The 55609-nt window shown below is 71.2% G+C and carries 55 protein-coding genes (2 of these 55 cut by a window edge); 22 read left to right on the top strand and 33 right to left on the bottom strand.

The window, feature by feature from the left end:
• Positions 1-1428: the 3' portion of an ornithine decarboxylase gene (locus ABZ385_RS16590; protein WP_358911914.1), read on the top strand. 39 nt of this gene lie to the left of the window's left edge; only the last 1428 of its 1467 coding nucleotides appear in the window; its start codon lies off the left edge, out of view; its stop codon occupies positions 1426-1428.
• A gap of 66 nt (positions 1429-1494) precedes the next feature.
• Here the strand turns inward: ABZ385_RS16590 and ABZ385_RS16585 are convergent, their stop codons facing one another.
• On the bottom strand, positions 1495-2688 hold the full coding sequence (locus tag ABZ385_RS16585) for an amidohydrolase (RefSeq protein WP_358911912.1): 1194 nt from the start codon (positions 2686-2688) through the stop codon (positions 1495-1497).
• A gap of 223 nt (positions 2689-2911) precedes the next feature.
• Here ABZ385_RS16585 and ABZ385_RS16580 point away from each other — a divergent pair, with 223 nt between their 5' ends.
• Positions 2912-4150 (top strand): aromatic acid exporter family protein, encoded by a 1239-nt coding sequence (locus tag ABZ385_RS16580; protein ID WP_358578450.1) that lies wholly within the window; start codon positions 2912-2914, stop codon positions 4148-4150.
• A gap of 175 nt (positions 4151-4325) precedes the next feature.
• Here ABZ385_RS16580 and ABZ385_RS16575 read toward each other — a convergent pair whose 3' ends face one another.
• The gene (locus ABZ385_RS16575) at positions 4326-5117 is read right to left on the bottom strand and encodes an inositol monophosphatase family protein (protein WP_358911910.1); all 792 of its coding nucleotides are present in this window, start codon (positions 5115-5117) and stop codon (positions 4326-4328) included.
• A 150-nt stretch (positions 5118-5267) separates the two neighbouring features.
• Positions 5268-6173 (bottom strand): NADP-dependent oxidoreductase, encoded by a 906-nt coding sequence (locus ABZ385_RS16570; protein ID WP_358911908.1) that lies wholly within the window; start codon positions 6171-6173, stop codon positions 5268-5270.
• A gap of 227 nt (positions 6174-6400) precedes the next feature.
• On the opposite strand from ABZ385_RS16570, the gene ABZ385_RS16565 reads away from it, so the two are divergent.
• The 3 genes from ABZ385_RS16565 (at position 6401) to ABZ385_RS16555 (ending at position 9076) form a co-directional block, all read left to right on the top strand.
• The gene (locus tag ABZ385_RS16565; RefSeq protein ID WP_358911906.1) at positions 6401-6757 is read left to right on the top strand and encodes a MerR family transcriptional regulator; all 357 of its coding nucleotides are present in this window, start codon (positions 6401-6403) and stop codon (positions 6755-6757) included.
• A gap of 116 nt (positions 6758-6873) precedes the next feature.
• Positions 6874-7197, top strand: coding sequence for a hypothetical protein (locus ABZ385_RS16560; RefSeq protein WP_358696087.1), 324 nt, complete (start codon positions 6874-6876; stop codon positions 7195-7197).
• Positions 7198-7525: 328 nt separating this feature from the next.
• On the top strand, positions 7526-9076 hold the full coding sequence (locus tag ABZ385_RS16555; protein ID WP_358911904.1) for a peptide ligase PGM1-related protein: 1551 nt from the start codon (positions 7526-7528) through the stop codon (positions 9074-9076).
• 94 nt (positions 9077-9170) lie between these two features.
• On the opposite strand, the gene ABZ385_RS16550 is transcribed toward ABZ385_RS16555, so the two are convergent.
• The 8 genes from ABZ385_RS16550 to ABZ385_RS16515 form a co-directional block, all read right to left on the bottom strand.
• Positions 9171-9914: an alanyl-tRNA editing protein gene (locus ABZ385_RS16550; protein WP_358578380.1), complete on the bottom strand. Its 744-nt coding sequence runs from the start codon at positions 9912-9914 to the stop codon at positions 9171-9173.
• A gap of 132 nt (positions 9915-10046) precedes the next feature.
• Positions 10047-10346 carry an AzlD domain-containing protein gene (locus ABZ385_RS16545; RefSeq protein ID WP_358578378.1) on the bottom strand — a complete coding sequence of 100 codons (300 nt, stop codon included), beginning with the start codon at positions 10344-10346 and terminating at the stop codon, positions 10047-10049.
• Positions 10346-11110, bottom strand: a complete 765-nt coding sequence (locus ABZ385_RS16540; protein WP_358911902.1) for an AzlC family ABC transporter permease — start codon at positions 11108-11110, stop codon at positions 10346-10348. Before ABZ385_RS16540 ends, ABZ385_RS16545 begins: the two co-directional genes overlap by 1 nt.
• Entirely contained in the window at positions 11110-13410 is a 2301-nt protein-coding gene (locus ABZ385_RS16535; RefSeq protein ID WP_358911900.1) for a pyridoxal-phosphate dependent enzyme, read from the bottom strand. The genes ABZ385_RS16540 and ABZ385_RS16535 overlap by 1 nt, the downstream gene beginning before the upstream one ends.
• Positions 13400-14329 carry a kinase gene (locus ABZ385_RS16530; protein WP_358911898.1) on the bottom strand — a complete coding sequence of 310 codons (930 nt, stop codon included), beginning with the start codon at positions 14327-14329 and terminating at the stop codon, positions 13400-13402. Before ABZ385_RS16530 ends, ABZ385_RS16535 begins: the two co-directional genes overlap by 11 nt.
• A gap of 28 nt (positions 14330-14357) precedes the next feature.
• Positions 14358-15842, bottom strand: coding sequence for a lyase family protein (locus ABZ385_RS16525; protein ID WP_358911897.1), 1485 nt, complete (start codon positions 15840-15842; stop codon positions 14358-14360).
• A 4-nt stretch (positions 15843-15846) separates the two neighbouring features.
• Positions 15847-16560, bottom strand: coding sequence for a class I SAM-dependent methyltransferase (locus ABZ385_RS16520; RefSeq protein WP_358578366.1), 714 nt, complete (start codon positions 16558-16560; stop codon positions 15847-15849).
• Positions 16551-18440 carry an FAD/NAD(P)-binding protein gene (locus ABZ385_RS16515; RefSeq protein ID WP_358911895.1) on the bottom strand — a complete coding sequence of 630 codons (1890 nt, stop codon included), beginning with the start codon at positions 18438-18440 and terminating at the stop codon, positions 16551-16553. Before ABZ385_RS16515 ends, ABZ385_RS16520 begins: the two co-directional genes overlap by 10 nt.
• A 480-nt stretch (positions 18441-18920) precedes the next feature.
• Between ABZ385_RS16515 and ABZ385_RS16510 the strand changes: the two genes are divergently transcribed.
• Complete coding sequence (locus tag ABZ385_RS16510) at positions 18921-22070, top strand: LpqB family beta-propeller domain-containing protein (RefSeq protein WP_358911893.1); 3150 nt, start codon at positions 18921-18923, stop codon at positions 22068-22070.
• A gap of 46 nt (positions 22071-22116) precedes the next feature.
• Here the strand turns inward: ABZ385_RS16510 and ABZ385_RS16505 are convergent, their stop codons facing one another.
• Positions 22117-22269: a hypothetical protein gene (locus tag ABZ385_RS16505; protein ID WP_358578359.1), complete on the bottom strand. Its 153-nt coding sequence runs from the start codon at positions 22267-22269 to the stop codon at positions 22117-22119.
• A 102-nt stretch (positions 22270-22371) separates the two neighbouring features.
• Positions 22372-22770 (bottom strand): DUF6415 family natural product biosynthesis protein, encoded by a 399-nt coding sequence (locus ABZ385_RS16500; protein WP_358578356.1) that lies wholly within the window; start codon positions 22768-22770, stop codon positions 22372-22374.
• A 194-nt stretch (positions 22771-22964) separates the two neighbouring features.
• Between ABZ385_RS16500 and ABZ385_RS16495 the strand changes: the two genes are divergently transcribed.
• Both ABZ385_RS16495 and ABZ385_RS16490 read left to right on the top strand, forming a co-directional pair.
• Entirely contained in the window at positions 22965-23207 is a 243-nt protein-coding gene (locus ABZ385_RS16495; RefSeq protein ID WP_358578354.1) for a DUF397 domain-containing protein, read from the top strand.
• Between the two features lie 90 nt (positions 23208-23297).
• On the top strand, positions 23298-24212 hold the full coding sequence (locus ABZ385_RS16490; RefSeq protein WP_358911891.1) for a helix-turn-helix transcriptional regulator: 915 nt from the start codon (positions 23298-23300) through the stop codon (positions 24210-24212).
• Between the two features lie 66 nt (positions 24213-24278).
• Here ABZ385_RS16490 and ABZ385_RS16485 read toward each other — a convergent pair whose 3' ends face one another.
• The 5 genes from ABZ385_RS16485 to ABZ385_RS16465 form a co-directional block, all read right to left on the bottom strand.
• Entirely contained in the window at positions 24279-25112 is an 834-nt protein-coding gene (locus tag ABZ385_RS16485; RefSeq protein ID WP_358911889.1) for an SAM-dependent methyltransferase, read from the bottom strand.
• 272 nt (positions 25113-25384) lie between these two features.
• The gene (locus ABZ385_RS16480) at positions 25385-26155 is read right to left on the bottom strand and encodes an SDR family oxidoreductase (RefSeq protein WP_358578346.1); all 771 of its coding nucleotides are present in this window, start codon (positions 26153-26155) and stop codon (positions 25385-25387) included.
• A 188-nt stretch (positions 26156-26343) separates the two neighbouring features.
• Complete coding sequence (locus ABZ385_RS16475) at positions 26344-26991, bottom strand: hypothetical protein (protein WP_358578343.1); 648 nt, start codon at positions 26989-26991, stop codon at positions 26344-26346.
• Between the two features lie 101 nt (positions 26992-27092).
• Positions 27093-28040: a hypothetical protein gene (locus ABZ385_RS16470; RefSeq protein ID WP_358578340.1), complete on the bottom strand. Its 948-nt coding sequence runs from the start codon at positions 28038-28040 to the stop codon at positions 27093-27095.
• A 53-nt stretch (positions 28041-28093) separates the two neighbouring features.
• Positions 28094-28984, bottom strand: a complete 891-nt coding sequence (locus tag ABZ385_RS16465) for a 3-hydroxyacyl-CoA dehydrogenase NAD-binding domain-containing protein (protein ID WP_358911887.1) — start codon at positions 28982-28984, stop codon at positions 28094-28096.
• A gap of 125 nt (positions 28985-29109) precedes the next feature.
• On the opposite strand from ABZ385_RS16465, the gene ABZ385_RS16460 reads away from it, so the two are divergent.
• Complete coding sequence (locus ABZ385_RS16460; RefSeq protein ID WP_358911885.1) at positions 29110-30033, top strand: LysR family transcriptional regulator; 924 nt, start codon at positions 29110-29112, stop codon at positions 30031-30033.
• 45 nt (positions 30034-30078) lie between these two features.
• Here ABZ385_RS16460 and ABZ385_RS16455 read toward each other — a convergent pair whose 3' ends face one another.
• Positions 30079-30753 carry a TetR/AcrR family transcriptional regulator gene (locus ABZ385_RS16455; RefSeq protein WP_358911883.1) on the bottom strand — a complete coding sequence of 225 codons (675 nt, stop codon included), beginning with the start codon at positions 30751-30753 and terminating at the stop codon, positions 30079-30081.
• 81 nt (positions 30754-30834) lie between these two features.
• Between ABZ385_RS16455 and ABZ385_RS16450 the strand changes: the two genes are divergently transcribed.
• From ABZ385_RS16450 to ABZ385_RS16440, 3 genes are all read left to right on the top strand, one after another.
• Positions 30835-31290, top strand: a complete 456-nt coding sequence (locus ABZ385_RS16450) for a nuclear transport factor 2 family protein (protein WP_358911881.1) — start codon at positions 30835-30837, stop codon at positions 31288-31290.
• Between the two features lie 32 nt (positions 31291-31322).
• On the top strand, positions 31323-31799 hold the full coding sequence (locus ABZ385_RS16445; RefSeq protein ID WP_358696108.1) for a DUF3237 domain-containing protein: 477 nt from the start codon (positions 31323-31325) through the stop codon (positions 31797-31799).
• A gap of 179 nt (positions 31800-31978) precedes the next feature.
• Positions 31979-32107 (top strand): hypothetical protein, encoded by a 129-nt coding sequence (locus ABZ385_RS16440; protein WP_358911879.1) that lies wholly within the window; start codon positions 31979-31981, stop codon positions 32105-32107.
• A gap of 57 nt (positions 32108-32164) precedes the next feature.
• Here the strand turns inward: ABZ385_RS16440 and ABZ385_RS16435 are convergent, their stop codons facing one another.
• A complete protein-coding gene (locus ABZ385_RS16435; protein ID WP_358911877.1) occupies positions 32165-32773 on the bottom strand; it encodes a TetR/AcrR family transcriptional regulator in 609 nt (202 codons plus the stop codon).
• 142 nt (positions 32774-32915) lie between these two features.
• On the opposite strand from ABZ385_RS16435, the gene ABZ385_RS16430 reads away from it, so the two are divergent.
• The 10 genes from ABZ385_RS16430 (at position 32916) to ABZ385_RS16385 (ending at position 43810) form a co-directional block, all read left to right on the top strand.
• On the top strand, positions 32916-33515 hold the full coding sequence (locus ABZ385_RS16430) for a hypothetical protein (protein ID WP_358578321.1): 600 nt from the start codon (positions 32916-32918) through the stop codon (positions 33513-33515).
• A gap of 145 nt (positions 33516-33660) precedes the next feature.
• Positions 33661-35262, top strand: coding sequence for an MFS transporter (locus ABZ385_RS16425; RefSeq protein WP_358911875.1), 1602 nt, complete (start codon positions 33661-33663; stop codon positions 35260-35262).
• A gap of 47 nt (positions 35263-35309) precedes the next feature.
• Entirely contained in the window at positions 35310-36422 is a 1113-nt protein-coding gene (locus ABZ385_RS16420; RefSeq protein ID WP_358911873.1) for an NAD(P)/FAD-dependent oxidoreductase, read from the top strand.
• A gap of 63 nt (positions 36423-36485) precedes the next feature.
• Complete coding sequence (locus ABZ385_RS16415; protein WP_358578313.1) at positions 36486-37058, top strand: ester cyclase; 573 nt, start codon at positions 36486-36488, stop codon at positions 37056-37058.
• Positions 37059-37191: 133 nt separating this feature from the next.
• Complete coding sequence (locus ABZ385_RS16410; RefSeq protein WP_358578311.1) at positions 37192-37758, top strand: ester cyclase; 567 nt, start codon at positions 37192-37194, stop codon at positions 37756-37758.
• A gap of 106 nt (positions 37759-37864) precedes the next feature.
• A complete protein-coding gene (locus tag ABZ385_RS16405) occupies positions 37865-39379 on the top strand; it encodes an NAD(P)/FAD-dependent oxidoreductase (RefSeq protein WP_358911871.1) in 1515 nt (504 codons plus the stop codon).
• Between the two features lie 59 nt (positions 39380-39438).
• Positions 39439-39987 carry an ester cyclase gene (locus ABZ385_RS16400; RefSeq protein ID WP_358697272.1) on the top strand — a complete coding sequence of 183 codons (549 nt, stop codon included), beginning with the start codon at positions 39439-39441 and terminating at the stop codon, positions 39985-39987.
• Positions 39988-40015: 28 nt separating this feature from the next.
• Complete coding sequence (locus ABZ385_RS16395) at positions 40016-41410, top strand: cytochrome P450 (protein ID WP_358911869.1); 1395 nt, start codon at positions 40016-40018, stop codon at positions 41408-41410.
• On the top strand, positions 41410-42894 hold the full coding sequence (locus ABZ385_RS16390) for a cytochrome P450 (RefSeq protein ID WP_358911868.1): 1485 nt from the start codon (positions 41410-41412) through the stop codon (positions 42892-42894). Before ABZ385_RS16395 ends, ABZ385_RS16390 begins: the two co-directional genes overlap by 1 nt.
• Positions 42895-43135: 241 nt before the next feature.
• Positions 43136-43810, top strand: coding sequence for a sigma-70 family RNA polymerase sigma factor (locus tag ABZ385_RS16385; protein ID WP_358697270.1), 675 nt, complete (start codon positions 43136-43138; stop codon positions 43808-43810).
• Here ABZ385_RS16385 and ABZ385_RS16380 read toward each other — a convergent pair.
• From ABZ385_RS16380 to ABZ385_RS16320, 13 genes are all read right to left on the bottom strand, one after another.
• Entirely contained in the window at positions 43775-44065 is a 291-nt protein-coding gene (locus ABZ385_RS16380) for a hypothetical protein (protein WP_358697269.1), read from the bottom strand. The genes ABZ385_RS16385 and ABZ385_RS16380 overlap by 36 nt on opposite strands.
• A gap of 124 nt (positions 44066-44189) precedes the next feature.
• Complete coding sequence (fabD, locus tag ABZ385_RS16375) at positions 44190-45152, bottom strand: ACP S-malonyltransferase (protein WP_358578296.1); 963 nt, start codon at positions 45150-45152, stop codon at positions 44190-44192.
• Between the two features lie 90 nt (positions 45153-45242).
• Positions 45243-45776 carry a flavin reductase family protein gene (locus ABZ385_RS16370; RefSeq protein ID WP_358578294.1) on the bottom strand — a complete coding sequence of 178 codons (534 nt, stop codon included), beginning with the start codon at positions 45774-45776 and terminating at the stop codon, positions 45243-45245.
• A gap of 11 nt (positions 45777-45787) precedes the next feature.
• Entirely contained in the window at positions 45788-46879 is a 1092-nt protein-coding gene (locus ABZ385_RS16365; protein WP_358697266.1) for a 3-oxoacyl-ACP synthase III family protein, read from the bottom strand.
• Between the two features lie 14 nt (positions 46880-46893).
• On the bottom strand, positions 46894-47295 hold the full coding sequence (locus tag ABZ385_RS16360; protein WP_358578289.1) for a phosphopantetheine-binding protein: 402 nt from the start codon (positions 47293-47295) through the stop codon (positions 46894-46896).
• 105 nt (positions 47296-47400) lie between these two features.
• Positions 47401-47595 carry an acyl-CoA carboxylase epsilon subunit gene (locus ABZ385_RS16355; RefSeq protein WP_358911866.1) on the bottom strand — a complete coding sequence of 65 codons (195 nt, stop codon included), beginning with the start codon at positions 47593-47595 and terminating at the stop codon, positions 47401-47403.
• A complete protein-coding gene (locus tag ABZ385_RS16350) occupies positions 47592-49133 on the bottom strand; it encodes an acyl-CoA carboxylase subunit beta (protein WP_358911947.1) in 1542 nt (513 codons plus the stop codon). Before ABZ385_RS16350 ends, ABZ385_RS16355 begins: the two co-directional genes overlap by 4 nt.
• A gap of 59 nt (positions 49134-49192) precedes the next feature.
• Entirely contained in the window at positions 49193-49960 is a 768-nt protein-coding gene (locus ABZ385_RS16345; protein ID WP_358700310.1) for a 3-oxoacyl-ACP reductase family protein, read from the bottom strand.
• Positions 49957-52356, bottom strand: coding sequence for a beta-ketoacyl-[acyl-carrier-protein] synthase family protein (locus ABZ385_RS16340; RefSeq protein WP_358911864.1), 2400 nt, complete (start codon positions 52354-52356; stop codon positions 49957-49959). Before ABZ385_RS16340 ends, ABZ385_RS16345 begins: the two co-directional genes overlap by 4 nt.
• A gap of 2 nt (positions 52357-52358) precedes the next feature.
• On the bottom strand, positions 52359-53654 hold the full coding sequence (locus ABZ385_RS16335; RefSeq protein WP_358911862.1) for a beta-ketoacyl-[acyl-carrier-protein] synthase family protein: 1296 nt from the start codon (positions 53652-53654) through the stop codon (positions 52359-52361).
• Positions 53651-54052: a hydroxymyristoyl-ACP dehydratase gene (locus tag ABZ385_RS16330; RefSeq protein ID WP_358578278.1), complete on the bottom strand. Its 402-nt coding sequence runs from the start codon at positions 54050-54052 to the stop codon at positions 53651-53653. The genes ABZ385_RS16335 and ABZ385_RS16330 overlap by 4 nt, the downstream gene beginning before the upstream one ends.
• Positions 54049-55452, bottom strand: a complete 1404-nt coding sequence (locus ABZ385_RS16325) for a beta-ketoacyl-[acyl-carrier-protein] synthase family protein (protein ID WP_358911860.1) — start codon at positions 55450-55452, stop codon at positions 54049-54051. Before ABZ385_RS16325 ends, ABZ385_RS16330 begins: the two co-directional genes overlap by 4 nt.
• Positions 55439-55609, bottom strand: the final stretch of a protein-coding gene (locus tag ABZ385_RS16320) for a hotdog domain-containing protein (protein ID WP_358911858.1). It continues 291 nt past the right edge of the window; 171 of the gene's 462 nt are visible here — the last part of the coding sequence; the start codon falls outside the window, past its right edge; the stop codon is at positions 55439-55441. The genes ABZ385_RS16325 and ABZ385_RS16320 overlap by 14 nt, the downstream gene beginning before the upstream one ends.

Here is a 55609-nt window from a genome sequence, read left to right as displayed (position 1 = left end):
GCCTACCACGCCGAGGGGCAGACCCCCTTCACCCCGCCGGGCCACAAGCAGGGGCGCGGCGCCGATCCACGGGTCCGTGAGGTCCTCGGGGACGCGGTGTTCCGCTCGGACGTCCTGGCGACCAGCGGCCTGGACGACCGGACGTCCTCCCGAGGCGTCCTCGAAAAGGCGCAGGCCCTCATGGCGGACGCCGTCGGCGCGGAGCACACCTTCTTCTCGCCCTGCGGCAGCTCGCTGTCGGTCAAGTCGGCCATGCTGTCCGTGGCGGGACCGCACGAGAAGCTGCTCGTCGGGCGCGACGCCCACAAGGCCGTGGTCTCCGGGCTGATCCTCTCCGGCATCCGGCCCATCTGGGTCGCCCCGCAGTGGGACCCCGAGCGGCATCTGGCACACCCCCCGTCCGCGGAGGCGTTCGAGGCGGCCTTCGCCGAGCACCCGGACGCCAGGGGCGCCCTCGTGACGACGCCCACGCCGTACGGCACCTGCTCGGATCTGGCCGCCATCGCGCAGGTCTGCCACCAGCGGGGCAAGCCGCTCATCGTGGACGAGGCCTGGGGCGCCCACCTGCCCTTCCACCCCGACCTGCCGACCTGGGCCATGGACGCCGGAGCCGACGTCTGCGTCACCTCCGTGCACAAGATGGGCTCCGGCCTGGAACAGGGTTCGGTCTTCCACCTCCAGGGCGACCTGATCGACCCCGAGGTGCTCAAGAGCCGCGAGGACCTCCTCGGCACCACCAGCCCCTCCGTCCTGCTGTACGCCGCCCTCGACGGCTGGCGGCGCCAGATGGTGGAGCACGGCCGCGCCCTCTACGACGACGCGCTCGCCCTCGCCGCCTCCCTGCGGACCCGGATCGCCCGCATCGACGGGATGCGCGTACACGGCCGGAACGACTTCTGCGGGCCCGGCCGCGCGGCCGACATGGACCCGCTCCAGATCATCGTCGACATCACCGCGCTGGGTACGACGGGCTATCGCGCGGCCGACTGGCTGCGCGAGCACCACCAGATCAACCTCCACCTGTGCGACCACCGCCGCATCAGCGCCCAGCTGACCCACGCCGACGACGAGGACTCCGCCCAGACCCTCCTCGCGGGGCTGCGGGACGTCGCCGCGCACGCGGACGAGCTGAGGCCCGCGGAGCAGGTCGAGGTCCCGGACCCCGAACGGCTGCGGCTCGAACAGGTCCAGCTCCCGCGCGACGCGTACTTCGGGCCGACGGAGCAGGTGTCGTGGCAGAAGGCCATCGGCCGGATCACCGCGGAGATGCTCACCCCGTACCCGCCCGGCATCCCCGCGGCGCTGCCCGGGGAACGTCTCAACGCCGAGGTCGTCCGCTATCTGCGCACCGGTGTCGACGCCGGCATGGTCGTGCCGGACGCCGCCGACACCGAGGTCAAGAGCGTGCGGGTGGCCGTCGAGGACTGAACCGCGGCGGCGGCCCGGCGCCGTGCCGCGACGACCGGCGGCACCTGCGGGGACGCCGGTCCTCCCTCACCGTCCTGCCGCCGCCTTCCGGCGGTGGCCGGACCAGGCCCGCTCGGACACATCCGTACGGAGCAGGACGTCGGCCGCCGTGCTCGCCAGCGCGTACGCCGCCGCCAGCATGACCTCGCGACCGCGCGGCCCGGCGGCCGCCGCGGCGAACTCAGGCGTGTGGTCCGAGCCGTCCGGCCCCATGATGGCCACGAACGGATGGATCGCGGGCACCCGGGTGCTGACGTTGCCGATGTCGGAGGACCCCAGATAGACCCCCGCCTCGGGTTCCGTCAGCCGGATGCCGGCCCTCTCCAGGTGGCCCGCGAACAGCCCGGAGAGCACGTCGTTGTCGCGGAAGTGCTCGTAGCGGGCGGCCACTTCGGCGACCTCCGCCTTCGTCCCGGTGGCCAGCGCGACGCCCTGGGCGCATGAGCGCAGCTCCTCCATCAGGTCGGCCAGCGCGGAGGCGGTCGCGCCGCGCAGGCCGAACAGTCCTTCCGCGTACTCGGGAACGATGTTCGTCGCCCGGCCCCCCTCCGTGACGATGCCCTGGACGTGCGAGCCCGCGGGCAGCCGCCGGTCAAGGACGCCGAGCGTGTTGAACAGCTGGATCAGAGCCCCCAACGCGTCGATGCCTTCCGTGGGGTTGCCCGTCGGGTGGGCGGCCCTGCCGTGGAAGCCGATCCGTACCTGCGCGCTCGCCGTCAGGGGCGCCCACGACCAGTCGTACACGCCCGGGTGGAACATCAGCGCCGCGTCCACCCGGTCGAACAGGCCCGCCGCCACCTCCGCGACCTTGCCGCCGCCACGCTCCTCCGCCGGCGTCCCGACCGCCAGCAGGGTCCCCCCGGCGTCACCGAGCGCGGCCCGCGCGGCGAGGGCCGCCCCGAGGCCCGCCGCCGCGATCAGATTGTGCCCGCAGGCGTGCCCCAGCTCCGGCAGCGCGTCGTACTCCATCAGCAGGGCGACGCGCGGGCGCCCTTCGGCGGTGGCCGCCGTGCCCGTACGGGCGACGAAGGCGGTCGGCAGCCCCGCGGCGCCCCGCTCCACCCGGAACCCCTCCCGTTCCAGCTCGTCCGCCAGGAGCCGGGCGGCGCGATGCTCCTCGTAGGCGGTCTCCGGTTCGCCGTGCAGCGCGAGGCTCACCTCCCAGAGCCGGTCGGCGCGGGCGGCGACCTCCCGCTCGATGCGGGCGTAGACGGAATCCATGTCCATATCCATGTGCGGGGGGTGTGACACACGACCTCCTCGAACCGAACCTGCGCGGTTCCCGGGCAACGACACGGGACGTGTTCCACGGATGCCCATGGCCCACACGGGAGCGGGAGTCAGGCTCCCGGCCGCACTGCGCGGCGGGCGGTGCGGGCAGGCGTCCGGGGGCTTCCAGGTGCCGAAGCGCGGTGAAGCGATCATGATCGGGCACGTGAAGGAGATGCCGGATGTATCAGCACCCGTGATCAAACTGGTGCGGCGGACCACCGAACCCGTCGCGGCGCAGACGCTGCGGTCCACGGCCGCCGCCGTCATCTCCTTCGGTGTCGCGCTGAAGTTCCTGCCCGCGCAACCCGCTCCGCTGACCGCCCCCCTGACCGCTCTCCTCGTCGTCCAGGTCACCCTCTACGCGACGCTCACCACCGGAGTCCGGCGGGTGAACTCCGTCGTCGTCGGGGTCCTCATCGCCATCGGGTTCACCGCCCTGGTCGGGCTGACCTGGTGGAGCCTCGGCCTGACGATCTTCACCTCGCTGATCATCGGCCGCTTCGTGCGGGTGAACGAGTTCGTGCCCGAGGTGGCGATCAGCGCGATGCTGGTCCTCGGCGTCTCCCAGGCCGCGTCGGCGGCCTGGCACCGGGTCCTGGAGACGCTGATCGGCGCCGGGGTGGGCCTGCTGTTCAATCTGCTGTTCGCGCCCCCGGTGTGGACGCAGTCGGCGGGGACGTCCATCGACGGGCTGGCGCGCGGGATGGGCCAGATGCTCCGCACCATGGGCACGGAGATCGCCGGCGGCCACCTGCCCTTCCCGCACGCGGCCGCCCGGCTGCACGAGGCGCGGCAGCTGGACCACGACATCGTGGAGGTCGACGCCTCCCTGCGGCAGGCGGAGGAGAGCCTGCGGATGAACCCGCGCGTACGGGAGGGGCTGCTGTCCCGGGTGGTGCTGCGGACGGGGTTGGACACCCTGGAGATCTGCGCGGTGGTGCTGCGGGTGCTGACGCGAAGCCTGACCGACCTGGCGAAGTTCCGTACGGAGGAGTCACTGTTCCCACCGGACGTGTCGGCCGACCTCCAGAAGCTGTTCGAGCAGATGGCCGAGGCCCTCGAGAGCTTCGCCCGGCTGATCACCACCCAGGTGGCGGCCAACGCGGAGGAGGCCGAGGAACGGCTGACCGCCGCCCTGGCCGCGAGCCGGGCCACCCGGGACCGGGTCGCCGACCTGTTGCTGGAGGACGTGCGGGAGCACCCCCGGCAGTGGCAGCTGCACGGCGCGCTGCTCGCCGAGATCGACCGGATCCTCGACGAGCTGGACCTCGACAAGCGCACCGAGCGCCTCATGCAGGAGCTGGACCGCCGCTCGGCGGAGCTCAGCGAGCGCCATCCGCGGCTCGCGGCACTGCGCCGGCGACTGCGCGGCGAGAGCGGCACGGAGCGACGACCGGCCGTGGAACCCTGAGCCGGCTGACGGGCAGGCGCTTCATCTGTGAGGCGGCGGGGCTGCCCGCGCCGGACGCCCGCCGAGCCGTTCTCCCGGCTGGCCGTCCGCAAGCACGGTTCACCACTCCACGAGATGATCCTCCGCCAGTAACCCACCGTGGTCGCGCCGCAGTTGCTGTGTCTGTGGCGCGGCTTCAACTACGGATCATCGACATCAGCAGCTGGTGGCTTTCGCCGTCGGCGGCCACCACAAGTCCGCGGTCTGTCCGTCCGATCGGGGCACCGTCGATCCCGGTGACCACGCAGCCGGCCGCCTGGCACAGAGCGATGCCGGCAGCGAAATGCACGCTCCCGGACAGATCGGCGCCATCCGTTACGTATGCGGCGCGCTTGCCGGCGGCGACCCAGGCCAACGCCAGAGTCGTCGACACGACCCGGGGCCGGAACCGTGCCACGAACTGGTGCTGGGCCAGCAGGTCCACAGCCCGGAAGCCCGGCGCGCTGGGGAACGGCGGATCCAGGTTCACGTCCACGAGTCGGGTGGCGGACGAGGGCACCAGCCGGGCATCGGCACCATGGTGTCGCACCCAGGCGGTCACCCCGTCGGTGAAGAAGACCTCGCCACTGAACGGATCGGCCACTGCGGCCGCACCGCCGCGCAGCGCCACGTTGACGGCCACGAGCATGTTGCCGACGGCGTAGTTGAGCGTGCCGCACAGGGGATCCACCAACCACTGGCGCGCGGTCCCGGCGGCACCCCGCTGTCCGCCTTCTTCACCGAGGACACCGTCGTCGGGCCGGGCAGCGTGGATGATGCCGAGGATCCTCTCCTCCGCACGGACATCGGCTGCGGTGGCGAAGTCCCCGGCACCCTTCTCCGTGCGGGCGAGCCGCTGGCCGTACAGGTCGCGCACCACGTCCGCGCCGGCACGTGCCGCAGCTATCGCTACTCCGACGTCGTCGAGGCCCGCATACGAGTTGATCACGCCACGCAGGATATCGGCAGCCGAGGCTCAGATTTCCGTCTGCCGGTCCAAGGCCTGTGCCAGGACCGGCGGTTGACGGCACTTGCAGGTCGGTTCTGACTCCAGCCGGTGCCGGGGAGACCCGACGAGGCGCCATGGAGATCGGCCCGCTCAGACGCAGATCACGATCTTTCCTCGGGTGCGTCCGCGCTCGGCGTGCGCGTGGGCGTCGGCGATCCGCTCCAGGGGGTAGGCCTGTGCGATACGGGGTGTGTAGCGGCCTTGTTCACCCAGTTCCGCCGCGGCGGCCAGGAGAGTGGAATCGTTCTCCGCGTTGACCACATGCGTGCCCAGGCGCTGCCCGCCCGCGTGGTCGGCGACCGTCGCGACGCGCTTCGGGGCGCCCGCGATCGCGACGAGGTCGTCCAGGGAGCCGGAGGCCGCGGTGTCGAGCACGATGTCGACGCCGTGCGGAGCGAGGGTGGTGAGGCGCTGTGCGAGGCCGGGACCGTAGGTGGTGGGAACGGCGCCGAGAGAGGTCAGGAACTCGTGATTGCGTTCACTGGCTGTCCCGATCACCGTGGCACCTCGCGCCACCGCGATCTCGACCGCCGCGCTGCCCACGCCTCCGGCGGCGCCCTCGACGAGAAGGGTGCGCTCCGCGAGGGAGCCGAGCGCGTTCAGTCCCCCCATCGCGGTCACGGAGGCGAGACCGGCACCAGCGGCCTGCTCGTCGTTCCACGTGGCGGGGGTGTGCGCCCAGGCCGAGAGGACGAGCAGCTCCGCGGTCGCGCCGGTGACACCGCCCAGCCCGAAGACCCGGTCGCCGATGCTCACCCCGCGCACCCCGTCGCCGATCTCGTCGACCACACCGGCGCCGTCGCGCCCGGGAACGGCGGGCAGCTGAAGGGGAATCAACTGGCGCAGGGCACCGGCGCGCAGCTTCCAGTCGATGGGATTGACGCCGGCCGCCACGACCCGGACACGGATCTCACCGGGCCCGGGGTGGGGGTCGGGGGCCTGCTCGATGATCAGAGTCTCCGCTCCGCCGTATTCGTGGAACCGGGCTGCGCGCATAAGGATCTGCCTCACTTCGACGGGCCGGAATGACGTCTTCGTCCGACGCTCGTCACTCTAAAACCTGACGTTGACGTGAGGTGCAAGCCCCAACTGCCGCCCGGCTGGAGGAGGGGGGCACGGGCGGGTGAGGTCGCCGAGCGGGCGGGGGCGAGCGTGGAGCCGGTATTGCTAGCCTGAACGTGACGTCGACGTGAGGTACGAGCGAGAAGGGAGCGACCTGCGCCATGCGCATCGGGCAGCTCGCCAGGCGGTCAGGGGTCAGCGTGCGGGCCCTGCGCTACTACGAGGAACAGCGGCTCCTGGAATCGGCGCGGACGCCCGGTGGGCAGCGGGACTATCCCGACGAAGCCCTGGAGCGGGTCCAGCTCATCCAGGACCTCTTCGCGGCCGGCCTCTCCAGCCGTACGGTCGTCGAACTCCTGCCGTGCGTGAGCACCGGCGTCGCGACCCCCGCCATGCTCGACCAGCTCATCACCGAACGCGACCGCATCGCCGCACGCATCCAGGACCTGACCCGGGCCAAGACCAAACTGGGCCGCGTGATCGAGAACGTGACCGCGGCGAAGGTGGCGCAGGACTGACCAACTCGCCGTGAGGGATGGGGCCCCGTACATCGCTTCAACCCGTTTGAAGGAAGAGGCGTGCGTACCGCAGCGGCTTCAGGCCGCGGAGGCCGCGAGTGGGCAGAATCGTTCACGTGGAAGCACATCAGTCACCGGAGAAAACCCCCGACGGCCACTTCGTCGTCATCAAGGGTAGGAAATGGCGGGCGACCGACCCGCTGATCCCCGAGGAGATCGCCGCTCGCCTTCGCCACCACCTCATGGCGGCTCGCCGCGCGGTGCGCTCCGCGACGACGGCGGGCGACACCCAGGCGGAGCGGGCCGCGCGCGCACGCGTGAACCAGGCCAAAGTCGCCCTGGGCGAACGGGCCACCCCCTGGTGGGAGCAGTCACAAGACGAACGCCGACAACGCTGGGAACAGGGGCTGGCACGCCTCGACGCTGAGGAGCAGCGCTGACTCCTACAGGCTTCGCGTTGATCCCACTTCGGGACCGGCTGCTGCTGGTGGCCGCTTGCTGCCGCACGTCCTGAGGCCGCCAGGGGAGACCGGCCGTTCGGGCCGTCCGTTCCTCTCACCCGTCACGCGAATCGCCCCTGGTAACGTACGCTCTGCGTTTGCGTCGTAACAGAAAGTTGCCAACTGCTACTGCCTTTCCGTCCCTTCGGCATCGCGGCGCGCGTTCTCTCCTGTGACGGAGTGGCCTTGTGGAGGAGAAGATCGTGGAAGCCCAGCACGCTCTGCCGGTCAACGACCCGGTCAACGACCCGGCCGTCGGCGCGGCCGCATGACGGCGGCCTCGCGCCCTCGCCCGGCCCATGTCCACATCCAGAGCCGGGAGTGCGACCCGGAGATCCTGAAACGGCTGGCCGGTGCCGCGTACTTCCCGGAGCGGCTGCTCGGTTCGGCGATCATCGACACGGTGTGCCGGTCCGACGGGGACCTCCTGTACGTCGCCGCCCCGCGAGTGCTGGACGCCGACGAACAGGTGGGCTACTACCTGGGACTGCTGGGCGCCGACTGCGGTGAGGCGAGGGGCCGGGTGCGCATCGTGAGCCTGGACGACGCGGGTTCCCGATGGCTGAGCGAGAAGGTCCTCGACGCGGAGAACCCCCAGGCCGCACAGGTCCGTGCGGCCATCCGCGCTTTCCTGAACGGCCGTCAGCGCACCGGTGCCGACGTCCGGCTGTGCTACTTCGAACCCTCGGCACCGCTGGAGCGCTACGCCCGCGAGCTGGGAGTCCCGGGCGACCAGCCGCATTCGTCCCACATCCCGCTGGGCTCCAAACACACCGGCCGCAGGATCTTCGCCGAGGTCGGCGTGCCCGTCCCCGACGGTTCCCCCGCCCCCTGCGACACCCTGCACGGCCTCGCCGAGGAAGTGGCGCGGATGGTACGGGCGGGGCACCGTACGGTAGTCGTCAAACTCGACGACCCCGCCTCCGGAGCCGGCCTCGGCAACACGCTCCTCGACCTCGACGACGTGGAACCCTCACTCGGCGCCGATGCGGACGACGCCACGCTGGTGCGACGCCTGCTCGACGTACTGCCCCGGGCCACCCTGGTGGACACCAACATCACCTGGGACGACTACGTACGCACCCTGGAGCGGACCGGCGCCGTCGTGGAGGAGTGGATCCAGGACGACACCCTGCGCAGCCCCAGCTTCCAGGGCAGGATCACCGACGCGGCCGAGGCCGAGGCGGTCTCCACGCACGACCAGGTGCTCGCCAACCACGGCCAGAGTTACGTCGGTTGCCGGTTCCCGGCGAGCGCCGAGTACCGGCACACGCTCATCGACTACGGGTTGCGCATCGGCCGGGCGTTGCGGGACCGGGGAGTGGAAAGGGGCGACTACGGGGTCGACTTCCTGGCCAGGCGGACCGGCGACTCCTGGCAGCTCCTCGGATGCGAGATCAACCTGAGGTCCACCGGCACCAAACACGCCTTCGGCATGGTCACGGGACTCCTCGGGACACGCGCCACGCCGGACGGCCGACTGGTCGTCAGCGGCCCCGCGCCCCACGGCGGGCCCGGGGAACAGGAGCGGGTGTACGAGGCATCGGACAGCATCATGGACCCCCGTTACAAAGGGCTGCGGCCGGCCCAGCTCATCCGAGCCGTCACGCGCTCGCCCCTGGGCTGGGACCCCGAACGCGCGACGGGCGTGGTGCTGCACATGATGAGCCCCACCGCCGAGGTGGGGAAGTTCGGCGCCGTGTGCATCGGGGCCGACCAGACCGAGGCCGCGTCCCTCATGCGGAAGCTGCGCGAACTGGCGGACTCCCTCGCCGCAGAACCGCGCCAGGGGCTGCCGGTCGGACGTTCCCGCCGGTAGCGGCTGCCGAACGGGGGCGGGAAACGTCCCCTGGACGGGGCCCCGGGATACAGCCCGCCTGCCCGCACGGGCCGCTCCCGAGCCCCCCGCCCCCTCAAGCGTCGAGCCGAATCCGCACCCTACGGTTCTGGCGGCCCTTGCTCTCCACCTTGGTGACGGTCACGTGCCCCACCTGACGGGTGGACGCCACATGGGTGCCGCCGTCGGCCTGGACGTCCAGGCCGACCACGTCGACCACGCGGACCTCCGGCAGGTCCGGCGGCGCCACGAACTGGGTACGGACCAGATCCGGGATCACCTGCGCCTCATCCCTGGACAGGACCCGGACCACGATCTGCCGGTCCGCCTCGATCTCCGCGTTCACCGCGTCCTCCAGGCTCTGCTTGAAGCCGGGCGGCACCTCGGGCAGGTTGAAGTCCATCCGGGCCTCGCCCGGCTGCATGTTGCCGCCGGTCACCAGCGCTCCGAAGTCCCGGAACACGGTGCCGCAGAGCACATGGAGGCCCGAGTGCGTCCGCATGAGAGAGCTCCTGCGCCCGTCGTCGAGCGCGCCGGTGACCTGGGTGCCCACCGGGGGCACGGGATCTCCGGGGGCGGGCAGCAGGTAGAGGTCGTCGCCCTTGCGGGTGCCGACGACACGGGTCTGGACGCCCTGCCAGATCAGCACGCCGTGGTCCGGCGGCTGACCCCCGCCGCCCGGGTAGAACGCGGAGCGGTCCAGGACGACCCCCGCTTCCGGGTCGGCCGGGTCGGACCACAGGACGGTGCACTCCCATTCCCTGAGTGTGGCGTCCTCCCAGTCCAGACGATGTGTGCGGCCGTGATGACTGATCCCCATCGATGCTCGGAGGCGCGGCGCCCGTCGAGCGGGCCCGCCCCCCTCTCCTTTCCGTGTCCCTGTGCTGATCCGCCTGCGCGAGATGCGCATGCTGCATACCGAGAAGGCCCCGCCCTGGTTACGCCTCGCAGGTCACCACCAGAGCCTGACGAGCGCGGCGCTCCCCGCACCCAGCGCCACCACCAGCAGGAAAGGCGCCCGCAACAAGGCCGCGACGAAAGCCACACCGAAGCCGAGTGCACGGGCGTCCAGCACGAGACGCTGGTCGGTGGTGAAGGTCTGCACCGCGACGAGAGCGGCGAGCAGCCCCACGGGAAGCAGCGCGGAGATCGTCTGCACCTGCCGCCGCTCCAGGACCGAAGCCGGTACGTACAGCCCGGCGAGCTTGAGGAGGTACACCCCCGCCACCCCGAGGACGATCGCGGTCCACATCAGTTCTCACGCCCCTGTTCGCCGCCCCCGCTCTCCGCCGCGTCCGCGCGGCGCCGCCTCATCAGCAGCCCGGTGACGCACGCGACAAGACCCGCCACCAGCACCGGCACCCCGGCGGGCAGGACGAGCGTGGTGGCGACGGCCGTCACCGCCGCGCCTCCGGCCACCGCCCACAGGCGCGGCCCCCGCAGCCGGGGCATCAGGAGCGCGATGAACGCGGCCGGCGACGCCACGTCGAGGCCGAGGACCGCCGGGTCGGGCAGCGCCTCGGCACCGATCGCCCCGGCGAGCGTGGCCAGGTTCCAGAAGACGAAGACCGCCACGCCCGTGCCGTAGAAGGCCAGCCGCGACGCGCGCTCCGTCGGCCGGCCCATCGCCATGCCGGCGCTCTCGTCGAGGACCAGGTGCGCGGCGAGCACCCGTCGCGCGCCGCGCACCCGCAGCAGCCGGGACAGCGACAGGCCGTACAGACTGTTGCGCACCCCGAGCAGCGTCGCCGTGGCGGCGCCGGTGAGCGCGCTGCCTCCCGCCCCCAGGACCCCGATCACCGCGAACTGCGACGCTCCGGAGAACATCAGCAGCGACAGTACGCAGGACTGCGCGACGGTGAAGCCGGCCGTCACCGCCAGCGCGCCGAACGAGAGCCCGAGGGCGCCGACCGCCAGCCCGACGCCGACCGAGTCACGCAGCAGCGCGCTCCGCTGCCGGGGCCAGTCCGCCTCGGTCTCCCCGGGGGTCTCGACCTCGGTGTTGCTCACCAGCATCACGTATCCCTGTCCTGCACCGCTCTCGGAGCCTCCACCACCACTTCGAGTTCGGTCCGCGCCTTCGCACAGGCCGCCACGGCTTCCTCGGCGGTCTGTGCCCGGGCGATCACGAACCCAAGCCGATGGTAGGCGTTGCGCGCGGGCCCCACCCGCTGTTCCGGCGAGGCGGTCACCGTCACCTGCTGGACGCCCTCGACCGCGCGAGCCGCCTCGACTCCGTCCACCCGGGCCAGGATGCCGGACCTGTCCGTGAGAAGGAACTGGATCGCCGCGACGCCGTCCGGTTCGGGCACGGGGTGCGGCTCACGCCCGAGGGCGATCCGCAGTTGCTGCTCCTGCATCCGCAGCCCGGTCGTCAGCCGGACCAGTTCGGGGATCATGCCGCCGGCGGGACGCGCGTTGATCTCGATCACGACGGGCCCCTCGGCGGTGAGCCGTATCTCGGTGTGCGCGGCGCCGTCGGTGAGACCGACCGCCTCCAGGGCACGCAGGGCGGCACCGGTCAGGTGCTCCGCCGTGGCCCGGGGGAGCGGGGCGGGGAAGACATGGCCGCGTTCGACGAAGTACGGGGGCCCGGCGAGGTGCTTCTCCACGATGCCCAGGCAGTGGGTCTCACCGTGCCGACTGACGGTCTCGACACTGAACTCGGGCCCGTCGAGGTACTCCTCCACCAGGACGGCACCCGCGGTGCGCTGACCGCGTACGTTCCTCTCCTCGGCCAGAACGACCCGGGCCTGGGCAAGGGCCTGCGACACCTGCGTACAGAGCAGCACATGGTTCGAACCGCTGTCGTCGACGGGCTTCACGACGCAGGGCAGGCCGGTGCGGGCCACGGCCTCGGTGACCGCCTGCTCCAGCTGATCGCCGGCGGTCACCACGGCGAAGCGGGGCTGCCGGATGCCCGCGTCGGCCAGCCGCCGCCTGCTGCGGGACTTGTCCCGGCAGACGGCCACCGCGTCGGCCGGACTGCCCGGCAGGCCCAGCCAGTCGGCGATCTCGGCGGTGGGGGAGAGGTAGAAGTCGCTCGTGGTGGTGATCCCGGCGATCTGCTCCCGGCGGAACTCCCGCAGGATCGTGCGCCGCAGCTCGGGCAGGGAGTTGGTGTCGCAGGTGATCACCTCGGCGCCGGTGTCCGGCAGGCCCCGGTAACGCGCGGGGTCGTTGGTGAGCAGGGTGGGGCGCAGGGCGAACTCCTGGGTGAGTTCGAGGGCGAGCATCCCGGTGCCGGTGGTGTTGGACTCGATGAACAGCAGCCGCTGCCTGTCGTCCGAGCGGTCGATGTCCGCGGCGCGGGACCAGGTCTCGCTGACGTCCCCGGCCCGCGCCGAGATCGGTGCGGGGGACGACGACCTGGGCAGCGCGTTGAGCTCCTGGGCGGCCCAGTACGCGTCGTCGTAGATGGTGTCGACGTACCGGTCGCCGCGGTCGGGGAGGATGCCCACGATCCGGGTGCCGGGCTCGGCGTGCGCGGCGACGTGCCGCACGATGTGGTAGACGGAGCCCGAGGTGTTGCCCGCGAAGATCTGCTGCTCCCGGGCGAGTTCACGGGTGGCGGTGAGCGCCTCCCGGTCGTTGAGCCAGTGCACCTCGTGGATGAGCCGCCGGTCGAGATTGCCCGGCAGCAGGCTGTTGCCGAGCCCGCTCTGCCGCCGTCCCGGCCGGTCGGGCTGGCCGAACAGGACGCTCCCGACGCTGTCCACGCCGACCACCTTGAGGTCCGGCATCGTCCTGGACAGTGCGCGTGCCGTGCCGCAGAGCGACCCGCCGCTGCCCACGGACCCGACGAGGACGTCGAAGTCGCCCAGGTCCTGGCGCAGTTCGGCGGCCAGCGCGCGGTACGCGGCGGGGTTGTCGGGGTTCTCGTACTGTTCGGGCCAGAACGCGCCGGGAAGGTCGGCGCGCAGCTGGTGCAGGAGTTCGAGTCGGGCGCTCTGCCAGCCGCCGCCCGTCATCGCCTCCACGATGTGCACCTCGCAGCCGAGGGCGCGGAGCTTGGCCAGGGTGATCCGGTCGATCCGGGGGTCGGTGACGATGTGGACGTGGTGCCCCAGCGACGCGCCGACCAGGGCTACGCCGAGGGCCATGGTGCCGGAGGAGCTCTCGATGATGGGCGCGCCCTCGGCGAGGACGCCGCGCTCGCGGGCCCGCAGGATGATGTTGCGGGCGACGCGGTCCTTCATCCCGTACAGGTTCTGGAACTCCAGCTTGAAGTACACCTCCACGCCGTCCGCCGCGTCGACGGCGGCCCGAACCAGCGGGGTGTGACCTATGGCGTCCGTGACGCTCTCAAAGAGCATGTTCGTCTCCAGCGTGGCCGGCGGGGTGCGTGGCGGGTGAGGGTGCGGACGCGTCCGCACCCAGCGAGCGGAAGACGCTGACGGTGCCCGGCAGTTCGGCGCACCAGGCGCGGGCCCGCTCGATGCGCGCCGGGTCCTCGTCGCGGGCCTCGCCGAGCAGGATGCCGAGGTAGGTGCCGCTGTGCGCGATCACCAGGCCGAGGCCGCCGACCTCGCGGCAGATCTTCCTCATGCGGTCGAAGCGGAAGTCGGGCTGGGGTCCCAGGTGGAGTTTGGCGCCGAGGGTCGTGATACGTCCTACGGTGGACAGGTCGCCGGAGCGGATCGCCGCGGACAGGCCGTCGAGCAGGGACGCGTACCTGTGCCGTGTACGCCGGTCGGGGGTCGGCGCCGCGCGGTTGAAGCGGACCGTGTCGACCATGCCGCCCGCGTCGTGGGCGATCACGGTCAGCGGCGGGAGGAAGCCGAGGCGCTCCCGCAGGCGCACCTCACGGTGGTGGTAGCTGACGATCCCGGAGTACATGACACCGTCGGAGGGTTCGATGCCGCGCAGGAACTCCTCCGTCGTCTCCTCGTCCAGGTCCACGCCGAGGGCGTCGGCGACGGCCCGCGCGGTGGCGACCAGGTCCGCCGAGGAACTGGCGAGGCCCTTGCCCTCCACGAGGCCGCCGCTCAGTTCCAGGGTGCCGCCGACCTCATGCCCGTAGGCGCGCAGCATGCGGGTGGCCAGCAGCCGCGACTTGGCCTTGCCCGGCGGGTGCACCGAGACGCCGCCGCCTCCCGCGGCCGGCCTGAAGACGGCGGTCGACCAGGTGTCGAGGGGAAAGGTCACCAGGAAGCGCTGCGCGTCCGGCAGCATCCCCTGGAGCAGCTCGCCGAAGGTTCCGTTGGCGGCGCCGAAGCCCGCGTCTTTCAACACTGCTGTGCCCTCCCCCCGTCCGCCGTGCTCAGGCGATGCCCAGCCGGCGGTCCGTCTCGGTCATGGAGTCCTGTACGCGCCCTTGCCTCGTGTCCCATGCCGTCGCCGTGTCCCGCCAGAAGTCCGCCTGCGCCGCGAGCAGTTCGCGGACCTCGGCGGGCCGGGTCGAACCGGAGGAGCGCTTCTGCCGGATGCTCGCGGCGACGTCGAATGCCTGCGCGAGCGCCTGTTCGGGTGCGCCCAGTTCGTGGCCGTGCTCCTTGGCGACCCGCTGGAGCAGGTCGGGTCGGAGGTCCTGGGGCGCCGCCCCCTGTTCGAGCGCGGCGAGGATGTACGCGCCCGCCACCACCTGCGCCGTGCGCCAGGGCACCCCCTCGTCGAGCGTCAGCCGGTTGGCCAGGGTGAAGCCGCCGTAGTAGTCGCGGGCGCAGGCCGTTGACATCCGGTCGGTGCGGAAGCGCAGTTGCTCCATGACGGCGGTGGCCAGGGCCAGGGTGGAGCGTGCGGTCAGGAAGGCGGGCAGGATGTGTGCGCCCGCCTCCTTGGACACCTCGACCGAGTTCGAGTACGCCGTGTTCCGCTGCCCGGTGAGGGCGTCGACGTGGAACGCCGCCAGGTGCCCGGTCCTGCCCCGGATGCGTTCGAGGAGGGGGAAGTTCTTCTTCTGCGGCATGGCCGAGGAGATGCCCGCGTAGGCGTCGGGCAGGTCGATGAAGCCGTACTCGCTGCCGCCCCAGGCGATGAGGTCGGTGGTGAAGCGGCTCAACACCGTGCCGAACTGGGCGAGTTCACCGGTGATCCGCAAGGCCCAGCCCCGTGAGGCCACCGAGACCAGGGCGTGCGGCTGCGGCCCCTCGAATCCGAGCAGGTCGGCGGCGCCCTCCCGGTCCCAGTCCAGCTCCTGGCCCGCCATCGCGCCGGCGCCCAGCGGGCAGCGGTTGATCTCGTCGTAGGTCGCCAGCAGCCGCCGGGAGGCTGCCACCACCTCTTCGGACAGGGCTGCCAGGTAGTAGCCGGCGGTGATGATCTGGGCCGCCTGGCCGTGGGTGTACCCGGGCATCACCGTCTCGGTGTGCTTCGCGGCCACTCGGTGCACGGCCTGGCCGAAGGCAAGCAGCGACCGTGCGGTCAGGGCCAGTTGGTGGCGGGCGAACATGACCTGCGCGCAGGCCTGGAGATCGTTGCGGCTGCGGTCCACGTGCCAGGCGGGGACCGGGGAGGCCAGGTGGGAGTCCACCTGGCGCTCGATGGCGAAGGCGATGTCGGACATGTTGCGCTCGGGGTCGGCGGTGAGCGTGTCGGCGGTGACCCCTTGGAGGGCCACGCCGATGCGGCGGGCCTGGTCCGGCGTGAGGATGCCCATGCGCCGGTACTCGACGGCGAGGACCTTCTCGATGGCCACGTACCACGGCAGGAGGTGTTCGACCTCGAAGGCGAACTGCGGGGCGAGCACCTCGTCGTGGAGCAGCCGGTGGGGCCCGGAAGCGATCCGTCCGGTCAGTGGTGTGTCCAAGGGGCTACCGGCTCCTCTTGCGGAGGGTGAAGGCGAGGCTCTCGTGCTCGTGGAAGTAGGGGCGGTACCCGGCGTGCGGGGGCTCCATCCAGCGCAGTTGCTCCACGGCGCTCACCTCGTCGCTCAGCCCGCACGCGGCGAGGTAGGCGTCCAGGTCGGGGCGGTCGTAGAACTTGCAGTAGAAGTCGGCGTGGTCGCGGTACTCCTTGGGGCCGATGGCGACCATGCCGGGGTCGGCGACCTGGCAGTCCCCCATGGTCCACATGTTGGCCACGATGTGGCCGCCGGGCCGGCAGACGCGGTGCAGTTCCTGAAGCGCCTTCTCCGGTTCGGTGAGGTGTCCCAGCAGGTCCCAGCAGAAGATGCCGTCGACGGAGTCGTCGGGCAGCCCGGTGGCGAAGACGTCGGTCTCGTGGAAGACGACGTTGTCGGCGGCGGCCTTGGCGACGACCGTACGGGCGATGCCCATGGCGTTGAGGGAGGTGTCACCGGCGAGCACCACCGTGGCGGCCTGCGCCAGCGGCGGCAGGTTGCGCCCGTCGCCGCAGGGCAGGTCGAGGACGACGAAGGCCGAGTGGTCGGCGAAGAGCTTGGCGGCGTTCACCACGTAGGGCACCGGCGGGTCGCCCCAGAGGTTGGCGTGCCCGTCGAGGCGGTAGGCGTCGTTCCACTGCCCCTTGGCGAGCTCGTCGGCGGCGGACACGGAATTCACAGGCACGATGTCTCCTTGGGCGCGGGGCGTACGGGGTCATCCGCACGCTGTTCTCGGGTGAACTGGCCGAACATGTCCGTGACGCAGCGATGGGCGTCGACGAAGGCCCGGGAGTAACCCGGGGTGGGGATGAGGTGGTTGTAGAACGTGGCCCCCTCGGTCAGCGGGCCGATCAGCCAGAGCCGCCGGTGGCTTGTGCCGTCCGGACCGACGGGGTGCAGTGCCTCGTCGACGTCGGCGGTGGCGACCCGGTCGCTGCCGGGCAGGAGCGGGCTGAGCACCCGGCGCCGGTGCAGCGAGCGCACCAGCGGGCTCGCCGATGCCGCCAGGGCGGGCCAGGGCGCGTTGCCCGCGCACAGCCAGTCCACGCTCTCGTGGTGCGGCTCTTCCAGGCGGGTCGAGGCGAGCGTCCAGCGGCCGGCGTCCTCGCCTTGTCCCGGGGCCACGAGAGGGGCGGGCCCCAGGGGGAAGCGGACGATTCCGGCGTCGGCGAGCGCGAGGAGCTCGGCGTAACGTTCCTTCTGGGGGCCGACCACGGCGCGGTTCATCAACGGCACCGTGCGGCACAGGAACTCTTCGAGTGAAGAGCCGGTCAGGCCACGGAAGTTGACCGCGTCGCGCAGGATGTCGCGCACCTCGCGGACGGCTTCCAGGGCCGCCTTGACCGGACTGAGGGTCAGCCCCTTGTCGGCCTCGGCGAGATCGTCGCGCACGGTGTCGGTGAGCCAGCGCTGGTACGAGGCGCTGTCCCGCCGGTCCATGGTCGCGGAGGGGTCCCACAGGGCGGCCGGATCGAAGTCGCCGTGCACCTGGTCGAGCAGGTCGAGCGCCGCGGTCAGTTTGCCCGAGGCAGCCGCCTGGACGAGGTCGGCGGCCACCGCCTCCTCGGCGGCCGGCCCCTCTTCGACCAGGGTCCGGCAGCGGTGGTAGGCGATCCGCATCTCGCTCATCAGCAGCGGCAGGAGCCGCTCGTCGAAGTCCAGCGGGCCGGCCGAGCGCAGCGAGGCCACGACCTCACGGGTGAGGGCGACGGGCTGGAAGCGGCTGGTCATCTCCGGGCGCCTGGGCCGCACCCGGAAAGGCATACCGGACCGGGAGTACAGCACAATGCGCGGCTCGGCCCCACCGGCCAGATAGCGGACCCGGCCGGATTCCCGCGAGAATGTTCCGCCTCGCCCGACCGTCAACGCGGCGACCGTGTCCATGGCCGAAAGGCCGAATCCGGCGACGGCCACCGAACTGCCCGGTTCCACGGCCGTCACGCTCTCCGGCAGCGGATAAGGATCGGTCACGCGGCGCAGTACCGTCCCCGGATTTCCCCGCAGTTTTCCCGGCCGTTCATTGCCGACGTGCCCGAGGGTGAGAAAGGCGAAGTCCGTCTCGATGAGCGTTCCGTCCGCGAGAGTGATTCTCGTGGTGTCGGTCTCCTCGTCCGGTGCCAGGTCGACCGCCGCGGAACGGTGCAGTCGTATGCGTACGTGGTCAGGGGCCAGGCGGCAGGTCCGCTCGAAGAACCACCGCAGGTACTCGCCGAGCACCCGGCGGGGCAGGAAGTCGTCCGGCGCGATGGCGCGGCCCGTCGTGCTCACCGTACGGCCGTCCGGGCCCAGTCTCAGGCCGCGCTCCGTGACCCACTCGTACAGCCCCGGGCCTTCCTGGGCGCTCTCCGCGCCCACGGACTCCTTCCCCGGGAACATGGATATCTCGCCGCAGAGAGTATTGAGGAGGAGATAGTCTGGCTGATCGGTCGCGTGCAGTCCTTGCCCCGAGGAGAGGGGATCGACGACGTCCACCCGCACGGCGGAGAGGGCGGCGGAATAGCGCGCCAGAGCGACGATCCGTTCCAAGACACTGCACCCTCGGGACCCCAATCCGACAATGCACACCCTTAACTCGGCCGCCACTCAAACCCCCGTAATCTGGAATACCGAGAAGTAACCGAATATCGAGAACCTGGTCGCCCCACCGTACACACCGGACTCGTCGGCGTTCAATGACGCGATCGAACTTAGGCGCATTCGACGCCCTCGACCGGGAGATGATCTATGTCGTCACCGTAAAGCCGACACAGTCAGCGGATACTTCCGGTCCTGCGCGCCGAAAGCAAGTACTCGGATTCGGCCAGAGTGGCTTCCCGCCCCTCTTCGGCAGGGCCCGGCGGTCTCTTTCGCGAGGTCATCGCGGAATGCGCGGGTCTTCCCCGAGTCGCCCGCCCGCAGGCGAATCCGGCCATACCCGGGCCGAGGGGGGCCGAGGGCGGCGCGCGGGTTCCGCCGTTCGTGGCGCGCCCCCTACCCTCCCGACTTGTCCCCGCGCCAGTGGGCAGTAACGCACCACACGAGACCCCGGGAGCAACGTTGCCATCGATGCCACGCAGACATTTCCTCCAGAGCGCCGCGGGCACGGCGATCGCGGGAGTGGCGGTGCCCGCCGTCCCGGCGGCCGTCGCGGCCGCCGCCCCCCAGGACGCCGCGGAGCGGACCGTCCGACTGCGCTTCACCGCCACCACCAACGGCGCCGCCACCCCGGCCCGCCAGCGGTTCCTCGCCGAGGTGCAGAACGTCCTGTGGTCGTTCGCCGACGACGGCCGGCCCGCCATCGCCCTCACCCCGCCCGACCTGGAACCCACCCGCCCCGCCGTCTCGCCCGACGGCCGCCAGGTGGCCATGGCCTGCTTCAAGGGCGGCCAGTTCCACATCTGGGTCATGGCCGTGGACGGGACGGGACTGCGGCGGCTGACCGAAGGGCCCTGGGACGACCGGGGCCCCGCCTGGTCCCCGGACGGCTCGAAGATCGTGTTCTCCTCCGAGCGCGGCGGAGACCCCGTCAAGGGCAGCCCGTACCGCGTCTGGACCGTCGATCCGCACGGCGGAAAACTGACCCAACTCACCGGCCTGAAAGGGCAGTCGGGGCCCGGGCAGGATGTTCCGTACGAGGACTTCGACCCCACCTGGTCCGCCGACGGCAGCCGGATCGTCTTCGTACGGGGGAGCCTCGACCAGACGGTGCTCAGGTCCAGGACGCTGGCGGCCGTGCCCGCGGTCGGCGGGCCCGTCACCGTCTGGCACGCCGAGAGTGAGCCGGGCAACCTCCAGGTCCCGGTCTTCTCGCCCGCCGGGCGCAGCGCCTGGCTGCGCACGGTGCAGCTGGTCGGGAAGTTCGAGCAGGTCATCCTGGTAATGGACGGGAAGCCGGTCCCCGTCGACGGGGAGATCGCCGTCGCCCCGCCCCGCTGGCTCGACGAGGAGCGGCTCCTGCTCACCGTCGACGGACAGTTCCAGATCGTGCGCGCCCGAACGGGCGGCAGCGGACACGTGCTGCCGTTCGACGCGACGCTTCCCGTCGAGCGGCCCCTCTACCGCGTCAAGAAGTACGATTTCGAGCCGCGCGGCACGCGAAAGGTGCGCGGCATCCAGCAGCCGGCTCTCGCCCCCGACGGACGCTCCTTCGCCTTCGTGTCGCTGAACACCCTCTGGATCCAGCCTATGTCGAGCAGCGGAAAGCCCCGGAAGGTCGTCAGGGCGCCGGCCGGTTCCTATGTGCAGGGGCCCACCTGGAGCCGGGACGGGCGTTCGCTGCTGTACGTGGACGACCGCGACGGGCTCAATGCCGTGCGCCGCCATGACCTCGCCACCGGCAAGGACACCGTCCTCGCGCCCGGCGGCCGCGTCCACGGCGCGCTCTCCCCGGACGGGACCCGGCTCGCCTGCCTCGACATGGCCGGCAATCTGCTCGTACGCGACCTCGGCAGCGGCACGGAGAAGGTGCTCGCCGCACCGATGGGCGGCGGCGGGCTGCCGGGGCCGCCCAGCTGGTCCCCCGACGGGCGGTACGTGGCGTACTGCGACCGCAACCGCCTCAACCTCCGCTTCCGCGAGGGCTACAACCTCATCAGGGTCGTCGACGTCACGACCGGAGCCGACCGGCTCCACCCGCTGGCCCCCTTCGCCTCGCTCTCCGACCGGTACGCGTCGGGGCCCGCCTGGTCACCGGACGGCAAGTGGTTCGCCTGCGTCAGCGAGTCCGCGCTCTGGGTGCTGCCCGTGCGCCCCGACGGCACCCCGCACGGCGAACCCCGCCGCCTCGGCGACGAGGGCGCCGACCACCCCTCATGGTCCGCCGACTCCACATCCGTGCTCCATCTCGCGGACGGCAAAGTGAAGTTGACCCCGATCGACGGGGGCGGCGGACGCACCGTGCCCGTGCGAGTCAGCTATCGGCGCTCCACGCCCGTCGACACCCTCGTCCACGCCGGACAGCTCTGGGACGGCACCGGGTCCAGGCCCCGCGACGACATCGACATCCTCATCCGTGACGGCCGCGTCGCCGCCGTCGAACCGCACCGCGCCGGGCGCCGCGCCACTCGCTTCATCGACGCGTCGGACCGTACGGTGCTGCCCGGGCTCTGGGACGCGCACACCCACCCTTGGCAGTACACCTACGGGGCCCGCCAGTCCGCGCTGGAACTCGCGTACGGCGTCACCACCACCGTCTCGCTCGCCGGATTCTCCTACGAACAGGCCCGGTTGAGGGAGGACGTCATCGCCGGCAGGCTCGCCGGGCCGCGCCTGCTCACCACCGGCGAACTGCTCGACGGGCCGCGCGTCGCGTACTCCATGGGCCGCGCGCACCGCACCCCGGAAGGTCTGCGCCGCTCCTTCGCCCGCGGGGCCGCGCTGGACTGGGACTTCGTGAAGACGTACGTCCGGGCGCCGTTCGCGTACATGGCGGCCGCGGCCCGCTTCGGCCATGACCGGCTCGGGGTGCGCTCCGGCTCCCACCTGTGCTCCCAAGGGGTGCAGAGCGGCCAGGATCTGACGACCCATCTGTCCGCCACGGAACGGACCGAGTACGGGCACGGCGCCACCTCGGGGAACCGCACCCACCAGGACACCAGGGAGAACTACACCCACGGCCGCTTCAACCTGGTGGCGACGCCGTTCAGCGCCCTGCCGGCGATCCACGACCACCCGGACCTCGTCGACGACCCCCGCGTGACCGAGATGATGCCGCCCTGGGATCTGGCCACCGTCCGCGCGCAGGCGGCCAAGGTCCCCACGGACACGGAACGGCGCATCCTGCGACGGGAGTTGGCCTCCTACCGGATGGTGGTGAAGGAGGGCGGCCTGATGGCGATCGGCACGGACACCCCGCTGACCCCGGTCGGCCTCCATCTGCATCTGTCCCTCCGCGAACTGGTGGCCCACGGTTTCAGCCCGACCGAAGCCCTGCTGAGCGTGACCGCGGCGCCCGCGCGGGTCTTCGGCGCCGAGCGGGACCTGGGCTCGGTGACGGCGGGGAAGCTGGGAGACCTCACGATCGTCGACGGTGACCCCTTCACCGACTTCGCCGCACTCGTACGGGTCACCCAGGTCCTGGTCGGCGGCCGGCTCCATGAGCGCGCCGAGTTGGCGGCGCCGTACAAGAAGACGAAGGCGCCCAGGGATCGGGCGCCGGGCGCCCCGGACTGGAGGGCGGTGGGGGAGCAGATGCGCAGAGACGGGTGCTGCGAGTGACGGGGACGCCCCCGAGCCGAGCCCTGAGGGGAGGTGGCCGGAGCTTCTACCGGATCAGGTCCAGTTTGGTTTCGCGCAAGTAGGCGCGCACCAGAGCAGTGCCGGCAGCGCAGCGTACGTTGCGGTGGCAGTGCGGACAGTGCCGCACGTGCTGGGTGTAGGCCTCGTAACTGCGCTTGACTGCCGGCGTGCTGAACATCTGTCTCCTGTACCGTCCCTCGTCGGCGCTGTCGCCGTGGCTGGTGTGGGTCCATCCGTCGGACCGAGCTGCGTATCGGGGGCCCGCCGGCGGACGGGCGGGCTACCCGGCGGCTTCGGCGGCGCGGCCGAGGTGCGCCGGAAGGTGGTCCAGGCGCTCGTAGAGGGCGCGTACGAGGCGGGCGAGGTTCTGCGCCCCGGCCACCGTGGTCCGGTGCCGTGGGGACAGGCGCCGCTCGGCCTCGCCGAGCAGGGTCTCGGTCAGGGTCCGCGGGGCGCCGCTCTTCGGCAGGCGCGTGCAGCGCTGTCGCAAGTCCTGGGCAAGGGCGCGGGCATGGTCCGCCAGCAGCAGCGTGATCTGTTCGCAGTCACGGGGCGCGGGCGCCGCCTGGGGTGCGGACCAGGCGAGTACGGCCTGGACGAGTGACAAGTACGGCTCCCGGTCGAGTGGCGATGCTTCATGGAAGACGTCGGGCACGGTCGGTGCCGAGTGTGGGGTCATCGCAATCTTCCCGCAGGCATTTCGGGGTCTGGGCCGCGCAGTTCGGAAGAGCTAATATGCCGTCGGCCCCCTTCTGCTGCAAGTACATCTGCAATTGCATCGGCAATAACGGTCGCTTGGCGGCCGATTCGCGCCACGGCGAGGCAGGGGGATGTTCCGGGCCGAGGCCGATCACCCAGCAAGGAGAAGATCAGGTGAACGCACCGTCGAACGGCATACGCGCCAGCGCCATCGAAGGCGCGGTATGGCGTAAGAGCCGCCGCAGCAACCCCAACGGAAACTGCGTTGAGCTGGCCGTTCTCGCCGACGGCGAGGTGGCGGTCCGCAACTCCCGGCACACGGACGGGCCGGCGTTGCTCTACACCCGCGCGGAGATCGCGGCCTTCGTCCAAGGCGCGAAGGACGGCGACTTCGACGACCTGGCCGGGCTCGCTTGACGCATATGTCGGCCGGATAGTCACCATCACTGTACGGACGGTGGCGGCGGTGCGAAACTGAGTGCTCATCCGACCAACACGGGAGCCAGCATGGCAGCCGCGCAGCCGGGGCGTGTCCCGCCCCCGCGCCGTCACATCGAGCATCCCCGGGGCGGCCCGACAGTTCTGCGGATCGTTCTCGGCACCCAGCTCCGCCGGCTGAGGGAGGCCGCCGGCATCAGCCGGGAAGCCGCGGCGGACGCCATCCGGGGCTCACACGCCAAGATCTGCCGTCTGGAACTCGGCCGCGTCGGCTGCAAGGAACGCGACGTGGCCGACCTCCTGACGCTCTACCGCGTCACGGACGAGAAGCAGCGCGCCGAGTTCCTGGCGTTGGCCCGCGGGACCAGCACGCCCGGCTGGTGGCATCGCTACAACGACGTACTGCCCGGCTGGTTCGAGACACTCATCGGGCTGGAGGAAGCGGCCTCCGTCATCCGCACCTACGAGGTGCAGTTCATCCCGGGCCTGTTGCAGACCGCGGAGTACGCACGTGCCGTGTGCCGGCTCGGCAACCCGCAGGCGTCAGAGGCGGAGATCGAACTGCGGGTGGAGTTGCGGATGCGGCGACAGGCACTGCTCACCGCACCCCATCCGCCCCGGCTGTGGGCGGTGCTGGACGAGGCGTGTCTGCGGCGTCCGCTCGGCGGGTCCGACGCCATGGCGGCCCAGCTGCGGCATCTGCTGGAGATGGCGCGGCTGCCCAACGTCACCGTGCAGATAGCCCCGTTCAGCCTCGGCGGACACGCGGCGGCGGGCGGGCCGATCACGATCCTGCGCTTCCTGGAGCCGGACCTGCCCGACATCGTCTATCTGGAGCAGCTCACCAGCGCGCTCTACTTGGACAAGCGCGACGACGTCGACCACTATCTCGCCGTCACCGACCAGCTCAGCGCGCAGGCCGCGTCCCCGCGCGCCTCCCAGGTCATGCTGGAAGACCTGATCAAGGCGGCGGAGAACGCGTGAAGGACGCGGCAACAGACGTGTGAGGGACGCGGCGGGGGCGGGGGAGCGTCCCGCCCGGCAGATCCGCTACTGCTTGCGGGCGATCCCGCCGTACTCGATCCACTCCATGGTGAGCTGCTTGGGCCCGACATCTCCGTCGGGCTTCCACGTCGAGACCTCCACCAGGCCGGGCTCCAGAACCTCCAAGCCCTCCAGGATCGCGCCGAGTTCGGCCGCCGTGCGCACCCGCCCCCACTGGCCCTGGGTGCTGACCCGCATGAAGTCGGTGACGAAGTCGCGGGTCTTCTGGTCCTCGCTCACCAGCTGGCACACGACCAGGAAGCTGCCGGGGGCCAGACGGTCCGCGACCCGCCGGATCAGCCCGGCGGGGTCGTCCTCGTCCGGAATGCAGTGGAGCACGGACACGAAGAGCGCGGCCACCGGCTGAGTGAAGTCGATCAGCCGCTCGACCTCGGGGTGGCTCATGATTCCGTCGGTGTCGCGCATGTCGGCCTGGATGACCGCGGTGTTCTCGTTCTCCTCCAGCAGCGCGCGGCCGTGGGCCAGCACGATGGGGTCGTTGTCGACGTACACCACGCGGGAGTCCGGGTCGACCCGCTGGGCGACCTGGTGGACGTTGTCCTGCGTCGGCAGCCCCGAGCCGTGATCGAGGAACTGCCGTATGCCCTGCTCCTGCGCCAGCCAGCGCACCGCCCGCTGCAGGAAGCGGCGATTGTTGATCGCCAGGACCCGCGTGCTCGGCACGACCTTGTTCAGTTCCTCGCACGCCGCACGGTCCACGGCGTAGTTGTCCTTGCCGCCGAGGTAGTAGTCGTACATACGCGCCACGCTCGGGATGCTGACGTCGACGGTGCCGGCCTCTGGTCGTATGTCCTGGCCCAATTTCCGCTCTCCCGTCATTCGTTCACTCCATACCCGGCCCCAAGGGGGGTGCCGCGACCGGCCGTTCACGCCATCTGGCCGGACCGGGTGGGCAGGCAGGGCCTCAACATACCTACTCACCGGACCAGTTGCAGCCCGCACCCCATAAGTCGGTACGTGCGGTCGGGTGCGGGCGCCGTGACCGGCTCGCCTTGCGGTACTTGCGGTACGTGAGGTACTGGGGATGCGCGTCGCCGGGGATACGTCCTCGCTCAGTGCGGCGTGGCCCTGTCCGGCGTGCGCGAGGCTGCTCAGCCCATCCGCTCGGCCAGAAACGCTTCCCAGGTGCGGGTGCCCGACATGCCGTCGTCAGCCGCCAGGTTCTCCCCGGCGCGGTACGCCCGGCCGACCTTCCCGGGCAGGGGGACCGGCAGCAGCGGGCGCCGCTTGCCTGCCGCCTTCAGGTAGTCACGGACCAGGTCGCCCAGCCCGTACACCTGGGGACCCGAGAGGTCGGCCACCCTGCCCGCCGGCCGGTCCAGCGCCAACTCGACGAGGCGGGCCGCGACATCGCGGGCGTCCACCGGCTGCCAGCGCATCCCGCTCGGCGCCGGGACGACGGGCAGCTTCCCCATCTTCTCCGCCACCGTCAGCGCCAGGTCGTGGAACTGCGCCGCCCGCAGCGTCGTCCAGGGGATGCCCGACTCGGTGACGGCCCGCTCCGCGCCCAGCTTCGCGCGGAAGTAGGCCAGCGGGATCCGGTCCGCGCCGACCACCGAGATGTACACCAGATGCCGCACCCCGGCCGTGCGCGCGGCGCGCACCAGATTTCCGGTGGCCTCGTCGTCGCCCTTGGGGCCGCCCGCGAGGTGCAGCACCGTCTCGACGCCTTTCAGCGCGTCGTCCAGTCCGGTCCCCCGCAGCAGGTCGCAGCTGCGGTACTCGATGCCGGGCGTTGACGCGCGGCTGCTGCGGGCGAGGACGCGGACGGGGTGGCCCGCCGCGCGCAGCAACGGTACGACGTGGCTGCCGAGTGTGCCCGTACCTCCGGTGACGAGGATGGGGGAAGGCGTGGCGTTCATCGTTGTCTCCCAGGTGAGCGACCTTGTGTCGTACTGCCATGACGGACGGGGCGGCCAGAATGTGACGGGCCGGATGAAGTCCGTGGGAGACATACCTGGGAGAGACCCCGCGAACCACCGGGCTACGCGCGCCACGGGGCCGCGGCCCGCACGGGTCGCGGTCACGCTCGCCGCTGTTCGGCGGCGGCCTACGCGGACCCCTCACCCACTTCGTGTGCCTCGTCGTCCGGGAGTTCCACCGTCGTGACCACGCGGGTCAGGGACGGCCGCCGAGGGGCCGAGCCGAAACCGAACCGGACCGGGGGGTGCACGGCTCTCAGCCCGCCGAGGTCTTCACCGTTCCACTCCGCTCGCGCCGACACGATGGTGCGCAGGTCCCGCGCGGCGTACCACTCGCGGCGCCCCGCCCCCGCGCTGCCGCGTGTCCGGACCCCCGGCATCAGCAGGCGCGCCGGGAGGTCGCAGAGCGCGGCCCAGCCGGGGCGGGTCGCCAGACGGCCCGGGACCAGTCTCAGCACGCGGCCCAGCGCGGTGGAGCGCCCGGGCGTGAACGTGGCCCGCAGCGGTCCGGCTGTCACGGTCCACTGATCATGCCCTGGTTCCACCGCGACCGGGCACACGATGACCTCGTCGAACCGGTAGGTGGCGGCGACGAACCGCGCCACGCGCTCGGACGGCGCCAGCAGCAGGCGCCGGCCGTCGGCCCTCTCCACCATGACGTCGGCAAACGGGCCCATGGGGGACAGCGGCCAGTAGCCGACGACCAGGCGTAGGCCCGAGGCCGTGCCGAGACCGGCGATCCACCCGTCGAACCGCATGCGCCGTGCCGTGCTCATCGGCCCCGCCCTCACTCTCCCGGTGTCACGCCGGATGCCCGCGGGCCACGCTTCCACGCTTCCAGATCGCATCGTGCCACTGGAGGACGGTGGCCGCGCCGTCACACGGCGGCAGCGGGAGTATCCGGGCCCCCCTGATCGCCGCTGTAGAGGCACAGTCCGGTCAGTGGGTGGGGCAGAGCCACGATGTCGCGAGGCTCCTGCCCGGCGGCAGGTCCGTCGGGCAGGGGGACGGCCCGGATGTGGCCGTGGAGGTCGGAGACGTAGGCGATGCCCGCCTCGGCGTCGACGGCGAGGCCGATCGCCTCCTCGAACCCGTCGGCGAGGATCTCCGGAGCTTCCCCCGGGCTCCGGGGTGCCGGCACGCGGGCGCGGTTGAGGGTGTTGCCGGCGGGGGCGGCCCCGCGGTCGGTCCAGTAGAGCCGGTCGCCGGCCAGATGCAGGTCGATCGGCTCGGGCAGGTCGTCCCACAGCACCTCGATGTCGGTCCGGCTCCCCGCGCTCTGCCCGGTGGGGATCTCCAGTCCGGCGCGGAGGATGCGTCCCTTGCCGCCCTTGGCCGGGCCCTTCTGCGTCCAGTACAGGTGCCCTCGCGCGGGGTCCACCGCCACGCCGACGCATTCCCCCATGATCCCGTCCTCGGCGGGGTTGACCACGAGGTCGGTCAGGCCGGTGCCGTCGACCCGGACGCGGCTGACCCGGTGCCCTTCACGGTCGCTCCAGTACAGCGTGCCGGCACCGTCGGACGTCAGCTGCTTGCCGGTGGTCAGCGCCCCGGGCGCGACGACGTCACGTCGCAACCCGCCGGTGAGGTCCATCGCGTGGACACCGCCGTTGGGGCGGGAGAAGTCCTGACCGGCTTCGCCGGGGACGTCGGGATCGCTCAGGGGTGCGCCCATGGTGGTCCAGTAGACGGTGGCCGTGTCCACGACGATGCCGTCCGGAGCCGGACCGGCGTCCTCGCAGAGGGTGTGCACCCGGCCGTCCGGAACAGTCACCCGGAGCACCTTCCCGGGGACGATCTGCAGTGCGAGCAGTGCTTTGGTCATGATGGTCGTCCTTGTTCCGTCGTTCGTGTCCGGCCCTCGCTCCAGGGGCGACTTCATTGCCCGTGCGTGTCGCGGGAGGGGAGGCGCGGCCAGCCCAGCGGCTTTAGGACGGCACGGGTGCGGTCGTCCCGCCGGGCCGCGAGGTGTGCGTAGGCGGTCTCGCCGGTGCCGTAGGCCTGTTCGACGGCGTCGAGGACCTCGCCGGTCCGGGCCGGGTCCGGGCGGCCGGCGTCGAAGGTCAGCTGTGAACCGACGTGCTCCACCAGATGGCGCATGCCCGCCGGCCCGCCGCCCAGGACACCGCTCTCGAACGGGCCCGTCACGGCCCAGCGCAGACCGAGTGAGGCGCGGACCAGGTGGTCGAGGTCCGGCACGTCGATCACGCCCTGCTGCACCAGGTAGGCCGCCTGCTCGTTGAAGACCTTCTGCAGTCGATTCCCGACGAAGCCGGGGATCTCCTTCTTCAGGCGGATCGGTGACTTGCCGAGGCCGCGGTAGACCTCCAGTGCCCGGTCGACGGTCGTCGCGGCCGTCCGCGGTCCGGGCACCACCTCCACCAGCGGCATCAGCTCCGGCGGGTTGAACGGGTGCCCGACGACGATCCGGTCGGCCGCCGGATTGCCCCGGGCGATGGCCGAGGGCAGCAGGGACGAGGACGAGGAGGCCAGCACCACGTCGTCACGCGTGTGCGCGGCGAGCGTCGCGAAGATCTCCCTCTTGACCTCCTCCCGCTCCGGGCCGGCCTCCTGCACGAAGTCCGCGCCGCTCGCCGCGGCCACCAGGTCGGCGGTCGCCGTCACCGGCCTGCCGGCCAGCTCACGCTCCACCAGCTCGCCCAGGTCGGGCCGGGGATCGCTGACACGTACCTCCCAGCCGGCCGCGTCGAACAGACGGGCCCAGGAGATACCGATGACACCAGCGCCGACGATCGTCACGACCGACATGCACATCACCCCAGAGGGACGGCGGAGAAGAGAGGGCTCGGATCCCGACCCACGCATTCCGGTGGGCGGTTCCGCTGTCCAGTGGACACCTCACCGCGAAGGTCTGTCCAATATATGATCTGGTGGTGAGTGATATCCCCGGCAATATCAACCTGTCCCGCCGACTGCTCGAACAGTTCTTGGTGGTCGTACAGGAGAAGCACTTCGGCAGGGCCGCCGAACGGCTCGGCATGAGCCAGCCGCCTCTCAGTCAGTCCATCCAGCGCCTGGAACGGACCGTGGGAGCGCGCCTGCTCGACCGCGGTCCCGGCGGGGTGCGGCTGACGTCGGCCGGCGAGGGCTTCGCCGTCGACGCGCAGCGGCTGCTCGACCTGCAGACCGCCGCGGTGGCCAGGGCCCGGCGGGTGGCGTCAGGCCTCGGGGGAGAGGTGCGGGTCGGGTACGTGAGCCTCCTGAGCTACCTCTACCTCCCCGCGATGTTGCGAGCCGCGGCGGCGCAACTGCCCGACCTGCGAATCCATCTGCAGCACGATTCCTCGGCGGGCGTCGTCGACCAAGTACGGGGCGGGACACTCGACCTCGGATTCGTCCGCGACCCGGCCCGGCTTGCCGACGACCTGGTCAGCACCGTCATCGCCACCGAGCGGATCGCCGCCGCCGTGCCCCGCGGTCACCGCCTCGCCGGGGCGGACGGGATCGACCTCGCCGAACTCGCGGACGACGACTTCGTCCTGCCCGACCCGACCGCTCTTCCCGCACTGGCCGAGCAGGTCCATGTCGCCTGCCGCGAGGCGGGGTTCACCCCACGCGGCGTGGCGGTCGCCGACGACCTCAGCGGCCTGTTCAGCTACGTCGGCGCAGGCCTGTGCGTCAGCCTCGCCCCCGAGGGCCTGCGTCACCTCACGTTCGCCGGGGTGCATCTCGTGCCCCTCCGCGGACGGTCCGGACACCTCGACACCGTCGTCCACGCCGTCCACCGGGCCGACGTCGACCCGGCGGTGATCCGCCTCTTGAATGTGGCCCAATGGGCCCATCCCGAAGGGCAGTGATCCTGCCTTCCTTTTGTCGGTGCGAGGGGCCGTGCTGATGTCGGTTTACGGCTGACGAGGGGTCAGAAGCAACTCGGTCACTCCGTGCACCATGGCCACCGCCTCGTCGCCCCTTCCTTCGGCGTCCAGCCGCAATTCGGTATTCGCCGCCAGGAGAACCGCGTTGATCTGGAACGCGGCGAGTTCCGCGTCGGGTGCTGTGATCTCCCCTGAGTCAGAGGCGTGGCGCAGTTCGTCGGCGAGCAGGGACCGCCAGTCGCGTTGGCTGCGGAACAACGCGTCACGTACCGGTCCTGGCCGGCTGTCGAAGTCCGCCAGGTTCGCGGCCCAGAAGCAGCCTCCTGGGAACAGGGGGGCCGTGGCGTACTCGATCCATGACTCGATCAACGCCTGGAACCGCGCCGCGCCGCGGGGCACGCTCCTCGTCGGGCGCACCACCGCGTCGTCGAACACCAGCCGTGCGCACTCGACCGCGGCGACCTGCAAGTTCTCCTTCGTGCCGAAGAGGGTCTGTACACCGCTCTTGCTGGCGCCGAGGTCACCGGCCAGCCGACCGAAGCTGAGCCCCGCCAGCCCCTCCAGCGAGGCGAGATCCACGGCATGCAGCAACACCGCCTGCCGGGATCTCGCGCCTTTGAGCAGGCGCCGGTCCGACGTCACGGCGTCGGCCGCCCGAGGCGCGGTAGCGGGAGGGGTAAGTCGCTGTTCACCTTCGTCCATCGCGCCATCTTGGCAGACGCCTTGCGCTTTACGTACGTACGACCGTACGTTGAGATTTCACACACTGAGGGAGGGGTCCTCTTGGACGGCCATCGCATGTTCGAACTGGCGAAGGCACTCGCAGACACGAAGAGCCGACAGGACATACCGGCATCCATGAAGCTCTTGCACCGTGAAATGACGTTGTCCGCACCGGCGTTGGGGACCACTGCCCATGGTCCGGCCGCGAACGAGAGGGCGCTTGGGCGGTTCTTTGCCGCCTTCCCCGATTACGCGGTGGTCCTCGACGGACACGCCGACGACGGCTCGTCCCTGGTGTGCTGGGGCAGGGCGAAGATGACCATGACGGGAAACCGGTTCGGTGTGACCCCCAACGGCAGACGCGCCGAGCTGCCGGTGTTCATCCGGTTCTCCTTCAGGGACGACCTGATCGCGAGCGAGCACTTCTTCTTCGATCTGTCGGAACTCTGTGCTCAGTCCGGCGTTTCCACGGACACCGTCCGGCGGACCCTGTTCCAGCCAACCCGCCTCACATGAAAGGGCATTGCGACATGGCCACAGACCCAAGAGTGAAGGACGTCGGAGAGATCAAAACGACTCACCTCTTCGACATGGTCGTCGATCTCCACCCGAGGCAGGACATGGGTGAGGGCCCGCGCGGGCGGAGGGTCCACTTCGGTTCGGCCGGCGGCACCTTCGAAGGGCCGAGGCTGAGGGGTGACGTACTGCCCGGGGGCGGTGACTGGGCGGTCTTCCGTCCGGACGGAGTGATGGTGCTCGACGTCCGGCTGACACTGCGCACACACGACGGCCAACTGCTGTACATGACCTACGGCGGCAGGTGGGTCACCCCGCCCCACCTGCGCGCCGATCTGGCCGAGCCCGCCAAACGGCATCAGGTCGACCCGGAGAGCTACTACTTCCACACCAATCCGCTCTTCGAGACAGGAGCGCATCAGTACATGTGGCTCAATGACATCGTCTGCGTGGGGACGGGTTACGTGGTCGAGGGTGGTGTCGCCTACAAGGTCTCGGCGATCGTCTGAGGCCCGGCCGCGAACCCGGCCGCCTCGCTCAGGGCCGTCCGCTGGGCCGAGGGCGCGTCCACTGACCTGACGGCACATCCGGTCGGTAGGGCGGACCGCTCGACGGTATGTGTATCCCACCCGGCGTGGCGCGGATCTGGGAGGGCGTACATCATCAACGCCCTTGTGAGGAGAGCTCCGTGACGACTGCTGAATTCCCGGACCAGGACGACGAGCAGGCGGCCCCCCGAGGCCGCAGGCGCAAGCTGATGCTGCTGGGCGCCGTGCTGTCCCTCGTGGCCCTGACGGCGGCCCGGCGCAGGCGCTGAAACCCGGGGGCCAGGATGGCTCCGGCTCCGGATCATGGCTCTGGCTCCGGACCGCCCTCAGTCGGCCGGAGCTTCGTCGGCATGGGCGATGAGCCCCGCCGCCACCACTGATGCGACGACGTCCAACTGGGCGCCGTTCATCGGGCTGGGCAGGACCAGCAGGGCGAGGAAGAGCGGGCCGCCCAGCAGCATGTGTGCCAGCGCGGGATCCGGTGCCCGGTGCAGTTCGCCGCGCTGCAGGGCGCGCTCGATGATCGCGGCGAGGTCCCTGCGCTCCCGGGCGACGAAGGTGTTCCGCAACCGGGCGGCGAGTTCGGCGTCGCGGGACATCTCGGCCAGGAGCGCGGGGATCACCTCGCGGGCGGCGGGGCTGGAGAGACGTTCGTGGATGACGCGGGCCATCGCGCGGAGATCGTCGCGCAGCGAGCCGGAATCCGGCGGGGGCTCGATGTCCATGCCGTGCACGGCGGCCGCGAAGAGCAGTTCGGCCTTGGAGCCGAACCTGCGGTAGATGGCGGCCTTGCCCACCCCCGCGCGGGCGGCGGTCGCGTCCATGGTGACGCGGGTGTAGCCGGTCTCGGTGAGGAGTTCGCGCGCGGCCAGGAGGACGGCCTGGTCGATCTGGCTGTCCCTGGGGCGTCCCATGCGTGGTGCTTGGCTCGGCATGACCTCAGTATACGATACCGGAGTTCCGAAACTGCGGTACTGTAAGTCGTGAGGGCCTGGATCGCCCGTCCCGGCCACGCAGTCGAGGAGGAACCATGCTGAAGCGTGCGCAGGCCACGGATGGCGCGGGAGCTGAGGGGCCATGACCGGGCGTCTGGACGCGTGGCTCCCCGTGAGCCACTGGAGCACTCGCCACGACCGTTTCGTCGCCGCGCCGCCCGCCACGGTCTCCCGGGCCGTCCGCGAGGTGCGGGGGCATGAGATGCGGCTCGTGCGCCCGCTGGTCGCGGCGCGCAGTCTGCCCTCCCGACTGCTGCGCCGGGGTGCCGCGCAGCGGGCGGCGGCGGACGCCGACACGCTGAGCGCCATGCGGCAGTTGGGCTTCATCGTCCTGGACGACGTGCCGGACGCGGACCTCGTCCTGGGCTTCGCCGGCCAGCCGTGGAATCCCATCGTGTCCAAGGCGGTGGTCCCCGGGCTCACCCCGGCCGACTACGAGACGTTCGCACGGCCCCACTTCGTCAAGGGCGCCTACGCGCTGTGGACCGAGCCCGAAGGCACCGGAACGCGGCTGATCACCGAGACCCGGGTCTACGCCATCGACGAGGGCGCGGCGCGCCGCTTCCGCCCGTACTGGCTGGTCATCGAACCGTTCAGCGCCCTGATCCGCCGTGACTGGCTCGCCGCCATCGGCCGCCGGGCCGAGCGCGCGGCCCGCACGGACGGGTCCCGCACCACCTGACCACGGCGCCGGCGCGGTCCGGTGCACGCCGGACTCCGCGGCCCCGCGCTGTATCCAGCTCCCCGCCCCGCGGATCTCCATGACCGACAGGCAACTGTCGCTCCCTGTCCGGGCGCGGTACCCGCACCACGAAAGAGAGATGACCGTGGACCGTTCAACCGTTCACCGGCACCGCTGGAAGATCCTGGCCGTGCTGTGCATGAGCCTGGTGCTGATCGGCCTGGACAACCTGATCCTCAATCTGGCGCTGCCCAAGATCCAGACGGATCTCGGGTCGAGCAGCACCGAGATGCAGTGGATCGTCGACTCGTACACGCTGGCCTTCGGCGGTCTGCTGCTGCTCTGCGGCAGCCTGGCCGACCGGTTCGGGCGCCGCCGTCTGCTGATGGCGGGCATGGTGCTGTTCCTGACGTTCTCGCTGGCGGCCGCCTTCTCCACCGACTCCACCACGCTGATCGCGGTGCGCGCGGCCATGGGCGCGGGCGCGGCGATGATCATGCCCGCCACCCTCGCCATCATCAAGGACGTCTTCCCGGCCGAGGAGCAGGCCAAGGCCATCGGCATCTGGGCCGGCACGGCAGCGCTCGGCGTGCCGCTCGGCCCGGTGGTGGGCGGCCTGCTGCTCGACCACTTCTGGTGGGGCTCGGTGTTCCTCATCAACGCGCCGGTCGTGGTCGTGGCCCTGGTCGGCGGCGCCCTCCTGATCCCCGAGTCGCGCAACCGCGACCGCTCCGGCTCGCTGGACCTGCTCGGCGCGCTGCTGTCGGCCGCCGGACTCGCGGCCCTCGTCTACGGCCTGGTGGAAGCCTCCAGGAACGGCTGGACCGACGGGATCACCCTGGTCTCGCTCGCCGTCAGCGTGACGCTGCTATTCGGCTTCGCGTTCTGGGAGCGGCACACCCCCTTCCCGATGCTTTCCCCGGAACTCCTGCGCGACAAGCGGTTCAGCGGCTCGGCACTGGCCATCACCGCGATCTCCTTCGGCATGTTCGGCGCGCTGTTCGTGCTCACCCAGTACCTGCAGTTCGTGCTGGCCCATGAACCGCTGGAGGCGGGGCTGCGCCTGCTGCCCATCGCCACGATGATCGTCGGCGCCCCCCTCAGCCCGCGGCTCGTGGAGCGGATCGGCCTGAAGGCCGTGGTGGCCCTGGGACTCTCGCTGATCACCGCTGCTCTCCTGCTGACGGCGGGGGCCGGGACCGACTCCGAGCCCCGCATCCTGTGGAGCCTGGCCTTCTTCGGCCTCGGGATGGGGCTGGCCATGCCGGCCGCGGCCGACGCCATGCTGGCCGCCGCCCCGTCCGGACAGTCCGGCGCCGGCTCCGCGGTGACCGACGCCTCCATGCAGGTCGGCGGCGCCCTGGGCATCGCCGTCATCGGCAGCGTGCTCTCCACCTCCTACCGCGACGCGCTGCCCGCGCTCGACAAGATGCCCGCCGAGGCCGCCGACGCCGCGTCGGACTCGGTGGGCGCCGCCGGGGGAGTGGCCGCCGAGATCGGCGGCGAACGGGGCAGTCAGTTGCTGACCGCCGCCCATGAGGCCTTCGTCGAAGGCCTGGGCGACGCCATGCTGATCGGCGCCGGGGCCACCGCACTCGGCGTGGTCGCCGCCCTGCTCGTCCTTCCACGCAAGGCAGCCAGGAAACCGCCCGCCGTCGGCACAGACACCACACCGGACGGGGCGGACACGGGCACCGGCCTGACGGCGAGCGGAGCGGCGCGCCGGGAGGCGGCCCGCCCCACCTGATTCGGCGGAGCGCCTTGGCCGACCTATCTGAATCGGAGTAGAACCTGATGTCTGTCCGGAAAGCGATCATCACGGGCGGTGGCATAGGCGGGCTCACGCTCGCGGGCGCCCTCACGCGCCGCGGCATCGACGTGACGGTGCTGGAGCGGGCGGACGCGGTGCGCGCCCGCGGCCTCGGCTTCACGGTGTGGCCCAACGCCACCGCGGCACTGCACAGCGCGGGGCTCCTCGACGCGGTGCGGAAAGTGGCCGAGCCCATCACCTCCGCGACGCTGCGGGTCAACAGCGGACGGAAGCTCACCGTCATCGACATGGCGAGCTGGGGGGAGCGCGTCGGATTCCCCGCGCTCAGCGTCACCCGGCCCGAACTGCTCACCGTCCTCGCGGATGCGTGCGGGGCCGACATCCGCTTCCGCTGCGAGGTGGCCTCGGTGACCCCGCAGGGCGGCGTCCGGCTCACCAGCGGGGAGGAGCTGCGAGCCGATGTCGTCGTCGGGGCCGACGGCGTCGGCTCGGCGGTACGCCGCTCCCTGCTCCCCGCCCACCAGAACACGCTGGACCAGCCCATGATCACCGGCTGGCAGGGAGTGGTCCCCAGGCCCTGGCCGGGCGGCATCGCACTGGACATGATCTTCGGGCCGACCGGAGCGGCCGGCATCCTCGGCCTCCCCGGCGACCGCACGTACTGGTTCCTGCAGGCCCCGACCGTCCGAATGCCGACCGACGGATCGCCCTACACCGAGGGCTGGTCCCCGGTGATCAAGGAGTTGGTCGCGGCCACCCCGGCGGACTCGTTGTGGCGGGACGACATCCGGGACCGCAAGCCGGTCTCCGACTGGGGGCGCGGAGCGGTCACGCTGCTCGGCGACGCCGCCCACACGATCATGCCGAACCTGGGCCAGGGCGCCTGCCTGGCGATGGAGGACGCGGCAGTACTCGCCGTGCGCCTCGCGGCGGCCGGTGAGGCGACGGCCGCGCTGCGCGACTACGAGAAGGCACGCTTCCCCCGGGTTCGCGGCATGTACGTCAACGCCCGGCGCGCCGCCCGCATGCAGCGCCTCTCTCCGTTCGTACGGGACGGGCTGCTGTCCGTCGCCCCGTTCGCCCTCAGCCGCATGTTCACCGGCCCGGGCAGGCCCATCCCGGGGCTCGCCCCGTAGCCCGCAAGGACCGTCGCTCTCCACCCACCCGGTGAAGGAACACCTCATATGAAGGAACACCTCATGGCGAAGCCCGAACAGACCGAACAGACCACGAGCCCCGGACAGACCGCGCAGCCTGAACGGGAGGAACTGAAGGAGCTGGCCGCCCACATCGCGGACCGGGTCTGGAACCACGCCGATCTCGGCGCCATAGACGAGTACTTCCTGCCGCACTTCGTCGGCCACTTCCCGGGCCTTCCCGACGTGTACGGGCCCGCGGACTTCAAGAAGATGGGCGCAGATCTGCGCAAGGCGCTGCCCGACCTCCAGGAGCGGATCCTCGTGCAGGTCCAGGAGCGAGACCGGGTGTTCATGCAGGCCGTGCTCACCGGCACGCACCGGGGCGACCTGATGGGCATCCCGCCCACCGGCGTGGCCACGGTGCTCACCGAGATGATCATTCTCCGTTTCGAGGGCCGGAAGGTCGCCGAGCTGTGGCAGCAGGCCGACTACATGGGCGTGATGGACCAACTCGGCGTGGTGCCGCCCAGGGACGCGGGTCCGCTCGGCCAGATAGCGCACACCTTCAAGCTCATGGGCCGGTTCGGCGTCCTCAAGGCGAAGGACGCACTGCGGCAGCGGTCCGCCGCGTGAAGCGCGGGCCCCACAGCTGACCCGTGAGCCGCACCGTCGGCCATGGAGACCACGGACATCACGAACATCACGGCATCACGGAGACCACGCAAGCGCACGGGGCGTGAGGCCCCGGCGGAAGGAGCACGCCACCATGACCAGCACCACCTCCTCTTCGGGACAGGCCGCGGCGGCCGAAACCGTCCCCGGCCGCCGCGAGCCGAAGGACGCGGCCCATGAACTCCTCGAGCGCTGCTGGCGCGTCAAGGACGTGACGGTGCTCGACGACATGGCCGACCCCGCGTGCACGTACACCCTGCCCGGCCACCCGCGCCTCGACAACAAGCAGTTCCTCGACCTGATGCAGCAGATATGGCGGGCCAAGCCGGACCTGCGCATCGACCTGCTCGACATGATCGCCGAAGGCGAATGGGTGGCCAGCCGGGTGCGGTTCAGCGGGACCCAGACCGGAGAGCTGCTGGGCATCCCGCCGACCGGCCGCTTCGTGTCCATCGACGAGATGATCCTTGAGCGCTGGGACGAGCACGGACGCCTGCTGGAGTTCCACCAGGAGGCGGACTTCGTGGGCATGCTGACCCAGCTGGGCGTGGTCCCGCCGAAGGAAGCCGGCCCGCTCGGTCAGCTCGCCCACACCTTCACCAGCGCCGCACGGTTCACCTGGCTGCGGCGCAAAGCCCGCCGCACCGGCGGACGTCAGTAGGGCCCGAGGCGTATCCCGGAACGTCCCGCGCGGATCTCTACCTGAGAGACCGGTCGCCGAGCCGGCCGTGAAGACCAGCGAAGCACCTCGATCCCTTGGGAGAGTCATGCCGACGAAGGAACCACCCGCCACCGAGGACGACTACGACGTCATCGTCGTCGGCAGCGGCCTGGGCGGCCTGGCCGCCGCCGCCTTCCTGGCCAAGTTCGGCCGGCGCGTCCTGGTGGCCGAGAAGGCACAGGGCATCGGCGGCTACGCACACGCCTTCCGGGCCGGTGAGCGCTACTACGACCCGGCCATCCACGTCGTGCCCGGCGCCGCCGAGGGCGGCACCATCGACGTGCTGCTGCGCTACCTCGACGTGCGCGAGATGTGCGAGTTCGTCGAATCCGACGCGCTGTACCGCGTGGTGATCGACGACGACGTGCTGGACGCACCATTCGGCTCCGAGGCGTTCATCGCCGCGCACACCGCGCTCTTCCCGCACGAGGAGGCGGGCATCAGGGGCTTCTTCGGGCTCTGCGAGAAGTTCCTCGAAGAGGCCCACCAGGTGCCCCTCCAGCTCTCCCCGCAGGAACTGGGCGCGGCCGTCGAGAAGTTCCCCACCCTCTTCGGGAACCGGATGTCCACCCTCGGCGACGTCATGGACCGGTTCATCGAGGACCCGCGCTGCAAGGCCTTCTGCAGCGCGGGCTGGCCCTACATGGGACTGCCGCCCTCGCAGCTGTCCTTCGAGCTGTTTGCCCGCTTCCTCTACACCCAGATGCACGGCCTCTACCACTGCAAAGGCGGCTTCCAGCACCTCGTCAAGGCCTTCACCACGGCGATCGAGCGCGACGGCGGCAAGATCGTCACCAACTCCGGCGTCGAGAAGATCGTGGTGCGGGACGGCCGTACGGAGGGCGTGGTCCTGGCCGGCGGGCAGGAACTGCGCGCACCCGTCGTGATCTCCAACGCGGACGCCACGCACACCTTCCACGACCTGGTGGGCCTCGAACACCTCCCGAAGGCGTACCACCGCAGGCTGCGCTCGCTCAAGGGCTCCATGTCGATGTTCGTGGTGTACGCCGCGACGACCTTGGACATCGCCGCCGCCGGCGGCGCGCACGAGACCTTCATCTACGACAGCCACGACCACGACGCCAACTTCGCCGGTTTCTCCGCGGGCGAGGCCCCGGCCACCGTGGTGGTCGTGCCCACGCTCCTCGACCCGAGCCTCGGCCCGCCCGGGGAGCACCTGGTCACCTCGACGGCACTGGCTCCCTACGAAGGCCCCGAGCCCTGGGCCGAGCTGAAGCCGAAGCTGGAGGCGAAGTACCTCGACCTGATCGAGCGGCTCTATCCGGGGTTCAAGGACAAGCTCACCTTCGTCAGCAGTTCGACGCCGCTGACCCTGGAGCGCTTCACGGGCAACCACCGCGGCGCGGCCTACGGCTGGGAGAACACCCCGGCACAGGCCGGCAGCAAGCGGCTCACCTACCACACCCCGATCGAGGGCCTGTACCTCTCCGGTCACTGGGCGCAGGCGGCCAGCGCGCTCCGGGTGATCGTCTCCGGCAGCCACACCGCCCAGCAGATCCTGCGCGCCGACGGTGTCACCGACGTCGGCCCGGAGCTGTGAGCCGCGGGCCATCCGCGGCCCGCACCGCATCGCACCGACTCACCGTCCTGGAGGACCACATGTCCCGCCCCGCCTTCATCGACACCCAGACCGCCGCCAACTTCGACGGCTCACTCGACAAGACCTACTACGAGATGGCCCGCCGCTACATCGAGGAGGTCTGGGACAAGAACAACGCCGAGACCGAACGCGAACTGCTCGCGGCCGACTGGCAGGACCACATGCCGCTGCCGGGCTGCCCGCAGGGGCCCGCCGGACACCGCGCCGCCGTCCAGTTGATGCACGACGCCTTCCCCGACCTGCGCTTCTCGCTCGACGACGTGACCATCATGGGCGACAAGGTCGTCGACCGCTGGACCGCGACCGGCACCTTCCGCGGTGAGCTGTACGGCTTCCCCGGCACCGGCAGGCGGATGACGATGACCGGCCTCGACTTCCACGTCGTGCGCGACGGCAAGTTCGCCGAGCTGTGGCACGAGGAGAGCACCGCGTCGATGGTCGAGCAGTGCGGGATGGCGCCCGAGCCGGGCAGCGGCCTCGGCACCATCCTCAAGCTGACCTTCGGCAACATCCTGCACGTCGCCAAGCACAAGATCCGTACCCGTTAACCCCGCCACACCAGCAGAGCGAGGCACCATGAGTCCGACTACGAGCGGCCGCCCGCGCCAGGCCCCGGGCCCGCCGGGGTATCCGGTGGTCGGCTGCGGCCCCGACCTCGTCCGTGACCTGGTCGGCACCTTCACCCGATCCTGGCGGGAGTACGGCGACATCGTCCGCTTCCGGCTGCCGGGCAAGCGCACCCTCTTCCTGCTCGCGCACCCGGACCACATCAAACACGTCCTCGACGACCGGCAGCCCAACTACCCCAAGGACCCTTTGTCGGTCGGCAAGTTCGAGCCCTGGGTCGGCCAGGGCCTGTTCACCAGCAACGGCGAGTTCCATTTCCGGCAGCGCCGGCTCGCCCAGCCCGCCTTCAAGGGATCCCGGATCTCCGGCTTCGGGCCCGCGATGGTCGAGGCCACCAGCGATCTGGTGCGGGAGTGGCGGGGGCGCGCCTCCCGCGAGGAGACCTTCGACATCACGCCGGAGATGTTCCGGCTGGCACTGACGATCGTCATGCAGACGCTGTTCAGCACCGATGTCAGCGACCGGGCGGGGGAGCTGGCCCGCGCGGTGCGCATCTGCAACGCCTACACCAATGTGCGGTTGCAGCGCTTCGTGGAGCTTCCGCAGTCACTGCCGAGCAAGGCCCGCACACGGTTCCTGCGGGCGCGCTCCACACTCGACTCCTTCGTCTACGGGCTCATCGCCGACCGGCGCAAGGACCCGGCACCCCCGGACGACCTGCTGACCCGCTTCCTGAACGCGCAGGACGACCAGACCGGCGACCGGATGTCGGACAAGCAGCTGCGCGACGAGGTCGTGACGATGTTCCTCGGCGGGTACGAAACGACCGCGCTGTCGCTGGTGTGGGCGTTCTCGTTGATGTCACGGCACCCGGAGTCGGAGCGCAAGGCGCGCGCCGAGGTCGCCGAGGTGTGCGGGGACCGCGCGCCCGCGGCGTCGGACCTGCCCAAACTGCGCTACCTGCGGGCCTTCTACCAGGAAGTGCTGCGGCTCTACCCGTCGGTGTGGACCATGTCCCGCAGTCCGGTCGAGGACGACGAGATCGGCGGCTACCACATCCCCGCCGGCTCCCAGGTCTTCATCAGTCCCTACCTGATGCACCGTCACCCGAAGTTCTGGGAGAACCCGGAAGGTTTCCGGCCCGAACGGTTCGAGAAGAGCGCGACCGGCGGCGCGCCGCTGTACGCGTACATCCCCTTCTCGCGCGGCCCGCGGCTGTGCCCGGGATCGTCCGTCGCCGTCCTGGAGGCGCCGCTGGTGATCGCCCGGATCCTGCAGGACTACCGGCTGACACTGGCCGGCGGGCATGTCTGCGAGCCCACGTCCAATGTGTTCCTGTATCCGCGCGGCGGCATGCCGATGCGGCTGCAGCACCACAAGGCAGCCGTCGAAGGAGCCGTGTGATGCCGGGGCGAAACGGTACGGACACGCGGCGGCGCCCGCCGGGTCCGCCGGGCCTGCCCCTGCTCGGCTCCGCGCTCGACTTCCGCCGCAACCCCTTGGAGACGTTCGTCAGAGCCTGGCGGGACCACGGCGACCTGGTGCGGTTCCGGGGACCGGTGCCGGTGGTGCTGGTCACGCACCCCGACGACCTCAAGCACATCCTGGCGGACAACTTCGAGAACTATCCGCACCCCGACGACTTCAACCGCAAGGTCGGGGTCTCGGTCGGCCAGGGCCTGGTCACCACCGAGGGCGAGGTGTGGCGCGCCCAACGGCGCACCGTCGCACCGACGTTCCGCAGGGAGCCGCTGGAGCGGTTCGCCGGCGTGATGGTGGACAGCACGCAGCGGATGCTGGACCGGTGGGACCAACTCGCGCGGCGCGGCGAGTCGATGGACGCCAGGACGCAGATGCAGAGCCTGACGCTGGAGATCCTGGCCCGGTGCCTCTTCCAGGCGGACTGGTCACGTGACGCGCTGGCCCTCGGCTCGGCGGTCGCCGTCCAACTGGAGCACATCAACGACAAGTTGATCGCCGTCGCGGACATCCCCGAGAAGGTGCCGACCCCGCGCAACCGCCGCTTCACCGCCGCCCGCAAGCTGCTCGACGAGACGGTGTACCGGCTGATCGCCGAGCGCCGTGCCGGACCGGCCGACGGCGAGGCACAGGACCTCGTGTCGATGCTGATGCGCACCCCCGACCCCGAGACGGGCCGGCTGATGACGGACGAGCAGCTGCGCGACCAGGTGATGACGCTGTTCATCGCCGGGCACGAGACGGTGGCCGCGACCCTGTCGTGGATCTGCCATCTGCTCTCCACCCGCCCCGCCGAGACCGACCGGGCCAGGGCCGAGGTCCTCCAGGTACTGGGGGGCCGGCCACCGACGATGGAGGACCTGCCGCAGCTGAAGTACCTGAAGCTGTTCATCCAGGAGGCGCTGCGCCTCTATCCGCCCCTGTGGCAGGTGGCGCGGATGCCACTGCAGGACGATGTGCTGAGCGGCTATCACATCCCCGCCGGGTCCTTCCTGCTGCTCAGCACGTACATCACGCACCGCAATCCGGAGTTCTGGGACAACCCCGAGGGGTTCGACCCAGAGCGGTTCACCCGCGAGCGCTCGGCGGGCCGGCCCCGATACGCCTACGTGCCCTACGTCGGAGGTCCCCGCAACTGCGTCGGGATGGCCTTCGCCAACATGGAGCTGACCATCGTGGTCGCTTCCCTGCTCCAGCGGTTCCACCTGGACATGGTGCCGGGGCACCCGGTGGTGATGCAGCCGGACATCTCGCTGCGCGCCAAGCACGGCATCCGGATGACGCTCCGTCCGGTGACGGACCGCGCCCCCGGGGCGATCACGGCGCCGGACGTCGCGCTGCCGGACGTCACCCCGCCCGACACCGCGGCCCGCTGCCCCTACCGAGCAGTGGAGGCGGGGAAGGAATAGCCGGAAGTCTGCGATGCGTCGCGCGCCGGGCCGCCCCAAGGGCGGCCCGGCCAGACGCGTTTGCCGTCTGTTCCCAGCCGCGCGCCGGCCCGCCCTTTCCCAGGTTAAGAGGGAACCATTCCGGGGTGGATTGCGCCTAAGTAAGCGTTGACACTGCGCCTTGTGGCCGCCGTATAGTTGATGCCTGTAGTGGGGAACTGTGGCTTGAACCTGTTCCTCGCGTGAGAATGACGGGGGAGAAATGGAAGGCCTTGCTCTGCATGAACTCGTAGACGATTGTCTGGATGGGAACCAGGAGAGCTGGAACCGCATCGTCGACCGTTACACACCGCTGATTTGGGCCATCGCCCGCGGACACCGGCTGTCCGCTGCCGACTGCGAGGACGTCAGCCAGACCACCTGGATGCGCGTCATCCAGCACCTGGGGAAGCTGAGGGATCCGGAGAAGCTGGCCCACTGGATCTCCGTCTCGGCCCGCAGGGAGAGCCTCAAGCACATCCAGAAGGCCGGCCGGAGCACGCCGATGGAGGACCCGGAGGTGTTCGACCGGCCACGGCCGTCGGCGAACCAGCCGGAGGAGACGGCGCTGGACCGCGAGACCCGTGACGAGGTGCTTCTCGCCTACTGCTCCCTGTCGCCCAAGTGCCAGGCGCTGCTGGGCCTGCTGGTGGCCGAACCACCGATGTCGTACGACGAGGTGAGCGCCACACTGGGGTTGGCCCGAGGCTCCATCGGGCCCATGCGCGGGCGCTGCCTGCAGCATTTGCGGCGCGCCCTGGAGCGCGAGTCCGGCCGTACGGAACAGGCCAGAAAGCTCTTCGACTCCATCAAGAAGATGGGCCTGCGGGCATTCGCCGAGGAGAGCGGCTCCGAACTGCGGTCAGCGCCCCGGTGCAGCCGGGTGTCGACCGGCTGAGCCGGAAGGCCGGTCGTCCAGTGCGGCCGGCGACTCCTCGTCGTCCATCGGGCCGTCGCTCACCACGCGGTCGTCCATCGCGCGGTCATCCATCGCACCATCGTCCATCGCGGCTGCAAACGCTATGAAGGGAAAGAGGGCCTTGGCCTTCTCGGCCGCCGCCCGTGAGGGTATCCCGAGGGCATCTGAGAGTTTGCCCAGCGCCGCATCGTCGGCGTTTTCATCGGCGTCGTGCACCCCGGTCACCTCCACCATTTAGTTCGCTCCTTAACTAGATGGAGAGTAAAGGAAAGTCCCGCGAACCACAATACCGACCGGTATTTCGTTCGCGGGACTCGCCCCTTCCGGCCACCCCTCGGTATGCAAGGGCGAAGTTCCGTCAGGCTGGTATCCGCAATTCCGGGGCCAGGGCGCGGAGCAACCGCTCGACGCGCCGGATCTCACCCGCCGGATGGCAGACGGCCTCCGGGAGCGTGGTGCGGCAGAAGCCGCTCAGCACCCGCCCCGGACCCGCCTCGACGAACGTCCGCACGCCGCTGCCCTCGATCGCCCGCAAGGTGTCCGACCAGCGCACCGCCCCGGCCAGCTGACGCCGCAGCAGGTGCTTGGCCTCGGCTGCCGAACGTATGCGGGCCGCCGTCACATTCGCCAGCACCGGCAGTACGGGGTCCGAGAACGCGACCTGATCCAGCTCGGTCGTGAACTCCTCTTCCAGCTCCTTCATGAGGCTGCAGTGGAAGGGCGCCCCGACCCTCAAGAGGACCGAGCGCTCCGCACCGGCCGCCTTGGCGGCCGCCATCACCGCGCGGACCGCCTCACGCCGGCCGGACACGACGTGCTGCGCCGGGTCGTTGTAGTTGGCGACCTCCACGATCGCGCCGTCCCGCTGCCGTATGTGAGCGCAGAGCTCTTCGACCTGCTCCACCGACAGGCCGATGACGGCCGCCATCGCTCCGGCCGTACGCTCGTTGACGCCAGCCATCAACTGCCCCCGCCTGCGGACGAGGCGCAGGGCGTCGGTCCACTCCAGCACCCCGGCGCAGACCAGCGCCGCGTACTCGCCCAGGCTGTGCCCGGCCACCACGGACGGGGCGATGCCGTGGCCGCGCAGCACGTCCAGGACGGCGATGCTGGTGAGGAAGACGGCGGGCTGGGTGATGTCGGTGGACACCAGGTCCTCGGCGGAGCCCTCCAGGCACAGCCGCGACAATTCGAACCCCAACAGGTCGTCCGCGGGGCGGTAGTAGCGCTCCAGCAGCTCCGGGTGGCGTGCGACCAGATCGCTGCCCATGCCGGGCCGCTGGGAGCCCTGCCCGGGGAAGAGGAAGGCGATGTCATTCATGAGTACCTCCGTGGATGTCCGGCGCGCCGTGTGCGACAGGGGGCCGGCGCGTGGTCCGCGCCGGCCCCCTTTCGACCTGCGGCCGAGCGTTCATCGCAGGGACAGGAACTGCCCTTGGTGGTAGACGAGTGGATCGGCCCGCTCGGCGAAGCCGATGCCGGTGACCTCTCCGATGAAGACGCTGTGGTCGCCCGCGGCGACCTCTTGGGCCACCCGGCACTCCAGATGGACGACGGCTCCCTCGAGCACCGGGACGCCCTTGTCACCGATGCGGTGCCGTACGCCGGCGAAGCCCGCGGCGCCCAGCGGCCGTCTCGACGAGGCGAACCAACTGGCCAGCTCCGACTGGTCGCGGCCCAGCACGTTCACGGTGAAGACACCGGTGGCGCCGATCGCTTGGGCCCCGCGCGAGGTGTGGGCCAGGCAGACCAGCAGCATCGGCGGTTCCAGGGAGACCGAGGCCAGCGAGGAGACGGTGGTCCCGTGCGGCCCGTCGGGGCCGCACGAGGTCACCACGGCCACACCGGTGAGGAACCTGCCCATGGCCTGCCGGAACCGTCCGGAGACCACCCCGCCGATGGTCGCTTCGGCCGCGGTCGGCTGGGGGCCGGTACGGGACGTCATGGTGATTCCCCTCAGCCCGCCGGAGCGGCCGCGGTCCAGTCCACGACGGCGCCCGCGTAGATCCACTTGGTGGACTCGACGCCGACCAGCATCAGCCGGTCGCCCGGCTTGACGCGGCCGGTGCGCCAGGCGTCGTCGAGGAAGAGCGGCACCGCGGCACAGCCCACGGCCCCCATGGTGGAGAGGCTGTCGAAGACCTTCCCGTCGAGCGCCTTCCACTCGGCGGTGTCCAACCCCAGCTCCTGGAGGGCGTCCAGCATCCAGCCGACATTGCCCTCGGGGATCAGGCACAGGTCGATGGACTCGACGTCCACCTTGCTGCGCCGCAGGGTGGCGCTGATCGCGTCGGTGACCATCACGGGTGTGAAGTCCCCGGCACCGACCACGTCGACCTTCAGGTCGACGAGCCGCTTGGCCTTGAGCTGCTCGTGGATCGGAGCGTGGGTGCCGCCGCCCACCGAATGGATGCCGGCCTTGCGGTCGCCGCCGATGGCCTCCATCGCCGCGCCGAGCAGACCACCGGACCCGGCGGTCCCCTCGGCGCGCAGCACGATCGCCCCGGCGCCGTCGCCGAACATGTAGACCGGCATCCGGTCCCGCATCCGGATCTTGTACGGGTCCTTGCCGAGGAAGATCGGCGCCAGTACGGGAGAGATGGCCTCGCTCCCGATGACCAGCGCGGTCTTGTAGACGCCCGACTCCAGGTACATCCGGGCGACATCCAGGCCCTGGACGACCCCCGCGCCGCCCGAGCGGATCTCCAGGGTGGCGCAGCGCACCAGGCCCAGACGCTCCTGGACCATGTTGACCAGCGGCGGCAGCGGATAGTCCGGAGTGCCGGTGGCCAGGATGATCAGATCGATGTCGCCGGGCTCCAGACCGGCCGAGTCCAGGGCCCGTACGGCGGCCTTGTGGGCCATGTCCGAGTTGTTCTCGCGGTGTTCGCCGGTGGCCGGGTCGATCATCCAGAAGCGGCGCTCGATGGAGAGGCCCTCGCGCACCTCGTCCGGCAGCGGCCCGACGAGGCGTGCGATCTCGTCGGTGGAGATCGGGTCACCGGGCTGATAGCCGCCGGTGCCGATGATGTGGACTGCTGCGGTCATCTGGAGTGTCCCCCTCAGACCGCGGCAAGCGCGGCGCGGTGCTCGACGAGCCCGACCAGGTTCTCGACGGTGAACAGGCCCATGACCTGGGTGGCCTGGAGCTTGCCGGCGAGTTCGTCGGTGTCGATCTGGGGCATGACCTTCTTCAGCTGGGCCAGGCCGACGGCGGAGACGATCTCGTTCTCGTCGCCGAACTCCTCGTCCGGTATGCCGCCCTGGACGTAGGCGGCCAGCTCCGCCGCCTGGATCTTGATGCCGAGCGAGCGCTCCAGGCGGAAGAGGATGTCGAGCAGATCGATCGACTCCGCGCCCAGGTCGTCCAGCAGGGTGGCCTCGGGCACGACCTCGTCGGTCTCGGCGCCCAGGGCGTCGATCACGGCTTCGGTCACGGCTTCGACGATGGTGTTGCGGTCCATGGATGGTCCTCCGGGACTCAGAGATTGCGGAACTGAGAGATGCGGGTGCGGCTTGGTGTTCTCGTACTGTCAGATCCGCCGGCGGGGACCGCGGATACACCGTGATCAGCGGGCCCAGGAAACGGGCGCCGCCGCCGGTGCGGAGCGCGGCACCGGCCAGGGATCCGTGCGGCGCGCCGGCCTCGGGCGCGCGGGGGGCGCGGCCGGCGCCGTCGCCAGCCGGAGCGCCACCAGCACCGCGCACAGTTCCTCGGGGGTGGGGCGCCCGCTGACCACGATCAGCTCCACGGGGCCGCTCACTGCGGCTGGTTCCCGTGCTTGCGCTCCACGAGCGGCACGTACTTGGCACGCAGCAGAGCCAGCGAGCGGATCAACACCGCCCGGGTGTCGCGCGGGTCGATGACGTCGTCGACCAGGCCGCGCTCCGCCGCGTAGTAGGGATGCATCAGGGTGCGTCGGTAGTCCTCGATCACCTCGGCACGCTCCGCCCGCGGGTCGTCGGCCGCGGCGATCCGCTTGCGGAAGACGACATTGGCGGCGCCCTCCGCGCCCATCACCGCGATCTCGTTGGTCGGCCAGGCGAAGGACAGGTCGGTGCCGATGGAGCGGGAGTCCATCACGATGTACGCGCCCCCGTAGGCCTTGCGCACGATGACCTGGATGCGGGGGACGGTGGCATTGCAGTACGCGTACAGCAGTTTGGCGCCGTGCCGGATGATCCCGCCGCGTTCCTGATCGGCCCCCGGCAGAAAGCCCGGCACATCCACCAGCGTGACCAGCGGGATGTTGAAGGCGTCGCAGGTCTGCACGAACCGGGCGCCCTTCTCCGAGGAGTGGATGTCCAGCACGCCGGCCATCCGCATCGGCTGGTTGGCGATGACACCCACCGTGTGCCCGTCCAGCCGTGCCAGGGCGCAGACCAGACTGGTGCCCCAGCCCTCGTGCACCTCGAAGAAGTCGCCGTCGTCGACGATCTCCTCGATCACCCGGCGCATGTCGTACGCGGCCTGCGGGTCGACCGGGACGATGTCGAAGAGCGCGTCGCCCGGGCGGTCCGCCGGATCCTCGGACACCTCCGCCGGCGGCATCTCCCGGTTGTTGGAGGGCAGCAGGGACAGCAGATGGCGCACGTCCTCGAAGCAGGACTCCTCGTCGTCGTGGGCGAACGCGGCCAGGCCGGAGACCTGGGCGTGCATGTCCGCGCCGCCCAGTTCGTCCTGGGTGAGCTTTTCGCCGGTGACGGCCTGGACCACGTCGGGCCCGGTCAGGAACATCTGCGAGGTGCCGCGCACCATGAAGACGAAGTCGGTCAGCGCGGGGGAGTAGGCGGCACCGCCCGCGCAGGGGCCGAGCACCACACTGATCTGCGGGATGCGTCCGGAGGCCCGGACGTTGCGGCTGAAGATCCCGCCGTATCCCGCGAGCGCGGTCACCCCCTCCTGGATGCGGGCCCCGGCCCCGTCGCACAGCGAGATCAGCGGGACGCCACTGGCCTCGGCCAGGTCCATCACCTTGTGGATCTTCTGGGCGTGTGCCTCACCGAGCGCACCGCCGAACACCCTGAAGTCATGGGCGTACACCAGGACTTCCCGCCCGTGCACCCGGCCCCACCCGGCGACGACGCCGTCGCCGTGCGGGCGCCTGCGGTCCATGCCGAAGTCGGTGGCACGGTGTCGGCGCAGCGGCTCGATCTCGGTGAACGACCCCTTGTCCAGCAGGTGTTCGATCCGCTCCCGGACCGTCAGCTTGCCCTTGGCGCGCTGTCGTTCGGTGGCGGCCGCGTCACCCGCGTACAGCTCCTCCTTGATGATCCGCAGTTCGTCCGCCCGCTGCTCCATCGTCTCGCGCGGCAGCTCGCCGGGGTCACCGGAGCGCAGCGCGGTCTCTTCGGGGCTGCTCATGGCCGCCCCAGACCCAGCGCGGTCATCGCGCCGCCGTCCACATTGACCAGCGAGCCGGTCATGTACGAGGACTCGGGACCGCTCAGGAACCGGACCACGTCCGCTATCTGCTCGACCGCGCCGAAGTCGCGCATCGGGATCTGCTTCTTGATGGAGCGGCCGGTGGCGCCCTCCGTCAGACCCGCGACCAGATCGGTGGGGGCGAAGCCGGGCAGCACCGCGTTGACACGGATGCCGAAGCGCGCCGACTCCATGGCGCAGCAGCGGGTGAAGGCGTTCACCGCGCCCTTGGACGCGGCGTAGTTCGACTCGCCGACCCAGCCGCGCTCGCCCATGACGGAGGAGACATTGACGATGACGCCGGTGCCCTTGCTCATGAAGTGCGGCAGCACGGCCTTCGTGCAGTGGAAGACGCCACCGAAGTTGACCTTCATGACGTCCAGCCAGTCGTCCATCCCCATGCTGAAGACGAGCGCGTCCTGGGCCACCCCGGCGTTGTTGACGAGGATGTCGAGTCCGCCGAGGTCGTCGATGCTCTGCCGGACCATCTCCTCGGCGGCGGTGGGGACCGCCACGTCGCCGTGCACGGGGATCGCGCGCCCACCTTCCGCCTCGATCTCGCGGGCCAGCTCCTTGGCCGGGCCCTCGGAGCTGCGGTAGTTGATGGCGACAGCGGCGCCGTCGGCGGCCAGCCGGCGGCAGACGGCGGCACCGATGCCCCGTGCACCGCCGGTGACCAGGGCGACCTTTCCTTGGAGCTTCATCGGGCTTCTCCAGATGTCGTAGTGGTACGGCATTCCTCCGCGCCGCAGCGCGCGGCCAGCGACACATGGGAGCCGCCGAGCGAGGAACTGTTCAGCAGCACCGGGCGGCGGTCGAAGCGGCCCTGGTGCAGGGCGAGCGCCAGCGTCAGCGCCCCGCCGACGCCCATCGGCTCGCCGAGGACGGTCTTCGGCGCGTGCAGACGCGGGACCTTGTAGGGGTGGAACAGCCGCCGCACGGCCCGGCTCTCGGCGGTGTCGGCGGCGCTCAGCCCCGCCGAGGCGAGCCAGACGGCGTCCACCCCGGTCGGCGCCAGACCGGCGTCCTCCAGGGCCGCGCGCATGGCACGCTCCAGGCCCCGGCCACGCGCGTCCCAGAGCCGTGCCCGGCTGGCGTCGGACGCCATGCCGTGACCCAGCAGCTCGCCGAGAAGGGTGGCGCCGCGCGCGATGGCCGCCGAGCGCCGCTCCAACACGAAGGCGACACTGCCCTCGGCGAGCGTGAACCGCCCGTCGGCCGCCTCGCCCGGCCTGCGCCCGGAGGCCGCGCCGAGGGCCGCGTAGGCCCGCCCCACCTGGTCGGTCAGTGTGTCGGTGACCGTGCACACCAGGGCGTCGGCGTGCCCGGCCGCCAGCAGATCGACGCCGTAGGCGAGCGCGGCGGCGCCGGTGGCGTGGCCGACCGAGAGCGTCGACGTCGGGCCGCGCAGCCCGAGATGGAGCGCGACCTGCCCGGCCGCCTGGTTGTAGACGGTGTTCGGAAAGACGGACGGGTCGGCGGCCGCGGGCCCCTCGGCGAGCAGCGGGGCGGTGAACTTCTCCATCGCCTCCATCGGTCCCGTACCGGTGCCGAAGATGACGCCGAGCGCCTCGGCCGCCGCGCTGCCGGGCTCGAAGCCCGCGTCCGCGAGGGCTCTGGCGGTGGCGGCGACGGAGAACTGGGCGAGCCGGTCCATCCGGCGCCGCTCTCGCTTGGTCAGATAGGGGCCGGGGTCGAAGTCGACCCGGCTGCGGCGCAGTCCGTCCTCCCACTCGACCGGGCACTGGCCGCGGGTGTACGCCGACCAGACCTCGGCCGCCGTGGAGCCGGCCGGGTTGAGCAGTCCGACACCGGTGATGACCACGCGGTCGGTGTGCGGCCGCGGCGGGCGGTGGCCGTCCGCCGTCCTGGTCAGCACCAGGGAGGCGTTGGCACCGCCGAAGGCGAAGTTGTTGGAGAGCGCGGCACCGGTGTCCAAAGGCCTGGCGCGGCCCGGGACGTAGTCGAGCGGGCACTGGGGATCCGGCGTGCGGTAGCCGGCGGTGGGCGGCGCCACCTGGTCGGCCAGCGCCCGCGCCGTCACGATGGCTTCGGCCGCCCCGGCGGCGCCGAGCATGTGGCCGATCATGGACTTGGTGCTGGAGACCGGGGTACGGGCCGCCTGCTCCTCGCCGAGCGCGCGCCGGATGGCGTTGGTCTCGGCCGGGTCGTTCTTGGGGGTGCCGGTGCCGTGTCCGTTGACGTAGCCGATCTGCTCCGGGCCGATGCCGGAGAGCCGCAGCGCCGACTCGATGGCCCTGGCCGCGCCCCGGCCCTCGGGGTGCGGGGCGGTGGAGTGGAAGCCGTCGGCGGACAGGCCGTAGCCGGCGATGTCGGCGACGGCGGTCAGCCCGTGCTCACGGGCGAAGCCGGCGCGCACCAGGACGACCATGCCGCTGCCCTCGCCGAGCGAGAGTCCCTGCCGGCCCGCGTCGTAGGGCGTGGCGGGCTCGGGCGACAGCGACTGGAGCGCGTTGAACCCGGCGAAGCAGACGTCCGAGAAGGCGTCACTGCCGCCGGCGAGCACGGCGTCGGCCCGGCCCGCGCGCAGCAGATCGGCGGCCAGCCCGATCGCATTGGCACCCGAAGCGCACGCGGTGTTCACGGCGAGCACCGGGCCCCGCAGCCGGAACGCCGCGCCCACCGACTCGGCCAGCGCCTGCGGCGTCACCAGCAACGCCAGCTCCGGGTCGGGGACTTCACCGTCCCGTACGGCTCTCAGCCACTCCCGTCCCGCGAGCAGCCCGGCATTGCAGGTGCCGAGCACCACACCGAACCGCTCGGGGGCCACCAGCCCCGTGGGCAGCGCCGCCATGGCCTCCTCTGCGGCCACCAGGGCGAGCTCGATCGGGCGCTCGCGGAAGCCCGCAGGATGCCGGTAGCCGCGCGAGGGCTCCACCGGATCGGTCACCTCGCCGCCGAGCTTGGTGTCGAGCCCGTTCATCTCCATGGCCTGTACGGGGCGGATGCCGACCTGCCCCTGGCGCGCACCGTCCCACAGGTGCCGGGCGGTGGGGCCCAGCGCCGAGATCGCGCCCATGCCCACCACGGTCACACCGCTGCTGCCGTGCTGTGGTGTGCTGTCGTGCTGTGGTTCCATCGTCAGTTCCCCCTCTGAGCCTGCTCGGTGGGGGCGCTCAGTACGAGCGCCGTCTGCTGCCCTTCGAGCCCGCGGCCGATCGCCACGGTGTGCCGCACCCGCGCCTCGCGGGCCTGCCCGCTCACCCAGTCCATCCCCGCGCACTGCGGGTCGAGCCGGTCGAGGCCGAGCGTCGGCGGCAGGGCCGAGCCGTCGACGGCCATCGCGCAGACCGCCGCGTTGAGCGCCCCCGCGCCCGCGACGAGGTGCCCGGTCGCCGGTTTGACGCTGCCCGCCGCCGTGGCGGAGCCGTGGCCGAAGACCCGGGTCAGCGCCCGGGCCTCGGTGCGGTCGCCGAGCTGCGTCGCGCACCCGTGGGTGGCCACGTAGTCGACGTCGCCGGCGTCGACCCCGGCCTCACGCAGTGCCCGCCCCACCGCGGCGGCCAGTGGCTCGCCGTCCGGGTGCGGGGTGACCAGGTCGGGGTCCTGGGTCGCGCCGAAGCCGCCGATCTCCGCGTACACATGGGCGCCGCGGCGTAGCGCGGACTCCCGCTCCTCGAGGACCAGGAAGGCCGAGCCCTCACCCAGCACCGAGCCACTGCGCTCCACGTCGTACGGACGGAAGGCGCCCGCCTCATTGCGGGGGGTGAGCACCCCGAGGCCGTCCATCTTGGACATCACCCACCAGGACGCGGCGTCGTCGAAGCCGCCGGCGATCACCACATCGGACTCCCCGCGGCGGATCGAGCGGAAGCCGCGGGCGAGCGCCGTCACTCCGGCGTCGGCGGTGCCGTGGTAGTAGGAGTTGGCGCCCTTGAAGCCGTGGGCATGGGAGAGGTGGAAGAGCGAGGCGGACTGCAGGCCCTCCACGAAGTACAGCGGGTAGAAGGCGGACGAGGCGCGCTCGCCGAGCTGCCGCAGATCCGCCCGGCCGTCCTCGCGGCGGCCCGCCAGGCTGCCGTTCAGCAGATGCTCCGGGTTGGAGATCTCCTTGTTGCCGCCGACGAACACCCCGGCCCGCTCCGGGTCGTACCCCGCCTCCGCGACATCCAGCCCGGCGTCCTCGACCGCGAGCGCCGCGCCCGCGATGGCGAGCTGGTCGTTGCGCGTGGTCATCCGCAGGGACTTGCGGGGGGCGTACCGCGTGGGCTCGAAGTCCGCCAGTTCGGCGGCGACCCGGGTGGTCAGCGAAGAGGGGTCGTACCCCTGGATCGGTCCGATGCCGCTGCGTCCGTCGAGCAGCGCCTTCCACGTCTCGCCCCGGCCCTCGCCGAGGGCGGTGAGCACTCCGATGCCGGTGACGGCGACCCGCCTCATGCCGCCACCTCGCTCGTGTCCGGCTCGGCCAGCTTGTCCAGGCGGAGCCCGCGTACGGTGGTGATGTCCCGGCCGGCCACGCTGACCCGCGCCTTGACGGTGACGGACGACGCGGTCGCCTCGATCACCTCGACGCTGATCTCCAGCCGGTCTCCGGGCTCGGCGAAATGGCGGTAGCGCACCCGCCGCGCCGCGCCGAGCGCCCAGCGGAAGCCCTCGGGCAGCTCGGGAGCGGCGAGCCTGGCGGCCCGGACGATGTCGTCCAGGATCAGCACACCGGGCAGGACCGGGAACCGGGGGAAGTGCGTGGCGAACACCTGCAGGGTGCCCGGGACGTTCCGGGCGGCGACGGCGCGTTCGCCCTTCACCACATCGAGGATCTCGTCGAACGCTGTCATGCTGCCCTTCTTTCGCTCGGAGCCGCACTCGGCCCGTCCACCGGCCGGCCGCTTCGTCCGTCGTCCGCTCCTCGGCCCACTCCGGACGCGGCCGCGGCCCTGACCACGAAGCAGGCGTTGGTGCCGCCGAACGCGAAGGCGTTGACCAGGGCGGCGCGCACCGGGCGGCGCACGGCCCGGTTCGGTACGTAGTCGAGACGGAGCCGGGGGTCGGGGCGGTCGAGGTTGATGGTCGGCGGCACCAGGCCCTCGCGCAGGGCGCCGAGCGCGGCGATCAGATTGACCCCGGCCGCCGCCGAAGTGAGGTGCCCCGTCATGGACTTGGGGGAACTCACGCACAGCTCGCGCGTGTGTTCCCCGAAGAGCTTCTCGATGGCGAGGGTCTCGCTGGCGTCATTGCCGGGCGTGGAGGTTCCGTGCGCCGCGATGTAGTCGATGCCTTCCGTGCCGAGGCCCGACTGCGCCACCGCGTCACGCATCGCGGAGATCGCGCCGCCGCCGTCCGGTGGTGAGTCGGTGATCCTGTACGCGTTCAACGACGTCCCGTAGCCGACGATTTCACCGTGGATGCGGGCACCGCGCGCCACCGCGCTGTCCCAGTCCTCCAGGGCCGCGATGACCGCGCCCTCACCGAGGACGAAGCCCGAACGGTCGGAGTCGAAGGGGCGCGAGGCCCGCTCGGGCCGGTCGTTCCAGCGGTCGGTGATCGCGCCGAGCAGCGAGAAGCCGAGGACGTCCATCCAGGTCGTCAGCGCGTCGAAGCCGCCGGTGAGCATCTGCGCGCACTCGCCCTCCTGGATGCGGCGGTACGCCTCGCCGATCGCGTGCGCGGCGCCCGCGCAGGCGGTGGAGACGCTCACCATCGGGCCGCGGCAGTTCCCGGCCCCGGCGACCGCGGCGACTCCCACGTTTTGATTGCGCAGCAGCACGTCGCCGGGGGCCTGCCGGTACAGGTCGTGGAAGTCGCTCGTGCTCAACTGGTGCGACATGTCGACCAGTTCCTGGAGCGCGGGCCTGCCGACCGTGCCGGCCACGACCACCCCCCGGTCGTGGGGATCGGTGGCGTCCCAGCCCTCGCCCGCGTCGGCCACCGCTTCCTGGGCCGCGGCGAGTGCGAACAGCGCGGCGCGCGAGAGATGGCGCCGCTGCCTGGCGGGTGCCACCCTCCCCGGGTCGAAGTCCTTGACCTGTCCGGCGATCCGCACCGGGAAGGTCGAGGCGTCGAAGGTCTCCAGAGCACTCACGCCGCTGCGGCCCTCGGCGAGCCCCTGCCAGGTCCCCGCGGCGGTGTTGCCGAGCGGGGTGACGGCGCCGACGCCGGTGATGGCCACCCGCCGCACCGGCTCCGCCCGATTCGTCGTTGCCGCCGGGCCGGCCGTGTCCGGTTCATCGGCGCTCACCGCCGGCCGGCACCCGGGTGAGCCGCTCCATCGTCCGCCGTGTGTCCTCGGGGTCCTCCAGGTCCTCCGCGGGCAGCAGGGCGCACATCACGGCCTCGGCCTTCATCACCGTCCTGCCGCCCACCGACGCGGTGCCGGCGAGGACCGCCGTCTCGTC

The sequence above is a fragment of the Streptomyces sp. NPDC005898 genome (assembly GCF_040629635.1).
Classification (GTDB): Bacteria; Actinomycetota; Actinomycetes; order Streptomycetales; family Streptomycetaceae; genus Streptomyces.
The sequence above is the reverse complement of the archived record's forward strand: the minus strand, read 5'-3'. Positions and strand labels throughout refer to the sequence as shown.

What these genes read in the sequence shown, in the direction of transcription:
- ABZ385_RS16345 (WP_358700310.1), bottom strand. Translation starts at nt 49,960, where the DNA reads ATGAAGCTCCAAGGAAAGGTCGCCCTGGTCACCGGCGGTGCACGGGGC.
- ABZ385_RS16410 (WP_358578311.1), top strand. Translation starts at nt 37,192, where the DNA reads ATGACCAGCACCACCTCCTCTTCGGGACAGGCCGCGGCGGCCGAAACC.
- ABZ385_RS16380 (WP_358697269.1), bottom strand. Translation starts at nt 44,065, where the DNA reads ATGGTGGAGGTGACCGGGGTGCACGACGCCGATGAAAACGCCGACGAT.
- ABZ385_RS16435 (WP_358911877.1), bottom strand. Translation starts at nt 32,773, where the DNA reads ATGCCGAGCCAAGCACCACGCATGGGACGCCCCAGGGACAGCCAGATC.
- ABZ385_RS16545 (WP_358578378.1), bottom strand. Translation starts at nt 10,346, where the DNA reads ATGTGGACCGCGATCGTCCTCGGGGTGGCGGGGGTGTACCTCCTCAAG.
- ABZ385_RS16480 (WP_358578346.1), bottom strand. Translation starts at nt 26,155, where the DNA reads ATGAACGCCACGCCTTCCCCCATCCTCGTCACCGGAGGTACGGGCACA.
- ABZ385_RS16390 (WP_358911868.1), top strand. Translation starts at nt 41,410, where the DNA reads ATGCCGGGGCGAAACGGTACGGACACGCGGCGGCGCCCGCCGGGTCCG.
- ABZ385_RS16555 (WP_358911904.1), top strand. Translation starts at nt 7,526, where the DNA reads ATGACGGCGGCCTCGCGCCCTCGCCCGGCCCATGTCCACATCCAGAGC.
- ABZ385_RS16430 (WP_358578321.1), top strand. Translation starts at nt 32,916, where the DNA reads ATGACCGGGCGTCTGGACGCGTGGCTCCCCGTGAGCCACTGGAGCACT.
- ABZ385_RS16360 (WP_358578289.1), bottom strand. Translation starts at nt 47,295, where the DNA reads ATGGACCGCAACACCATCGTCGAAGCCGTGACCGAAGCCGTGATCGAC.
- ABZ385_RS16365 (WP_358697266.1), bottom strand. Translation starts at nt 46,879, where the DNA reads ATGACCGCAGCAGTCCACATCATCGGCACCGGCGGCTATCAGCCCGGT.
- ABZ385_RS16415 (WP_358578313.1), top strand. Translation starts at nt 36,486, where the DNA reads ATGGCGAAGCCCGAACAGACCGAACAGACCACGAGCCCCGGACAGACC.
- ABZ385_RS16395 (WP_358911869.1), top strand. Translation starts at nt 40,016, where the DNA reads ATGAGTCCGACTACGAGCGGCCGCCCGCGCCAGGCCCCGGGCCCGCCG.
- ABZ385_RS16535 (WP_358911900.1), bottom strand. Translation starts at nt 13,410, where the DNA reads ATGCTCTTTGAGAGCGTCACGGACGCCATAGGTCACACCCCGCTGGTT.
- ABZ385_RS16385 (WP_358697270.1), top strand. Translation starts at nt 43,136, where the DNA reads ATGGAAGGCCTTGCTCTGCATGAACTCGTAGACGATTGTCTGGATGGG.
- ABZ385_RS16465 (WP_358911887.1), bottom strand. Translation starts at nt 28,984, where the DNA reads ATGTCGGTCGTGACGATCGTCGGCGCTGGTGTCATCGGTATCTCCTGG.
- ABZ385_RS16400 (WP_358697272.1), top strand. Translation starts at nt 39,439, where the DNA reads ATGTCCCGCCCCGCCTTCATCGACACCCAGACCGCCGCCAACTTCGAC.
- ABZ385_RS16405 (WP_358911871.1), top strand. Translation starts at nt 37,865, where the DNA reads ATGCCGACGAAGGAACCACCCGCCACCGAGGACGACTACGACGTCATC.
- ABZ385_RS16550 (WP_358578380.1), bottom strand. Translation starts at nt 9,914, where the DNA reads ATGGGGATCAGTCATCACGGCCGCACACATCGTCTGGACTGGGAGGAC.
- ABZ385_RS16585 (WP_358911912.1), bottom strand. Translation starts at nt 2,688, where the DNA reads ATGGATTCCGTCTACGCCCGCATCGAGCGGGAGGTCGCCGCCCGCGCC.
- ABZ385_RS16505 (WP_358578359.1), bottom strand. Translation starts at nt 22,269, where the DNA reads ATGTTCAGCACGCCGGCAGTCAAGCGCAGTTACGAGGCCTACACCCAG.
- ABZ385_RS16330 (WP_358578278.1), bottom strand. Translation starts at nt 54,052, where the DNA reads ATGACAGCGTTCGACGAGATCCTCGATGTGGTGAAGGGCGAACGCGCC.
- ABZ385_RS16420 (WP_358911873.1), top strand. Translation starts at nt 35,310, where the DNA reads ATGTCTGTCCGGAAAGCGATCATCACGGGCGGTGGCATAGGCGGGCTC.
- ABZ385_RS16350 (WP_358911947.1), bottom strand. Translation starts at nt 49,133, where the DNA reads ATGGAGCAGCGGGCGGACGAACTGCGGATCATCAAGGAGGAGCTGTAC.
- ABZ385_RS16500 (WP_358578356.1), bottom strand. Translation starts at nt 22,770, where the DNA reads ATGACCCCACACTCGGCACCGACCGTGCCCGACGTCTTCCATGAAGCA.
- ABZ385_RS16455 (WP_358911883.1), bottom strand. Translation starts at nt 30,753, where the DNA reads ATGGACGAAGGTGAACAGCGACTTACCCCTCCCGCTACCGCGCCTCGG.
- ABZ385_RS16570 (WP_358911908.1), bottom strand. Translation starts at nt 6,173, where the DNA reads ATGCGCGCAGCCCGGTTCCACGAATACGGCGGAGCGGAGACTCTGATC.
- ABZ385_RS16490 (WP_358911891.1), top strand. Translation starts at nt 23,298, where the DNA reads ATGGCAGCCGCGCAGCCGGGGCGTGTCCCGCCCCCGCGCCGTCACATC.
- ABZ385_RS16565 (WP_358911906.1), top strand. Translation starts at nt 6,401, where the DNA reads ATGCGCATCGGGCAGCTCGCCAGGCGGTCAGGGGTCAGCGTGCGGGCC.
- ABZ385_RS16335 (WP_358911862.1), bottom strand. Translation starts at nt 53,654, where the DNA reads ATGAGGCGGGTCGCCGTCACCGGCATCGGAGTGCTCACCGCCCTCGGC.
- ABZ385_RS16475 (WP_358578343.1), bottom strand. Translation starts at nt 26,991, where the DNA reads ATGAGCACGGCACGGCGCATGCGGTTCGACGGGTGGATCGCCGGTCTC.
- ABZ385_RS16340 (WP_358911864.1), bottom strand. Translation starts at nt 52,356, where the DNA reads ATGGAACCACAGCACGACAGCACACCACAGCACGGCAGCAGCGGTGTG.
- ABZ385_RS16580 (WP_358578450.1), top strand. Translation starts at nt 2,912, where the DNA reads ATGCCGGATGTATCAGCACCCGTGATCAAACTGGTGCGGCGGACCACC.
- fabD (WP_358578296.1), bottom strand. Translation starts at nt 45,152, where the DNA reads ATGAATGACATCGCCTTCCTCTTCCCCGGGCAGGGCTCCCAGCGGCCC.
- ABZ385_RS16510 (WP_358911893.1), top strand. Translation starts at nt 18,921, where the DNA reads ATGCCACGCAGACATTTCCTCCAGAGCGCCGCGGGCACGGCGATCGCG.
- ABZ385_RS16370 (WP_358578294.1), bottom strand. Translation starts at nt 45,776, where the DNA reads ATGACGTCCCGTACCGGCCCCCAGCCGACCGCGGCCGAAGCGACCATC.
- ABZ385_RS16540 (WP_358911902.1), bottom strand. Translation starts at nt 11,110, where the DNA reads ATGCTGGTGAGCAACACCGAGGTCGAGACCCCCGGGGAGACCGAGGCG.
- ABZ385_RS16485 (WP_358911889.1), bottom strand. Translation starts at nt 25,112, where the DNA reads ATGACGGGAGAGCGGAAATTGGGCCAGGACATACGACCAGAGGCCGGC.
- ABZ385_RS16470 (WP_358578340.1), bottom strand. Translation starts at nt 28,040, where the DNA reads ATGACCAAAGCACTGCTCGCACTGCAGATCGTCCCCGGGAAGGTGCTC.